This is a genomic window from Streptococcus oralis (assembly GCF_001578935.1).
GTDB lineage: Bacteria > Bacillota > Bacilli > Lactobacillales > Streptococcaceae > Streptococcus > Streptococcus oralis_R.
In genome coordinates this window covers 198908-242198 of sequence record NZ_KQ969521.1, presented here as the reverse complement: position 1 = coordinate 242198, position 43291 = coordinate 198908, and the positions used below count along the sequence as shown (strand labels likewise).

General features: G+C 41.7%; 32 protein-coding genes and 3 pseudogenes. 1 reads left to right on the top strand and 34 read right to left on the bottom strand.

Annotation, left to right across the window (positions count from 1 at the left end; genetic code table 11):
• From SORDD15_RS10230 to miaA, 9 genes and pseudogenes are all read right to left on the bottom strand, one after another.
• Nucleotides 1-2381 (bottom strand): SpaA isopeptide-forming pilin-related protein (locus SORDD15_RS10230; protein ID WP_061415622.1); only part of this gene is annotated, 2381 nt, incomplete at its 3' end.
• A gap of 462 nt (nucleotides 2382-2843) precedes the next feature.
• The gene (locus SORDD15_RS10650) at nucleotides 2844-7136 is read right to left on the bottom strand and encodes an Ig-like domain-containing protein (RefSeq protein ID WP_419579764.1); all 4293 of its coding nucleotides are present in this window, start codon (nucleotides 7134-7136) and stop codon (nucleotides 2844-2846) included.
• Between the two features lie 266 nt (nucleotides 7137-7402).
• Nucleotides 7403-9793, bottom strand: a pseudogene (locus tag SORDD15_RS10645) (sugar-binding domain-containing protein); the annotation flags it as partial.
• A gap of 247 nt (nucleotides 9794-10040) precedes the next feature.
• Nucleotides 10041-10796, bottom strand: a complete 756-nt coding sequence (locus tag SORDD15_RS01190; protein ID WP_061413651.1) for an SDR family NAD(P)-dependent oxidoreductase — start codon at nucleotides 10794-10796, stop codon at nucleotides 10041-10043.
• A gap of 28 nt (nucleotides 10797-10824) precedes the next feature.
• Nucleotides 10825-11316 carry a DUF7832 domain-containing protein gene (locus SORDD15_RS01185; protein WP_061413649.1) on the bottom strand — a complete coding sequence of 164 codons (492 nt, stop codon included), beginning with the start codon at nucleotides 11314-11316 and terminating at the stop codon, nucleotides 10825-10827.
• Between the two features lie 29 nt (nucleotides 11317-11345).
• On the bottom strand, nucleotides 11346-12275 hold the full coding sequence (rnz, locus tag SORDD15_RS01180) for a ribonuclease Z (RefSeq protein ID WP_061413647.1): 930 nt from the start codon (nucleotides 12273-12275) through the stop codon (nucleotides 11346-11348).
• A 14-nt stretch (nucleotides 12276-12289) separates the two neighbouring features.
• Nucleotides 12290-12913 (bottom strand): hypothetical protein, encoded by a 624-nt coding sequence (locus SORDD15_RS01175; RefSeq protein ID WP_061413645.1) that lies wholly within the window; start codon nucleotides 12911-12913, stop codon nucleotides 12290-12292.
• Nucleotides 12906-14144, bottom strand: coding sequence for a GTPase HflX (gene hflX, locus SORDD15_RS01170; protein ID WP_061413643.1), 1239 nt, complete (start codon nucleotides 14142-14144; stop codon nucleotides 12906-12908). The genes SORDD15_RS01175 and hflX overlap by 8 nt, the downstream gene beginning before the upstream one ends.
• Nucleotides 14137-15021, bottom strand: a complete 885-nt coding sequence (gene miaA, locus SORDD15_RS01165; RefSeq protein ID WP_061413641.1) for a tRNA (adenosine(37)-N6)-dimethylallyltransferase MiaA — start codon at nucleotides 15019-15021, stop codon at nucleotides 14137-14139. The genes hflX and miaA overlap by 8 nt, the downstream gene beginning before the upstream one ends.
• A 120-nt stretch (nucleotides 15022-15141) precedes the next feature.
• Between miaA and SORDD15_RS01160 the strand changes: the two genes are divergently transcribed.
• A complete protein-coding gene (locus SORDD15_RS01160) occupies nucleotides 15142-15312 on the top strand; it encodes a DUF3042 family protein (RefSeq protein ID WP_001051782.1) in 171 nt (56 codons plus the stop codon).
• A 41-nt stretch (nucleotides 15313-15353) separates the two neighbouring features.
• Here the strand turns inward: SORDD15_RS01160 and SORDD15_RS01155 are convergent, their stop codons facing one another.
• The 25 genes and pseudogenes from SORDD15_RS01155 to SORDD15_RS01035 form a co-directional block, all read right to left on the bottom strand.
• The gene (locus SORDD15_RS01155) at nucleotides 15354-16193 is read right to left on the bottom strand and encodes a thymidylate synthase (RefSeq protein ID WP_061413639.1); all 840 of its coding nucleotides are present in this window, start codon (nucleotides 16191-16193) and stop codon (nucleotides 15354-15356) included.
• A gap of 98 nt (nucleotides 16194-16291) precedes the next feature.
• A complete protein-coding gene (locus SORDD15_RS01150) occupies nucleotides 16292-17251 on the bottom strand; it encodes an ROK family glucokinase (RefSeq protein ID WP_061413637.1) in 960 nt (319 codons plus the stop codon).
• A 107-nt stretch (nucleotides 17252-17358) separates the two neighbouring features.
• Entirely contained in the window at nucleotides 17359-19092 is a 1734-nt protein-coding gene (gene pabB / locus SORDD15_RS01145; protein ID WP_061413635.1) for an aminodeoxychorismate synthase component I, read from the bottom strand.
• Between the two features lie 68 nt (nucleotides 19093-19160).
• The gene (locus SORDD15_RS01140) at nucleotides 19161-24893 is read right to left on the bottom strand and encodes a ZmpA/ZmpB/ZmpC family metallo-endopeptidase (protein WP_061413633.1); all 5733 of its coding nucleotides are present in this window, start codon (nucleotides 24891-24893) and stop codon (nucleotides 19161-19163) included.
• A gap of 2 nt (nucleotides 24894-24895) precedes the next feature.
• Nucleotides 24896-25459: a TIGR01440 family protein gene (locus SORDD15_RS01135; RefSeq protein ID WP_061413631.1), complete on the bottom strand. Its 564-nt coding sequence runs from the start codon at nucleotides 25457-25459 to the stop codon at nucleotides 24896-24898.
• Between the two features lie 114 nt (nucleotides 25460-25573).
• A pseudogene (locus SORDD15_RS01130) lies at nucleotides 25574-27266 on the bottom strand (cache domain-containing sensor histidine kinase).
• Nucleotides 27263-27999: pseudogene (locus tag SORDD15_RS01125) on the bottom strand (response regulator transcription factor). Before SORDD15_RS01125 ends, SORDD15_RS01130 begins: the two co-directional pseudogenes overlap by 4 nt.
• A gap of 70 nt (nucleotides 28000-28069) precedes the next feature.
• Complete coding sequence (msrB, locus tag SORDD15_RS01120; protein WP_061413629.1) at nucleotides 28070-29182, bottom strand: peptide-methionine (R)-S-oxide reductase MsrB; 1113 nt, start codon at nucleotides 29180-29182, stop codon at nucleotides 28070-28072.
• A gap of 9 nt (nucleotides 29183-29191) precedes the next feature.
• Nucleotides 29192-29755 carry a redoxin family protein gene (locus SORDD15_RS01115; RefSeq protein ID WP_061413627.1) on the bottom strand — a complete coding sequence of 188 codons (564 nt, stop codon included), beginning with the start codon at nucleotides 29753-29755 and terminating at the stop codon, nucleotides 29192-29194.
• Nucleotides 29756-29768: 13 nt separating this feature from the next.
• Complete coding sequence (gene ccdA2, locus SORDD15_RS01110) at nucleotides 29769-30479, bottom strand: thiol-disulfide oxidoreductase-associated membrane protein CcdA2 (protein WP_061413625.1); 711 nt, start codon at nucleotides 30477-30479, stop codon at nucleotides 29769-29771.
• A gap of 163 nt (nucleotides 30480-30642) precedes the next feature.
• The gene (locus SORDD15_RS01105; protein WP_061413623.1) at nucleotides 30643-31194 is read right to left on the bottom strand and encodes a GNAT family N-acetyltransferase; all 552 of its coding nucleotides are present in this window, start codon (nucleotides 31192-31194) and stop codon (nucleotides 30643-30645) included.
• 107 nt (nucleotides 31195-31301) lie between these two features.
• On the bottom strand, nucleotides 31302-32126 hold the full coding sequence (nadE, locus tag SORDD15_RS01100; protein WP_061413621.1) for an ammonia-dependent NAD(+) synthetase: 825 nt from the start codon (nucleotides 32124-32126) through the stop codon (nucleotides 31302-31304).
• On the bottom strand, nucleotides 32123-33583 hold the full coding sequence (locus tag SORDD15_RS01095) for a nicotinate phosphoribosyltransferase (protein ID WP_061413619.1): 1461 nt from the start codon (nucleotides 33581-33583) through the stop codon (nucleotides 32123-32125). The genes nadE and SORDD15_RS01095 overlap by 4 nt, the downstream gene beginning before the upstream one ends.
• Nucleotides 33584-33699: 116 nt before the next feature.
• Entirely contained in the window at nucleotides 33700-34188 is a 489-nt protein-coding gene (locus SORDD15_RS01090) for a DUF6773 family protein (RefSeq protein ID WP_061413617.1), read from the bottom strand.
• Nucleotides 34178-34387, bottom strand: a complete 210-nt coding sequence (locus SORDD15_RS01085; RefSeq protein WP_061415620.1) for a helix-turn-helix transcriptional regulator — start codon at nucleotides 34385-34387, stop codon at nucleotides 34178-34180. Before SORDD15_RS01085 ends, SORDD15_RS01090 begins: the two co-directional genes overlap by 11 nt.
• A 146-nt stretch (nucleotides 34388-34533) precedes the next feature.
• The gene (locus tag SORDD15_RS01080; RefSeq protein WP_061413614.1) at nucleotides 34534-35130 is read right to left on the bottom strand and encodes an HAD family hydrolase; all 597 of its coding nucleotides are present in this window, start codon (nucleotides 35128-35130) and stop codon (nucleotides 34534-34536) included.
• Nucleotides 35131-35189: 59 nt separating this feature from the next.
• Nucleotides 35190-35600, bottom strand: coding sequence for a GNAT family N-acetyltransferase (locus tag SORDD15_RS01075; RefSeq protein WP_081102329.1), 411 nt, complete (start codon nucleotides 35598-35600; stop codon nucleotides 35190-35192).
• A gap of 98 nt (nucleotides 35601-35698) precedes the next feature.
• Nucleotides 35699-37063: an amino acid permease gene (locus SORDD15_RS01070; protein WP_061413612.1), complete on the bottom strand. Its 1365-nt coding sequence runs from the start codon at nucleotides 37061-37063 to the stop codon at nucleotides 35699-35701.
• 76 nt (nucleotides 37064-37139) lie between these two features.
• The gene (greA, locus tag SORDD15_RS01065) at nucleotides 37140-37622 is read right to left on the bottom strand and encodes a transcription elongation factor GreA (protein WP_061413610.1); all 483 of its coding nucleotides are present in this window, start codon (nucleotides 37620-37622) and stop codon (nucleotides 37140-37142) included.
• Nucleotides 37623-37684: 62 nt separating this feature from the next.
• A complete protein-coding gene (mltG, locus tag SORDD15_RS01060; protein ID WP_081102328.1) occupies nucleotides 37685-39436 on the bottom strand; it encodes an endolytic transglycosylase MltG in 1752 nt (583 codons plus the stop codon).
• Between the two features lie 74 nt (nucleotides 39437-39510).
• Nucleotides 39511-40014: a GNAT family N-acetyltransferase gene (locus SORDD15_RS01055; protein WP_061413608.1), complete on the bottom strand. Its 504-nt coding sequence runs from the start codon at nucleotides 40012-40014 to the stop codon at nucleotides 39511-39513.
• On the bottom strand, nucleotides 40011-40478 hold the full coding sequence (locus SORDD15_RS01050) for a GNAT family N-acetyltransferase (RefSeq protein WP_061413606.1): 468 nt from the start codon (nucleotides 40476-40478) through the stop codon (nucleotides 40011-40013). Before SORDD15_RS01050 ends, SORDD15_RS01055 begins: the two co-directional genes overlap by 4 nt.
• 9 nt (nucleotides 40479-40487) lie before the next feature.
• Nucleotides 40488-41822: a UDP-N-acetylmuramate--L-alanine ligase gene (gene murC / locus SORDD15_RS01045; protein ID WP_061413604.1), complete on the bottom strand. Its 1335-nt coding sequence runs from the start codon at nucleotides 41820-41822 to the stop codon at nucleotides 40488-40490.
• A gap of 11 nt (nucleotides 41823-41833) precedes the next feature.
• On the bottom strand, nucleotides 41834-42445 hold the full coding sequence (locus SORDD15_RS01040; protein ID WP_061413602.1) for a divisome accessory protein ZapJ: 612 nt from the start codon (nucleotides 42443-42445) through the stop codon (nucleotides 41834-41836).
• 47 nt (nucleotides 42446-42492) lie between these two features.
• On the bottom strand, nucleotides 42493-43291 hold a 799-nt coding region (locus SORDD15_RS01035), incomplete at its 5' end, for a DEAD/DEAH box helicase (RefSeq protein WP_196756200.1).

Below are 43291 nucleotides of genomic sequence, written 5' to 3'. Positions count from 1 at the left end.
CCCTTGTAGATCTTGATTTGTGCTCCTGCAATTTCTGTACCACCAAGGTTAACCTTACTAAAGGTAATCTTACGTGGACTATCGTCATCTTTATCAGTGACTTTGATTGTTGAACCATCGGTTACGACTGTATTGTCCTCGCCTTTAGCATCCTTAGTACCAACATTCGTCACTTTAACTGTTCCATCATAGTTAACTTGGAAAGTGATATCCGTTACTTTGAGGTATCCAGTAGGGGCTGCTTCCTCATGGAAGGTGTAAGTACCTGGGGCCAAGCTCAATTCTTTAGACTTACCAGCTTCTGAAGTCCAGCTTTCTACGGCTGTGCCTTCTGCCTTATCGCCCTTGAAGATCTTGATTTGTGCTCCTGCGATTTCAACCCCACCAAGACTAATTTTACTGAACGTGATTTTACGAGCTACATCGTCATCTTTATCAGTAACTGTCAGAGTTGAATTTTGGGCTACAACACGATTGTCTTCACCTTTAGAATCTTTTTCACCTACTTTTGTCACTTCAACAGTACCGTTAGGTTTAACTTGGAAAGTGATATCCGTTACTTTGAGGTAACCAGTTGGGGCTGCTTCCTCATGGAAAGTGTAGATGCCTGGTTCAAGATTCAGTTGCTTAGGTTGGTCAGTTGAAGTCCAGCTTTCTACGGCTGTACCTTCAGCTTTTTCGCCCTTGTAGATCTTAATCTGAGCACCAGCGATTTCATTTCCTCCAAGGTTTACCTTACTAAAGGTAATCGCCTTTGGAGTTGTATCCTCTTTGTCAGTGATTGACAAAACAGAACCAGTTGTTACGACAGTATCTGTTGTACCTTTTTTGACAATTGTAATAGAAGCATCAGCATTGACCGTGAAGGTAACATCATCAACATACTGATACCCATCTGGAGCATAGGACTCTGTTAGAGTATAGGTACCAGGAGCTAATTTAATCACTTTAGAAGTATTAGCTTCTGTTGTCCAGTCTGCTACAGGTGGAGCTTCCGGTCTTACACGATCTCCGCTGTAGATTTTAAGTTCGGCACCTGGGATTTCTTTCCCATTTGGATCCACCTTTTTGAAAGTAACCTCTTTCTCAGTTGGTGTCTTCGGAGGTGTCTTTTTATTTTCAATTCGACGTTCTACAGATTTATCTGAGCCAAACTCATCTGGAGAAATTTTAATATCTTCAGTTAGTTTGTCATAGCCAAAAGGAGCCGTTACTTCACGAATTGTATAGTTGTCTCGCAACAATTTACCTACACTAGCGTTACCATCAGAATCTGTTGTCAACCGTCCAACAACAGCTTGGTTACGATCACGAATCACTTCAAAAACTGCACCGTGCAATGGTTGGCCTGCTTCGTCTACTTTATGAATTTTAATGGTGAAAACATATCCTTCCGCAACACCACCTGCAATCTGGTAGGTACGTGTGCTGGTTGATTGTTCATTCTCACTACCATTGTAGCTCATGTTGGCTACGTTCGTGATTTCCTCACCATCGACTAGATCATAATTCGCTTTAGCTCGATACTCGATCATATAACCAAAACCATTAGTATCTCCTAAAGGAAGAGTGAAACCATCACCATTCGCATTTACCACTAGTTTGTTTTTAAAGGTTTCAGTCATATCCTGAGCATCGGACCATTTCCAGTCTCCGTTATTCCAGCTCCAGTTTACTTTATAAATACGAAAAGTATCTGGTAGGAATGTCATATTTGGAGAAGAGAAAGCATCTTTGATAGTGACATCACTGTAGTTCGCCATATTGCGGTTTACAGTAATGTTATAACGGATTACATTTTTCTCGTCGTCCTTGTATTGGAAGGAACTCTTTTCAATTTTAGAGTCGTATTTCCCTGGAGGGCCGTTATAACGGATTTTCCCTGCAAATAGAACTCTATGTCCTACAGTAATATTGACATCAACGTCTTTTTCTTCTGAAACAACGTCATGGTCAACTCGGACATAAACAAAGAATTTCCCCCTAACGCCAGAATTATTCTCAACAAACTTTGTGTAAGTTAGAGTAATCGTTTTACTAGTGGCATCTAGATGTCCAGTAGCTACAAGATTGTTAGAAGCATCTCGTAATTCAATGTCTGAAGAGTTTGAAAATGCAATCTCTGATGGTAATTGAAGTGTTGTTGTATCACCTTCATGCACCGTATTATCTGGCAACTCAAAATTGGCAGTAAGACGGAATTCTTGCCAAATATCCAATCCTTGCGTTAATGCTTCACCAGATTTGTTCTCAACACCTACACTAGTGATCACATCATTATACTCTGTCGCATGTACTTGCGTCAGAGGGGCAAATGATTGGAGAATAACTCCCAAACATAGAATAAGGATCTGAATCCAAGATCTTATTTTCTTGTTCATTTAATCTTCCTTTCTTATAATATTCAGTTGTAAATGTACAATGTAATAGTAAACTAAATGATTGTCCCCAACTAATCACCATTCTCCTTTTTCAAGCGAAAATTATTAGCCACATTACATCCACATTTTATCATACTATGAAGAAAAAGGCTAGAACTATCAAGCAAATTTTTATAAAAAAATCCAATTTTTCTTACTGATTGAAATCGACTTTTTCACATCCGTATATTAACCGCTTTATGCCTTTTTCTTCTCCTATCATCGAAACAGAAACTGGTATATTTTACCGCTATTTTTTAAAAAATAAGTTCACCTTGTTTTCGATACCAGATAGTATTTTTATCATTTTGGTTATCTGATTTCATAAACGTTAAATTGCTCTAGAGAAAGTACTTCTACCTATTAAAAAGACCAGGTTTCCCTGGTCTTTCTGAGATACATTTAGAAGAAATACTGATTCATTTAGTCTTCTTTTTTGCCTTTAGTGGCCACTAGACCTGCACTCAAACCAAGAAGGGCTAAGCCGGCTGCTACTGCTTGACTGGCTTCACTTCCTGTATTTGGCAAGTGATTTGTTTCAGCTTGAACTTCTTTAGCTTGACTTGAGCCAACTACTTCCACCTCAGGTTGTGGTGCTGGCTTAGTTGTTTCTACAGCTGTACCGACTTCTAGGATGCGATCCTGAGCCATGACTTTATCATAGATTTCTTTTTCAGTTCGCTTGCCATTTTCAACTTCAATCAAGTGAACACGGATACCTTTTTGACCTTCTTGGAGAACACGAGTTTGACCTGCTGGAAGCTGATCATTCTTTTGTTCCTGAACCTTGAAATCAATTGTTTCTTCTTCGATTACAAGTTCTGGTCTGTTAAGGACAAGGTTCTTCACTTCATCTTCTGGAAGGGAGGTTCCTGGTTTCGTTCCAACCAAGACGATGCGGTCTGTCGGAGCCTCTACCACTTCACGGAGTTTTTCTTCCTTACTTCCGCTAGGATTAACCGCTGTGAAGATCCGTTCCTTACCAACTTTTCCTTCTTGTTCTACACGAGTTTCACCCACATATAGACTTGAATCTGCTTTTTCAATAGTCTGGAAGGCAAGTTCTTTTTCGACAACCTCAAGACTTGGATTTTCTTCTTGAATAGCAGGGGCTGTTTTGTCAGAAACTGGTTTTTCCTTAGTCAAGTGGATACGGTATTCCTTGACTTGTTTTCCACTTTCTGAGACAAGGCGAACAAGTACTGGAAGATCATCATCTCCACTATCTACTACAGTCGAAGCGACATTGTTGCTTTCTTGAACGGTCACCTTTGGACGTTGTTCGCTGTAGGTTAGTTGGTAATCTTGACGATCCTCAGCAAAATCAGCAAGATCTTTTCCATCTACTAAGATTTTGGATTGGGTGCTTTCTTGAGGTAATTCACTCGGTGCAAGGAAACTCATCTCAACAATCGCAACACCGCTCTTGTCCGCTTTACGCTCCATCCGCCATCTCATAGCTTTTGCTTTTACAGCCTTAAATGTTAGATTGATCTCATCTCCAGCTTCAATTTCCCTATCTGCATGGTAAGGAACTACCTCCCAATTTTCAGGGTTATTAAATGGATGGTTGGCTTCATAAGCTTGATAGTTCGAGTAGTACTCTGGCACATCAAAGTCTGGACCGATATAGCGTTCCAAGACAAGTTTAGACGGTGCATCTGTTCCACTGTCTGCAAAGAAGTGAAGTTTGGCTTGGGCAACTGTCCGCTCAACTATTTGGCCATTTTCTTGGAAAATGACACCGACAGACACTTCTGGATTAGAAGATGGTGTTGGCGACCAGTTTGTCCAACGACGATTTTCATCATGGTCTCCATCATTGACATAGTCTACCCGGTCATGTGAGCTTGGGTCAATATCATTTGTCGCTGTCGCAAAGGCTTGATTGCCATTTTCATCGTAGTTCGGGTTGTCTGACAAAGTTTCACCTAGTTTATCTGTCACTCGTACGGAGACTTCAGCTACAAGGTCACTACCAAGAACCCGTCCTCGAACGGTGAACTGACCTGCTTTTGTCAGATTTTCTGCTGGAACTTCTTCCCATTCCACTGCCAAGTCTTTTGTTTCGTAACCGTCTTTACCTGTGAAGTAAACCGGAACCTTAGTTGACAACTCAAGTGGTTGCCCTACTTGTATCAAGCGAGCTTGTTTTACCGCGGCAACTGGTTTACGAGAGAGTAAGTCTTTATTGCTTGTAAAGTGTAGACGGTATTCTCCTAGGATATCACCATTTTCAGATTTCGCGATAACACGAACTGGCTCACCTTCACGAACACTTGGAACAACGGTAGCGAGACCATTGTTGCTAACACTTGCTGTTACTGCAGGAACTTTTCCATCTACAGACTCAAGATAGTAGTCTGTCAAACTAGGGTTAAAGTTTGCTAACTCTTTGCCATCAACTTGGATTCTTGTTTGTCCTTGTTTGGCTGCTACAACTTGTTTCGCAAAGATTTGTACTTCTGTGATAGAAGTTCCTTTCTTGCTATCGAGTTTGACCATACGGATGCGGATTGCATAGGTTTCAACTTTATCAAAGCTAAAGTGGTTCATTTCTCCAGCCTTGAGTTGAGCTGGTGCTTTGAGATTGCTTACCTCTTTCCAGTTTGCAGAATCGTTAAAGACATGATTTTCAGTTTCAACAAAGCTAGGGTTTTTAGGAGCTGTTGGAACGGTCTTACCGACATAATATTCAATCACATAAGACTTAGGTACACCAACTCCGTGATCTTCGTGGAAGCCAACGCTTAAGTTATCAACAGAGCGTTTGCTCAAAATACCAGAGTCACCAAAGAGAATTCCTACAGATGCGTCTTTCTTACGATTCCAGTTTGTCCAACGGTTAGCTGGTTGGTTATTGTAGGAAATGAGTTTGTCATTAACATTTGAAACTGGGTCGCTTGGATTTGAGTCTGAAGCAAAGGCAAGTGGCAATTCTGAACCGGTCCATTGGTCAGAAATATTTGCTCCCTGCTCAGTTTGAGCAGACACACGAACATGAAGTTTGGTAGTTAACTGTGTACCTTCTAGGCGACCAGTGACTGTAAAGACGCCTTCCTTAGCGTATTGCTCTGGACGAATCGCATCCCAAGTAACCTTAGCTGATGAAACGTGGCCATTTGAATCGTAGGTACGAACGCTTTCTGGTAATTGTGGTGCTTCTGCGATTGGTGTTGTCACACTAACTTCTTCAACTGAAACGATACCTTCTACAGAGACTGTTGCACGCGCTTCAAGATCAAGACCTTCAACTTTACCTAGAACTTCAAAGGTTTGGTAGTGGTCAAGTTTTTCTTTTGGAATGGCTTGCCATGTGACTTTGTGGGCTTTAGGGAAACCTTTGTCATACTCAACCGTTACTGTTGCTGGAAGACTTGGTTCCTGATGCAAATCTGTGACTACATTTACAGGACGGATAGATTGCGCAACCTTCTTCTCAGTATTGGCCTGAATCGTGAGCTCGATTTGACCTGTAGCCCCCTCATATTCTGCTTTGAGAGTAACTGCTCCTGGCTTATGCAACTCAAGCATTCCTTTACGAACTGCGACTTCCCCTTCACCACTTATAGAGAAGTTCACCTTATCCGCTGGTAAAACCGCTTGTGTTCCGTCTTGATAGTGAGCTCGAACCGACAATTTCACTGTTTGATCTTCCTTAAGACCGTCAGCTTGTTCCACTTGTAGGCTCAAATGGTCAATTTTTGGTGCTTCTTCAAGGAATTGAATTGCATACATTTGAAGAGGGCCACCATCATTTGGTTGAACAAAGATGCTTGCACGCATGCCGTTTGCTGCGCTTGCTTGCACCACTGTAACATCTGCATTTTCAGCACTTGCTGTGACTTTTGGTAACTTAGCTCCATAAGCAAGAGTCCGGTACTGCATTGGTTTTTGACTAGTAAGACCTGTGACAGCTTCATCACCAACCGTTACAGTTAGTACTGCAGGTGCCGCAGCCTCACCTTCTTCTACTACAAGGGTAGCATGAATTGGCTGACCTTCTAAATGGCCGGTCGCTTGAATACGAGAACCTGGAATTGCTAACTTAGCTTTATCTTCTTCAGCAATCTCCCACTTGTCCACTTCATACTCTTCAACACTTCCATCAGTCAAAACATAGGAAACAGATTTGTCTACAGAGTTCAAGTCAGTATTTGGAGCAATACGTTTCACAACTGGCAACTCAGACTTAAGAGCAATCACTTCTACACGAGCTTCTACTTCTCGTCCGTCAGCCGTGCCTTTGACCGTTACAATACCTGGCTTGCTCACATCTACTGAAGACCAGGTTACAGGATGTTCTGCACGGCTACCATCACTGTATACAAACGGAACAGTGGTAGGCATTTCAGGCGCCTCTCCAATAATGGTCTGTACTTTTGGTACTTCTGTACCTAAAACAGTCTTTTCTTGATCTTCTTTCTTACCTGTAAAGACAGTGACTTGGTCCGATTTCAAGAGAGCAGAGTGGGCAGTAAGGGTGAATTTACCTGCTTGTTCAGTTGATTTAACAATGGCAACCCCTTTACCGTTAAAGGCTCTGCGGATCCAAGAACCGTCTGGTTGTGCCTTGTAGCGTTCACGACTGGCTTGTTCCCCATTATCGACACCCACCAGTTGACCTTGTCCATGCAATTGGAAACGAACCAAATTATTGGCAGTTGGTACCACATTTCCTTCACTGTCTACGATTTCGTAGTAGATGTAGGTCAAGTCTTTTCCATCTGCTGCGATTGCGTGTTCTTCCTTGACGAGGCGAACACCTGCAGGTTGGCCTGCAGTGGTAATCTTATCACGGGCAATTTCTTTTCCAGCTTCATCGCGAGCTACAGCTTCTAAAGTACCTAGTTGGTACGCAACCTTCCACTCAAGATAGAGTTCCTTAGCATTGGCACCTTCTTGGTAGCTACGGCCATCACTAGTTTGTTTTTGTTGAACGTTTTAACACCGAGAGATTGACCATTTAAGAACAATTCTACGCTCGCAGCGTTTGAGTAAGCACGAACTGGAATCTTGCCTTCTGAGTCAGCAACATTCGCTTTTAGACTAGGGTCTTCCCAGTTCCAGTGAGGAAGAAGGTGCACCATCGGTTTCTTCTTGGCAGAAACCCATTGGCTTTGGTAGAGATAATAGTCATTTTTAGGAATACCGGCAGTATCCACGATACCGAAGTAAGAACTCTTAACTGGTGTTTGGTTTTGGTTGTGCCATGGTGTAGGCTCACCGATATAGTCCGTACCTGTCCAGATGAACTGTCCAGCATAGCCTGCATTATCACGGTCAAAGGTCCAAGACTCAGTAGCCGTTTTCCCCCAACCTACACGGTCATTTCCATAGTCAGACTGCTCGTAGTTACGTTCAGGTTTGTTATCGTGGGAAATACTTGGATTTTCAGGATGATAGTAAGAACCACGTGTTCGAGTTGCAGAAGACGTTTCAGAACCATAAATCAACCAGTTTGGATGTTTCGCACGCAGTTTGGCATAGTTGTCTTCAGAGTAGTTAAATCCAACTGCATCTAGTTCTTCGGCAATTTTCTCATGACCACCACTACCATTACCGAAACGGAATTTATCAGCTCCCATGGTGACATAACGAGTTGTGTCAATTGATTTTACAACCTTGACCAAGCGTTTTACTGTCGCTAGTGAGTGAGCATCCCCACTTGCTTCACCGATTTCATTTCCGATTGACCACATGAAGATAGCTGGGTTATTTTTCCCTCTTTCAACCATGGTTCGAAGGTCGTAGTCGGACCATTTTTCGCCTTTTTTCGCTTCTGGGTGAGTGGCATCTTTTTCAAAGAAACGGCCATAATCATACGGTTTCTTGCCTCCATACCAAGTATCAAAGGCTTCTTCCTGAACAAGCAAACCAAGTTCTGCTGCAATTTGCAAGGTTTGTTCACTAGCAGGGTTGTGGGTTGTACGAATGGAATTGACACCCATTTCCTTCATTTGTTTGAGACGACGATATTCTGCTTTATAGTTTTCTTCTGCTCCAAGAGCTCCGTGGTCATGGTGCAAGGAAACGCCATGGAATTTAATGCGTTCACCATTTAAAGAGAAACCTTCATTTGGAGTCCAGTTGTAGTAGCGATATCCAAATAGGTCTTTTTTAGCATCAACCAACTGACCATCCCGATAAATACGCGTAATCAATTCGTACAAGGCTGGTTTATCATTTAAAACGGTCCAGAGTTTTGGTTGTTCAACTTCTAAAATCGTATCAAGGCTAGTTACTTCATGTGCTTTCAAGGTACGACTCTCTGTACGTACTAAGCCTGTTACAGCCTGACCACCACGTTCAACGATTTGATACTCTGCCACCAGCTCGTGGTCTTTGTCGTCCGTATTCACGATTTTGCTGGTTACATGAGTTTCAACCTTGCCATGTTGCTGTTCTTCAAGTTTTGGCGTTAGGATGGTTGTCCCATTTTTCTCAACATGAACCTTATCAGTCACTTGCAAGGTCACATCACGGTAAATACCGCTACCTGAGTACCAACGGCTACTTGGTTGTTTGTTGACAGCATGAACAGCAATCACATTCTCACGACCATCTTTGTGAAGGTATTTGGTGATATCATATGAGAACTGGTTATATCCATTGGGATAATGTCCCACTAACTGGCCATTGACATAGACTTGTGAGTCCATGTAAACACCATCAAATGTTAGACGTACATTTTTATTAAGATCTTCTTCATCTAACTTAAAGGTTTTACGGTACCAAGCTTCACCACCGTTTAACTGACCACCTTCATTTTGTGCAGGTGATTCATGGTCAAAATCATTAAAGATGCTCCAGTCATGTGGAAGATCTAATTTTTGCCATGTTGATACATCTGTATCTGGTTTCACAGCTTCTTTGGAATTGGCATTGAGCTTAAAATGCCAATTTTGATTAAAATTCACTTTTCTATCTTCAATCATTTGATTTACTTCTTCATTTGTCGCAGCTTTAAGAGCTTCTTTAGCAGATCTTTCTTGAGTCGAAGCTTGCGATTCCACCTTTGGAGCTGTTTCTTCAGGTTTTAGAGATGCTTTCTCCTCTTTTGGAGATACAGGTTCGTTTTCTTTCTTCTCTGATTTGCTTGCTTCAATTGGAGCAACTTGACTTTGGTCGACACTTGCAGCATCATTGTGCTCTGCTACAGCTTGATCTTCTTTTTCCTCCACTGCCGGACCTTCCTCTTTCGCTGGTTCCACAGTGTGAGTAATTGGAGTTTCATCCGCGAAAACTGGTGATTCTCCAATGACACTTCCTCCAAATAGAACCGCACAGGTTCCAATCATGACAGAGCAAGCTCCTACGGCAAACTTACGAATGCTGTAGACTCTTTTACGATTCCAATGGCCTTTTTCCATAAAATCCTCCTCTAGTAACCGCTTCCATTTCTTTGGAAACACATCACTTTTTATAGTCTTTTACACTTATTTTATAAAACAATATAGGAAATTTCAATACCTTAAACACAAAAAATCATATTTTTGATTGTTTTTTCTAAAATTTGTAGAAGATTCAAAAAATGTGAATGTAGTTTTAGAACAAAAACAAACAATTTTTGACATTCAGTAAAACATGATAAAAAGTTCCCTTTGTAAGGAACTCCTTTTACTTATAATTAAATGTCTCCCCTGCCAACTTATCAGCTAGTTTAGGAAAGAGAGTATAAAACTTATGGGCTAGATTCAACAAAACTGGGAGATTGAGCTCCCGTTTGTTTTTTCCTATACACTTAATAATCTTTTTAGCCACCGCATCTGGTTCTAAGATAAAACGGTCAACCGACTTGAGGTAGGTCCCATCTGGGTCTGCCTGATCAAAAAAGGCAGTACGAATCGGTCCTGGATTAACTGTCGTCACATAGACTCCACAGGGCATCAGTTCGAGGCGCAAAGCATTTGAAAAGCCAATAGCCGCAAACTTTGTCGCTGAATAGAGACTGGACTTGCTAGTCGCTATCAAACCTGCCATGCTGATGATATTGATGATATGCCCTTTTCGACTTTCCTTCATACGAGCTCCAAGATGACGAGACAGATTCATCAGAGCAAAGGTATTAACCTCAAACATCTGGTGAATGTCTTTGTCAGAAATCTGGTCAAAGTCTTCAAAAATTCCATAGCCAGCGTTGTTAATCAAGACATCAATCTTGCCATAACGGAGATAGAGGTCAGCTACTAGAGCTTCTAGGGCTGAGTCATCAGTAATGTCGATTTCAATCCATTCCACATTAGGATGATTTCCGTAGAGTTGAGCTAATTTTTCCTTGTTTCTACCTAGTAAGATGAGTTGGTCATTTGGCAAGAGTTTGACCATTTCTTGGGCTAAGCCACCGCTTGCCCCAGTGATGATGATGGTGCGCATCTCTATTCCTTTCAAAGTGTTGGTCAATTTAATGAAATCTTTTTCCAGCTAAATAATGAGCATAAGCTTGATCAATGACTGGAGCAAACAGATGATAATCCTCCCAGCTACCTAAAAATTCTAAAGGCAAGTCATACAAGTCATTGACTACAAATTCGGAATAATCATCCATATACTGATGTTCATAATAGTCATTTACAAAAGCCTGAAAATCCTTTGTAATATCCATTATTCCCAGTTTACCATCGCACCAGTCTAAAAGATAATCAACACCCAAAGTTTGTTCATTTTTTACACTTTGGAATACCGTTTCTTCATCAGGAGACATCATTTCTTTGGCATCAAGCTGGATGAGCCAAGTAACGAAAAAACCGATATGATTCGCAGCCCAACGATAAATCTCCCGATAATCTTTTTGGGTTAGCTCTTCTTTTTGTAATTGATAGCTGTGCAAGTAGTTGGTTAGTGCATTCTCATAATACCAATCCGCTTTATCCAATAAACGATTTTCAACATTCATCTTATTTCCCTCTCAACGAACCTGAAACATTATAACTCAACCTCTTCCAGATCTTTGACGACATGGACATTTTCAAAAACAGTTGCAGCATCTTTCTTGAGCTGGCTGATATCTTTTGAGAGGAAACGAGCGCTAATATGATTGAGCAGGAGGCGTTTGGCACCTGCTTCTGCTGCTACTTGTGCTGCCTGCATATTGGTTGAGTGACCGTGATTGCGAGCAATTTTTTCATCTCCCTTACCATAAGTCGACTCGTGAACCAAGACATCGGCATTGACAGCTAGACGCACACTGGCATTGGTTTTTCGGGTGTCACCCAGAATGGTGATGATCTTACCTGGACGTGGCGCTGAGATATAGTCAGCTGCCTTGATTTCAGTTCCATCATCCAGAACAATATCCTGACCGTTTTTGATTTTTCCAAAAAGCGGACCAAACGGAACACCAGCAGCCTTGAGTTTTTCAGCATCCAAGGTACCTTCTAGATCCTTTTGCATGACACGATAGCCAACACAGAAAATAGTGTGGTCCAGCTCCTCTGCATACACAGTGAATTTATCAGTCTCAAGGACTTTCCCTAGAGAATCTTGATCAAACTCATGAAAATGAATGCGGTAAGGCAGGCGAGAACCTGATACACGAAGACTAGTCAAGACAAAGGCCTTGATCCCTTGCGGTCCATAGATTTCCAAATCTGTCTGCTCTTCATTGGCCTGAAAAGCACGGCTAGAAAGGAATCCTGGCAAGCCAAAGATGTGGTCTCCATGCAGGTGGGTGATAAAGATTTTGCTGACCTTCCGTGGTCGAATTGTGGTTTCCAGAATGCGATTTTGCGTTCCTTCTCCACAGTCAAAGAGCCAAACTTCGTTAATCTCGTCCAAGAGTTTCAGGGCGAGACTTGAGACGTTGCGGGCTTTAGAGGGCTGACCAGCCCCTGTTCCTAAAAATTGAATATCCATTCGATACTTTCTAATTAATCAATATATAACATGGCTGTGCGGTTTTCCGATCGGAAATAGCGCTTGCCAGAAAAAGCAACAGCTTCTTGCAGTAAATCCTCTTGGCTGTATCCTTTGAGACGCTTGCGACCATCAGCCAAACTTTCCAAATCTGTCAAAACTGTGAGGCTCTCCACACTAACAACTTCCTCATCCCCGACAGCTTTCAGGTAAATCTTGCCAGACTCTTCAAAGACGAGTTGATGGGGGAAAATTTGCGCAATTTCAAAGAGCAAGTCATCCGAGATTTCCTCTTCATTTTCAGAGAAAATCCGCCCCAGCCCCTCACTCTCATAGCAAAATCCAAAAGATTTGCCAGATAAATTAAGACGAATAAAAGGCTTATTTTCAAAGGTGAAACTTGGCTCAGCATTGTAGAGGTTCAGTTCCTGACTGAGTTCTGCAAAATAATCCGTCGCAGCCTCAGGACTCTTTTTCTGGTAGAGTTCAGCAAAGTAGGCATTGACTACACTAGGCGGAGGTGTGATGAGAGCCAACTGCTCCTGCTCTGTTTTGCCAGCTAGAAGCTGATCCAGATAGACCTTATCCAGACTTGTATAACCTCCATACTTTAGAGCCAAGGTTTTGATATCAGTCATAAAAATCCTCTAACCTCCATTTATTTTTCTCGGAAATGTAGCCTGTAATGACTTCTCCATCATCTTGGTAGTCACGATCCTCCAGAATCGCTACACTTTCTAAATCATGAATCTTGTAGGACTTAGAAAAAGGAACGCGCAGGGTAAAGACTTCAAAAATATCCTTAATCTTATCTAGCAATAATGCTTGCAAGTTTTCCCGACTATCCTCAGACTTGGCAGAAATGAGGGCGTATGGCGTTTGTGTCGGCGTGAAATCCTCCACCAAATCCGCTTTATTATAAAGGGTCAGGCGGGGAATATCCTCCATATCCAAGTCTTTCATGATGGACAGGACTGTTTTTTCATGCTCTTCGTGGTAAGGATTGCTGGCATCAATGACATGAACCAGAAAATCCACATGCTTGCTTTCTTCCAAGGTCGACTTGAAACTGGACACCAATTCTGTTGGCAAGTCTTGGATAAAGCCAACAGTGTCCGTTAAAGTCACCTGAAGATTGCCTCCCAAATGGATACTCTTGGTCGTCGCATCCAGAGTCGCAAACAACTCATCAGCCTCATACTGGGTCTTACTTGTCAAGGTATTCATGATGGTTGATTTCCCTGCATTGGTGTAGCCAATCAAACCAATCTTGAAGGTGCTTGACTCCAGACGTTTTTCTCTGACTGTCGCCCGATTTTTCTCAGCCACCTTAAGCTGACGCTCGATATCTGTGATTTGATTACGAACACTACGACGGTTCAACTCCAGCTGGCTTTCACCAGGTCCACGGGAACCAATTCCCCCTGCCTGACGGCTGAGCATAATCCCCTGACCAACCAAGCGGGGCAAGAGATATTTGAGCTGGGCTAGGTGGACTTGGAGTTTCCCTTCATGGCTTCGAGCCCGCATGGCAAAGATATCCAGAATCAACTGCATACGGTCAATAACCTTAACTCCCAGAACTTCCTCCAGATTGACATTTTGCCGTGGAGTCAAGCGGTTGTTGACGATGACAGTAGTAATTTCTTCCGCATCTACCATGAGTGCAATCTCTTCCAACTTACCAGAACCAACAAAGGTCTTGGAGTCATACTTTTCCCGTTTTTGCCTGTAGCTATCCACAACGACTGCACCAGCTGTCTTGGCTAGACTGGCCAATTCTTCCATGGAGAGATCAAAATTGTCCATACCCTGCAATTCCACACCGATGAGCAGGACCCGTTCCTCTTTTTTCTCCGTTTCAATCATCTAAAAACTCCTCTATCTGGCTTAAAATGCGGTCCTGTACGTCAGGCTCTCCTATATGATAAAAGGTGACCTGCATGCGATTACGAAACCAGGTCAGCTGACGCTTGGCAAAACGTCGAGTCGCCTGTTTGAGAGTCTCACTAGCTTCCTCTAAAGTCTGCTCTCCACGGAAATAAGGAAAGAGTTCTTTGTAGCCAATTCCTTTAGCAGCCTGCACATCAGGGTAATGGTCAAAAAGCCACTTGGCCTCATCCAATAACCCAGCCTCAAACATTAAATCCACTCGATGGTTGATCCGTTCATAAAGCTGACTGCGCTCATCGTCCAAGCAGATAATCAGAGGTTCATACAAGGTCTCTTGATTTTCCAAATCCTGACCAAAATGAGCAATTTCCAAGGAACGCATCGCACGACGACGGTTAAACTGGGGAATTTCAAGACCTGCTTGCTTCACGAGATGGGCTAATTCCTCATCTGAATAAGGCTCCAAACTAGCCCGATAAGCTAAAATCTCCTCATGAGGTGTTTCTCCACCTAGATGGTATCCTTCCAGCAAACTCTGGATATAAAGCCCTGTACCACCCGCGATAATAGCTAGCTTACCACGGTTATGAATATCCTCAATAGCCTTCTTAGCTTCTGAAACAAAATCAAAAGCCGAGTAAGACTCGGTCACCTCTCTGACATCAATCAAATGATGAGGAACAACAGCTTGTTCCTCTGGGCTAGCCTTGGCCGTCCCAATATCCAACCCTCTGTATACTTGCTGACTGTCGCCACTGACCACCTCTCCACCAAAGCGCTTGGCCACTTCAATAGCAAGGGCTGTCTTCCCAACAGCAGTCGGTCCAACAATCACAATTATTTTTGTTTTCATCTTTTTTCCTTGAAAAATTCCCATTTTTTCGTTACTATTATTATATCACAAAAAGGTCAGTCAGAAAAATGCTACCACTTGAGGAGCCTGACTGTTCGGGAAGATAAAGGAGGAAGACTCATGGCTAAAGGATTCGCTAAAGGTCTTGTAACAGGTGTCGCAGGAACTGTCGCTGCCGTTGCAGGTGCAGTATACGCAATTAAAAAGAAAGTGATTGAGCCAGAAGAGCAAAAAGCAGCTTTCATCGAAGAAAACCGCAAAAAAGCAGCTCGCCGCCGCGTATCACATTAATATACAAAAGAAGTTGAGATTTCTCAACTTCTTTTTATTTCTTAAATAGCCAAATCAAACTTCAGCTGCGGCTTAACTGGATCATAGTCAACCAACTCAAAGTCTTCCGCTTTGATATCAAAGAAATTGGTCCCATCAGGAACATTTAAAACCAAGCGTGGTTGGCAGTTTGACGGCTCACGGCGGAGCAATTCCTCTGCTTGTTCAAACTGATTATCATAGATATGAAGGTTGTTGATAAAATAGAAAAACTTCCCAACCTTCCAGCCGAAATGCTTGGCAATCATCATTTGAAGAGCCACGTACTGCATAGCGTTAATGTGGTGGGCCACCAGCATATCATTAGAACGCTGGGTCAAGGTCGCATCCAGATAGATTTCCCCATCAACACGACGGACATCAAACATGGTCTGAAAGGCACATGGGAGCAACCCATCTGTTTCTTCGAAAGCTTGGTAATCCCAGAGCGAAATGATATTGCGGCGGTTCCAAGGGTTGGCTTCCAACTGCTTGAGAAGCTTGTTGATGATATCGTGTTTCTTAACGACTGCCCCATAGCGCTCACCAATAGTTCCCGTATCTCCCACTTCCCAGTCATTCCAGTAGTGGACATTGTACTTGCTATTTAGCACTTCTAGGCTATTAGACTGATCCTGGTAAATCCAGAGCACTTCCTTGATAGCGGATTTGATCGCAATGGGACGCAAGGTTGTGATGGGAAATTCCCCCTTAGCCAAGTCATACTCGGCAAAGGCACCCGTTACGTACTTGGAGTTGGCAACAGTCCCATCCTTATACTTGGGACGTGCCTGCTCAGAAAAGACACCGTCTCTGAGGATTCGTTCAATATTTTCTTTAAAAATCGTATCTGCTTTTGTCATTTACTCTCACCTCATTTATTGTCTTAACTAGTATAGCATAAAAAAAGAAAGGAGGAAAATCACTCGCTTCAAGTTAGTGTTTTTCCCCTTTTATTATCTTATTGTAATACAAGCGATGCTGCTCCGATAACTCCAGCGTCATTTCCTAAAGTTGCAAGAGCCAATTTTGTCGTGGTACGAACTTGTGGGAAAGTATTCTCATCATATACTTTTTGGACAGCCTGCAAAAGAAATTCCCCTGCAGCAGACACCCCACCACCGATAACAATAGCTGAAGGATTTAGCATACATCCGATATTGGCACAGGCAATTCCTAAATATCGTGAAAAATTACGATAGACAATGAGCGCTAAGTCATCCCCTTCTTTTGCAAGGTCAAAGACAGTTTTAGCTGTTACTTCTTCGCCGTTGTCAATCAGTTTTTTTAGTTGAGAATCACCAGCATACTCATCAGCATAGCGACGGGTCAAATTGACGATCCCAGTCGCAGAAGCAACTGTCTCAAGACAGCCTTTCTTACCACAAGTACAAGCGATTGGTTGGTCAAAGTCAACAGTGATATGACCAAGTTCTCCTGCCGCACCAGCAACACCGTGGAGCAATTTGCCTTCTGCCACGATACCGCCACCAACACCTGTACCAAGGGTCATAAAGACAACGTCTGGTTGGTTTTCACCAGCCCCCAACCAGCGCTCACCAAGAGCAGCTACGTTGGCATCATTATCGATGAAGAACGGAATACCCAAGGCTTTTTCGATCTTTTCTTTAATCGGTTGAAGGGTTTTCCAGTTGAGGTTGTAGGCACCGATAACAGTCCCTTTTTCACTGTCAACCACACCAGGTGATCCCATCCCAATGCCTCGGAAGTCTGTTGCTGCCAATCCAAGCAAGTCCAAACGATGTTGAATAGACTCAATCATATCATCAACGATATGGCTTCCCTCATCCAAAATATTGGTCTTGATAGACCATTTTTCTTGGATTTCACCTGCTGTTGTTAAGATTGCAAATTTGATAGAAGTTCCACCAAGGTCAATCCCAATAATCTTTTGACTCATCGTCTTCTCCTTTTTAATTGAAAATGCTTACAGATATAGTATATCAAAATATAGTGACCGATGCAAAGGTTTGCTCAACTTTAGTTTTAATTTTGATTCTTCATTTTCTAAATCACTACTTCTTCATATTTAATTGTCAACTCATACAAGCCCCTTACTGCATTACAACCATAAATAGCTTGAGCTTGGGCTAAGTCTGCCAAGGTCAAGACTTTCTCTTCTACTTCTCCTGTTTCTAGCAAATGCTGGCGGTAAATCCCTGGCAAAATTCCAAGTCTGATAGGCGGTGTGTAGAGTTTCCCAGCGATTTTCAGAACCAAATTTCCAATAGAGGTTTCAAGAAGTTCTCCTGCTGCATTATGGTAAATGATTTCCTGTTCCCCTAGACTTAAGTGTGGTCTATTAGTTGTTTTGAAGTAGGTAAAGGCTTGATTCAAATCTGCTTCTTGCAGACAAAGTTTGGCTTTGCAGAAACTTGGACTGAGGGGTGTTAAGATTTGGCGACTGAGTTCTATTTCTCCAGACTTGCTGAGACTAATTCGCAAACGGTAATCTTGATTAGCTTCACAAGCCTGACACTCTTCCTCTATCCTTTGTCTCAAGTCTTCTGCATCATAAGGATAGGCAAAATAACGACTCGCCTTTGTCAGTCTTTCTAAATGTTGCTCTTCAAACAACAAGCTCTTCTGGCTGATTTTCCCAGTCGTAATCAGTTGGAAACGTGCTTGTTTACGATAGAGAACAGCCGCCTTTTGATGAACCTCTTGGTATTCAGATTCCCAAGTACTATCCCAAGTAATCCCTCCGCCAACTCCATAGATGGCTTTTCCTTGATGCAGTTGAATCGTCCGAATAGCGACGTTAAAAATCCGGCGCCCATTTGGAAGTAAGAGACCAATCGTTCCGCAGTAGACTCCGCGTGGTTGGGACTCCAAGTCCTTAATGATTTCCATGGTCGCAATTTTGGGAGCTCCTGTGATGGATCCACATGGAAAGAGCGAACGAAAGATTTCAACTAGGTCCACATCCGGTCGCAACTGACTCTTGATGGTTGAAGTCATCTGCCAAACAGTTGAATACTGTTCCACTTGACAAAGACGCTCCACGTGCTCACTCCCCACCTCAGAAATACGGTTCATATCATTGCGCAAGAGATCCACAATCATCATATTTTCAGAGCGATTTTTAGGATCCTGTTCTAGCCAGCTAGCTTGGGCAAGGTCTTCTTGGTCAGTCAACCCGCGCTGAGTCGTTCCCTTCATCGGGCGAGTCGTTAATTCCCGGTCGTTTTGCTCAAAAAAGAGCTCTGGGCTCATGGAAATCACTGCCATCTCGTCATGTTCCACATAGGCATTGTAGCCCGCCTCCTGCTCTACCACCATATGATTGTAGATGGCAAATGGATTAGCACTTAAGTCCTGCTTTAGTTGGACAGTATAGTTGACCTGGTAGGTGTCCCCCTGCCGCAAATGATGGTGAATCTGAGCAATAGCCTTTTCATAGTTCTCTGCAGATGTTTCTTCCTGCCAATCATAAGGCAAATCTACTTCCTCATAAGTCAGAGGAATAGGTGATGTTTCTACCCTATCATGAACTGTAAAATATAGCAGATACTCTGCTAGTAAAGGAGCTTTATGAACTGCTAATTTCTCCTCAAATGCAGGTGCAGCCTCGTAGCTGACATAGCCCACTACATAATAGCCCTGCTCTTGGTAGCTTTCCACCTGTGCCAGTAAGTCCGCCACTTCTGCTAAATCTCTCGTTTTTAACTCTTTGATAGGCTGGGTAAAGATGTATCTCTCCCCCAAAGCCCTAAAATCAATCACTGTTTTTCTATGCATATCCTAAGTATAGCATAAAAAGGTAGATACAGACAAAGCTGATCTACCTTTTTACGATTTTAGTCATCCTATGCTTGTGATGCAGTAAATAGATCACCAGAGAAACCGTCTGTGTTTTTAAGGAGTTGTTTGTAAATCCCCCATTTAAGATCTACAGTATTTTTGAAATCATTACCTTTTAGGTCTTTTTCAACCGCATCGTTGAACAATTCTTGCAACTGATTATAGGTTGAAATTTTTTGTCCATCGATTTCAATTTCTACCAAACCTTTTTGAGCTTTATTGTACACCTCGTGATACCAAGCTTTCTTCCATTCTTCTAGTGTATGGAAACGTCCGTTAGAAACTTTTTCGATGATAAAGTCATCACCAAGACCTTTATTTCCAGCTTTTTGAGATTCTTGTTTATACTTGTTAGAGGCATATCCGATGAATCCATCCAAGTAACCAAAGTAACCCCACATACGGAAGGTATTGTGTTTGAAGGAAATAGATCCAGTAGCACTCTTACTTGTGTTACCTCCGTAAATACCTGTCATCATGTTGACAACTGTATAAGCGGTATCATATCCTTCAGGACGGTAATGACCATTTCCTGGTAATCCATGTTTGGTAGCAAAGTTTCCATCAACCAATTGGTCGATACTTGTCAACTTCGTATTCTTTTCATCATCATTCAAATCACGAACTAAATCCCACTGATGTGGTTCACCAATCAATTTGTTCCCTTCAGCTTGTTCACGCCATTTTTTATCAATTTTCTTAAACCACTTATCATTTGTGCTAGTGTTCTTATTAAATACAGCTGTAGCTTCTAGATAATCCAACATCATCAAAGCTTCGTTATAGTTTTTCATGTAGTGGTCAATAGCTTCTCGACTCTGTAGCATATTCGGATTCGGATTGTAAATCTGTGTTCCGTCATTTGGACGTTCATACGCCATGTTAAGACCGAGCGAGCGATATTCACCATTATAATTGGTTAAGGATGGTGATTGTAACATACCTTGGGCAAAGGCTTCAACATAGGTTCCTTCACGATGACGCCATCCACCTAGATATGCCATACGGTCATTGATATGTGTTGTTTCGTGTGTAAATGCTGAGGTACCATAGTCACTAATTAGACTAGCGATGACATAATACACTGCTTCTTGCGGTTGAGGATTGTCATATAGGGTTGCATAGGCACCTAAACCGTTATTTCCATGCCACTTACCTGTAGGACCATAGAATTCTCGAATTGGGGCGAAATCGCCATTCTTAGTGTGACCCATGCGATCCACCCAACCAAGACCTGGTACATCCTGGTTATCCCACACAGCTGTAGGGACCATATTTTCGCTCTTGAGAAGTTGGTTACGGACATTATCAGCTGCAAGTCTTGACCAGAAGTCTAAGTAATTGATTTGCTCTTGCGCACGTAAGTCAATCTGTTTCTTAAATTCTTCACGTTCTTCTGCTGTATTCTTACCATATTTCTCAAACGAGCTATAGGCAATGGTATTGTAGGTCGAAATCAAAAACATATGTGCGTTCTTCAAAGTCAACAGCGGTAAAATAGCTCGACCATGAATATTGTTATTCAATCCGTCATACAGTTTGTACTTCTTATCTGCAAAAGCTGGATTCGAAGATTTCTTTTCGACAACATAAACATTTTTAGACACGGTATTTTTAAACCAGGTATTCATATCTGTTTCATTTGTGAACAGTGTCATATTATATTTCAAGAAGTCATGAAGATTGCCTTTACCCGTGCCCCCAGCAATCATATCACGATAAGCGTCCTGTGTACGATCACCCTTCAAGTTTTTTTCGCTTGAACCAATTTGGATAAGATGATCAAGAACGTTTGATGTCTTACCATAGAAATCCGGTTTAAACATCATGATGTCTTTGATACTCAAATCGCCATATTTGATATCATAGTAACGATTGAGATAAGTCAGAGCCATCATGATTTTAGCTTTGTTATCCTCCACCTTTTTGAGAAGAGCTTTCATAGCTGCTTCATCACTATTCAATTGATGGTCTTCATTTTCTACCAAAGCCTTTACGAACGTATCAAGATTAGTTCGAACATCCGCAAAACTTTCCTCCAAGAAGAGATTACGGATGTAATTATTCTTATGGTCATCACTGTTTTCAGCTGGTTTGTTACGTTTATCCATGAGAGCACGGACTTCAGGTGAAATCAACTGAACGCTGTCTAATTTCGATTTAATATCGTTGATTAATTGTGTTCTATCTTTAACAACCATATTTGGTGTATAAACGATGTCACCAAGACCTTCTATACTATATTCACGAACTTGTTGTACTTGAGAATCAGCTTTACGTGTGATAGCTTTTTCTTCCTTAGTACCATCTGTATAGTGAATCATAATGTGACTAGCTTCAGATAAGTCAGTCACGAATCGACCATCTTTCATACCAGTTACAGATAATACTTCAGTCGTTAATAATTTAGAACCAGCAGGAATTTTATTTCCTTGATTGACAATCCATTCTTTATTGTAGAACGGTTGAAGCTTTTCGATATTACGGTAAGCAAGCTCACGAGAAGCATCGTAATCATCAATTGCTTTATATTGGTTCTCTTTACTTACAATGTTATTCAGTTTATCTTCAACGGGTTTAGTGCTTGTAAATTGATTAGCAGTGATCCCCATTTTAGAGACTAATTCATCTGCTTTTTCTTTTGTAATACTAGAAACCTTTTTCGAATTTTTATAAGTCTTTTTACCTTCACTTACACCTTCAACACTAAAGTTACGTTTTGTTCTTGAATAAGTGAAGTAATCATCAGCATCAATATCTGAGTGTCCAAACACCATTTCACCTGTTTTGACCTTCATCATAGTAATGTTGTCTTCTATAGCACCTAAGGCCCAGTTCGTCCCTATCAGTCCACCTGACATAAGAGATTCTTTAAGTTCGATAAATCCTTTCGCTACAGAATGCTTCAGAACACCCTCCCTGCCTACGGTGTTATTATTTCCACCATTTTGAGATGAATACACAATACCAGCAGCTTTAGCTTTATTACCAGTGATTTCAGCATCAACATAAGCTTTTTCGATAATACCTTTCCAGTTTTCACCAACAACACCTGTTAGATAACCACCTTTATTTCCAACCGCGTGTACTTTACCGATAAATGCTACGTTGCGAACTGTACCACTACCATCGATTTTATTGATAATACCAGATACATCGTTATTTCCAACAACTTTACCTGTTACTTTAATGTTTTCGATAGTAGCATTATTTTTTATAACATTTGCAATTGGAGCAATTTTATCCGTTCCTGGCATATCAATATTTACGTTTTCAAGTAGTAAATCTTTAACTGTACCACCTTCGATGTCGCCAAATAAAGGTCTTATCGTATTACTAATAGTAAATTTATTACCATCCGTACTTATTAGTGTACCTTTGAAAGACTTCGTCACATAAGATTTCCCTGCTGGTTTAACGTTGGTTGCATTTAGATTGTCCCCAAGCTTGAACGTACCACTAGGATTAGCTTGCATCGCTTTTACAAGGTCATTGAAATCATAGTAAACATCTCCTTCATGGGCTTTGGGCTTGGCAATGTAATGTACATACTCTTCGCTAAGTGTATTATCAGCATTACGTCGAATCAAATCCGGTGCTGTAGCAGTGACCTTATATAAGGCCTTGCCATCAACTGTGACTTCTTCAATTTTATCAACAGCCAGTCTTGTTATTTTGTTATCATGAGTGGTCACTCGTAAATAAAGTGGAGCAAGATCAGCTGGTTTTTCTGTAAGCAAACTAGTGTCTGTTTCGTTACCATCAGCGTCCACGCTCATCAAGCTTGTTTCTTTGATGTTCTTGATTTCAACTTTTTTGAGGTCAATTCTTAGCGGTTCTTCTTTCAGAACTTCTTCCTCATCACCTTCTCCACGGTCATAAACCATCTTGGTTTCAATTTTATAATCCTTGTAGTACTGCAAATCAGCCAAAGTGACAGTCAAGTCGTCTGGTGAAACAGTCAATGTTTTTACAATTTCATCGCCTTTTTTCAGAGTTAAGGTGATGGATTTAATAGCTGCCTTACTTGGATTTTCCAAATTGTAACGAATTTGAGATGTTCGTTTTAAATCTTTAACATCGATTAGCGACAAACTTAAAATTGGTTTTTCAAAGTTTTTAGTTCCTAATTTAACGATACGATCTTGATCCAACTCTAAAACCTGTTCGACAACTTTCGGTGCTTCTTCAGTCTTCAGTCCTTTAATTGTCTTATAAGTTTTTATAACCTTTTTCTGTCCGTCTTTTCCTTCTTTGACAGTAACTCTTTCACCTTTTTTCAGTTGATCATCTTCTTCAACCTTTTCCTTAAACGGAATCTTTTCAAGACTTTCTTCTACCAGAGTTCCTTCAATTGGTTTCGTACCACGACTTATTTTTTTAGTGACTGGTTCTTTGATGACAGTTGTAGTTGTATTTAAAACTTGGTCAGTCTCAACACCCTCAATAGTCTTATAAGTCGTTTTGGTAATTTGACTACCCTTTTCTCCATCTTGGACGACAGTTTCTTCATCCGTATATTTGGTTGGATCTTCGATAATTTCTGTCTTATAGTCAAGCTCCGTAGTAGTTTCTTTCGTAACCGCGCCCTCAGTTACTTTATATTCAGGTAACTTTTCTTGAACTAAAGACTCGCCCTCTTTACCTGTTTCCTGACTGCCTTTAGCCTCAACATTGCCAGTATATTCTGGTAGGCTTTCTTGAACGAGGGACTGACCTTCTTTGCCAGTTTCCTGACTGCCTTTGGCCTCAACATTGCCAGTATATTCTGGAAGACTTTCTTGAACTAAAGACTCGCCCTCTTTACCTGTTTCCTGACTGCCTTTGGCCTCAACATTGTCAGTATATTCTGGTAGGCTGTCTTGAACTAAAGACTCGCCCTCTTTACCTGTTTCCTGACTGCCTTTAGCCTCAACATTGTCAGTATATTCTGGTAGGCTGTCTTGAACTAAAGACTCGCCCTCTTTACCTGTTTCCTGACTGCCTTTGGACTCAACATTGCCAGTATATTTTGGTAGACTTTCTTGAACTAAAGATTCGCCCTCTTTACCCGTTTCCTGACTGCCTTTGGACTCAATTTTTCCTGAATATTCTGCTTGTGACTCTTGAACTACCGACTCACCTTTTTTACTACTTATATTGGTCTTAGACTTTGATTCTTTAAAGTAACCAACATACTCATATCCTTCAATATGAATAACACCTTTAGCCAAGCCTTCATGTGTAGAGGCCGAAATAGTTTGGTTATAAGAAAGCAGCTCTTTGTTCTCAAATGCAAAAGTAGTAAAAGGGACAAAATGACTCATTCCAATAGACCCGATTAATAAAACGCCGAGTATTTTACTACGGTGTTTCTTCTTGGAAACTAATAAAACCGCTAAAGAGGCTGTCGCCAAACCAAGACCTGCCAAAGCAAACTCCTTACTTCCTGTGTAAGGAAGTTGTTGACTATTAGTTGCCTTCTTTCGATAGACTACATAAATAACATCATCATCTTGAAATTCTGCAGGAACTTCATGGTGAATCAGGGCTTTTTCAGACTCGGTCAATTCCTGCTCTGCTAAATAACGGTAATGAACGTTATGAGCACCACCGATTTCATTGGCATGTACCTTATCTACTGAAAGAGTACTTGCACCAAAAAGGAAGGCCCCGATGGCTACAGGACCTACCCCAACAGTGAGCTTACGAATCGAATATTTGGTGATTTTTTCTAGTTGTTGTTTTGTTTTTTTCATTCTCACGACTTTCTGATAGAATCTTGTGGATAATGCGCACGCGCACCTCCGATTAATTTGGGACGACTGGCTAGAGCCGTTACATGGGCATGCCCAATCTCTCTCAAAAGAGGGCGAATCGGCACCTGAACATGCTTGACATGCATGCCAATTGCAGTGTCTCCGATATCCAATCCAGCATGGGCCTTGATAAATTCAACCTCAACTGGATCCTGCATAAACTTGAAGGCTGCCAACTGACCCGAACCTCCTGCATGAAGAGTCGGAAGGACACTGACGATTTCTAGACCAAGCTGCTCTGCCACCTGACGTTCAACAACGAGGGCTCGATTGACATGTTCACAACCTTGAACAGCTAGATGAATTCCTTTTTCCTCTAGGATAGCTAGGATGGTCTTCACAATGATTTCCCCAATTTCTTGGCTGGATTCCTTGCCAATCTGACCACCTATCACTTCACTAGAAGAAAGGCCCAGAACAAAGATGGAGCCTTGCTTCAAATTGGCCTTTTCTAATACATCTTCAACAATCAGTCCTGTTTCTCTTTGAATGTCTTTTTCCTTCATACTTGATACCTCTTTTGTCACTATCTATCATATCGTTTTTTCTACGTTTTAGCAAGATAGACAACCTAGAAAGCTTGCCCAATTACACATAAAACTCCCAGAATTGACTGGGAGTTAACTAGTTTCTATTCTATTTATGTATATTTCCACTGTCGTCCCTTTTGATGGTACAGAATCAATCTTCATCTGGTAATGTTCTCCAAAATGAAGTTTCAGTCGTTGGTCGACATTTTTTTAGGCCAACTCCCCCACGTTTGAGCTGACTTTGACTGCTATCACCAGGATTTTGGAAACCAACACCATCATCCTTAATGCGGATGACAAGCCCTATATCCTGTTTCTGAACAGAGACTTTAATATGGCCCTGACCTTCCTTCTCCTTAATACCATGGTAAAGAGCATTTTCTACAAGAGGTTGCAACACCAACTTGGGTAAGACTAGGTTACCAAAAGCAGGATCTTCATCAATCTCATACTCCAGCTTATCACCATAGCGTTGTTTCTGGATAAAGAGGTACTGGCGGACATGATTGATTTCATCAGAAAGAGAAATCAAATCCTTCCCTTGATTGAGCGCCAAGCGGAAATAGGTTGCCAAGGACTTGGTCACCTGAACCACTCGCTGACTATCCTGAAATTCAGCCATCCAGATGATAGTGTCCAAAGTATTGTAGAGGAAATGGGGGTTAATCTGGCTCGACAGTGCTTGAAGTTCATACTGCCGGGTCGCTTCTTCCTGCCTGCGAATAGCTGCCATCAGCTGATCAATCTGATCCAACATGGCATTAAATTGGCGAGTCACTTCTCTCAGTTCATAGGCACCAGCTTCCTTAGCACGAAGATTTTGTGTACCAGAAGCAATTTCCAGCATGGTTTCTCTCAGATCCTTCAAAGGGGCAATCCAACGCTTGAGACTGAACCACACCAAGCAGAGACAGGCAAGAAGAGATAAGGCACTAGCACCAAGCAAGGTCCACATGAGTTGACTCCGAACCTGGTCTAACTTCTCCAGCGAAGAAACACCTATAACCGTCCAATCAGTACCTGCAATCTTTTCCTGACTGACGTAGGATTGGTGATTTAAAGTATAGCCCTGGCCTGTCTCGATGTAGGGTTTCATGGCCTCCATTTCACTCGCTGAGCTATAGACAGTACGTTTAGGATGGTAGACAAATTCATGATTTTCATTGATGATAAAGGCAAAGCCCTGCTGGCCCAACTGGAGTTGGTTGAGATAGGCTTCCAGAGTTTCGTAGGAAATATCCAAACGAAGCACACCAAGATTGGCCCCCTCTGCATCAACCAGTTCCTGAGTAACAGAAATGACCCATTGACTATCTGATTTACGAGCTGGGGTTAAAACTGGCTTAGCTCCCTGATGAATGGCCTTCTGATACCAATCCTCAGCCATCATATCTGATGAGGTTTTCATTTGCACACTGTCATCTGTAGAAATAACCTGACCGGATTTGGTGACCAGTACCACCGTTTTCAAGTCCTGGTCTGCCTTTAAGATGGTCAAAAACAGATCTCGAATTCCCTTGACCTTGTCTTGACTGGGATTCTCAGCATAAGCTAAAACATCCGTCTGCTGGGTCAAACTGGTCGAGGTGGTTTCTAATTTTTTGATATAAGACTGGATAAAGTGGCTAGTCTGGCTGATGGTCGTTTGGCTATTGCCCTCAATAGTGGCCTCAATGGCTGATGAACTCGATTGATAGTAGAAAGTCCCAACCAGAGCTAGGAGAATGAGAAAGACTAGAAAGATGGAAATAACCATTCTAACTAAAAGAGAAGAACGCTTCATCGGCCTTCCCCTTTCTTAAACTGACGAGGTGTCACACCTGCAATCTGTTTAAAACGTTGGGTAAAGTAGTTCATATCTTCAAATCCAACCTTTTCGGCTATCTCATAAATCTTTAAATCTGTGGTCAGAAGCAAGAGCTTGGCTTGTTTGACACGCTCTCTCACCAGATAATCCTGAAAAGGCACCCCAACTCTTTCTTAATTAAGGAACTCAGATAAGTCGGATTAAAACCCAAGTCACTGGCCAAAGACTTCAAACTAAACTGGCTGTCAGCCAGATGGGACTGGATTTTCTGGGCCAGGTTTCCCTCAAACTTATCGGTCAATAAATCTTGTAACTGCTCTTCCTTTTCTTCCTTGTCTAGTTTTTGCTTGATTTTCCCCAACATTTCCTCAATATCCTGACGAGAAAAGGGCTTGAGCAAGTAGTCATCTACACCGAGTTTGACAGCAGACAAGGCATAATCAAAATCATCGTAGCCAGTCAAAAAAACCAAATGCACCTGAGGATAGGTTTCTCGTACCAGACTGGCCAACTGGATGCCATTCAGCTGAGGCATGTTGATATCGGTTAAAATGATATCTGGCACCTGATTTTGAATCAAGTCCCAAGCCTGTCTTCCATTTTCAGCCTGACCGATGATTTCCATATCGTAGGCCGCTACATTGACCAGCTTGGTCAAGCCTTGTCTTACCAGATACTCATCTTCTACGATTAAGATTGTGTAGGTCATGCCTTGCTCCTTTGTCACTTACTAGTATCAGTATAGCAAAATTCTCCTCTAACTGCTTAGGAAAGACTTCTTAATCAACATAATCTAGTAAATAGGCATAACCTTTTTCTTCCATTTGGTCTTTGGGAATAAAGCGAATAGAAAGGCTATTGATACAGTAACGCAAGCCCCCCTTGTCCTGTGGTCCATCCGTAAAGACATGACCAAGGTGAGAATCTCCAACTCGGCTTCTCACTTCCATGCGCGTCATATTGTAGGACTTATCTTCCTTGTAGGTAGCGACATCTGGACTGATTGGTTGGGTAAAACTAGGCCAGCCGCAACCAGACTCGAACTTGTCCTTTGATGAAAAGAGGGGTTCGCCAGTTGCCACATCCACATAGATACCAGATTCAAATTTATCCCAGTAGCGGTTTGAAAAAGCCCGTTCTGTTTGATTTTTCTGGGTAACTGCATATTCCTCAGGTGACAAGGTCTTTTTCAATTCCTCATCGCTTGGTTTAGGATAGTTGCTGGCATCGATGACGGGATAGGCCGCCTGATTGACATTGATATGACAGTAGCCATTTGGATTTTTTTTGAGATAGTCTTGGTGGTAATCCTCAGCCACCACAAAATTCTTTAAGGGTTCCTTTTCAACTGCCAGAGGTTGATTGTATTTCTTAGCCACCTCATCAAAGACTTGGTTGATTACCTCTAAATCCTTCTCATCTGTGTAATAAACGCCGGTACGGTACTGGGTCCCCACATCATTTCCTTGTTTATTTTTGCTGGTTGGATTAATGATGCGGAAGTAATGAAGAAGAATTTCTTTGAGGGAAATTTGATTAGCATCATAGCTGACATGGACAGTTTCCGCATGTCCTGTTTGGTTAATCAATTCGTACTTGGTTGTTTCCCCTCTACCATTTGCATAGCCTGATACGGCATCGGTTACTCCAGGCACGCGTGAGAAATATTCCTCCACTCCCCAGAAACATCCCCCAGCTAGATAAATTTCGTGCAAGTCTGCGTCTTTACTCACTTCTGTTTTTTTCACTGTTTTTCCTCCTTGGCTAACGGATGCTTTCTCAATTTGCGAGCTATCTGTCTGCCCTGCATTTCGCATCAATAGGAAATAGAAACCGGTTATGGCTAGGAGAATGCCCCCTGCCAAGACAAAAAGTTTTACTTTATCATTCATAGCCTTTCTCTACCCCATTTCTTTCAATTCTTTTAAAATCATATCCTTATCCATAAAACCTGGTTGCGTTTTGACCAGCTTGCCTTCCTTGTCTATAAAGGCTTGAGTGGGATAAGAACGGACACCATAGCTTTCCAAAAGTTTGCCTGATGGATCAATTAAAACTGGAAAATTTTTATAATCTAAGCCCTTGTACCAGTTCTTAAATTCAGCTTCCGCTTGTTCTCCCTTGTGCCCAGGAGATACCACTGTCAAGACCACATAGTCATCACCAGCTTCTTTAGCGATTTCGTTCGTATCTGGAAGGCTGGCTAGACAGATGGAACACCAAGAAGCCCAGAATTTGAGATAGACTTTCTTGCCTTTGTAATCAGACAAACGATAGGTCTTGCCATCTACACCCATCAATTCAAAATCAGCTACTGCTTGACCCTTGGTGGCAGTTTGCGAACTGACTTGTTCTGTTTTGGTTTGCTCCTTCATAGTAGACTCGTCTGACATGTTTTTAGCCGAACAGGCTGCCAAGCAACAAATTGAGCCTACTCCAAGGAGACATGTTTGCCATTTTTTCATTTCTTCTTCCTCTCTATTCAAATAATGTAGTCAAAATGGAAGCATTTCCCAAAAGCACCAAGATTCCCATCACGATAATAAGGAAACCACCTACTTTTTTGAGGGTTCCGAGATAAGGATGGAGTTTTCGGAAATGTTTCAAAACATAGCTGGAGGCGAGAGCTAGAACTAAAAATGGTAGCGCCAATCCCAGCGTATAAACTAACATGAGACCAGCTCCCTGCCAAGCTCCTGAACTACCTGAAGCCGCCAAGGCCAAAACAGAGCCCAGAACCGGCCCTACACACGGCGTCCAAGCAAAACTAAAGGTCAACCCCAGTAAAAATGCCTGACTATAGCCGTTAGCGTTTTGACCCTGTCTCTTTAATTGTAGCCTTCTTTCCTTGTAGAGCCCCTGCAAATGTAAGACTTCCATCTGGTGCAAGCCCAAGAGAATGATAACTGCACCCGTCACATACTGAAACCAAGAAGCATAAAGCAAATTGCCTAAAAAACCAGCTCCATAGCCTAGTAAGATAAAAACAAAGGAAATTCCTGCTATAAAGGCCAAAGTTCGCAATAGGCTAACGACTGAGATTGAATATTTTCCACTAGAAGCCTGAGAACCATCTTTGTCATCCAACAAGACCCCTGCATAGACTGGCAACAAGGGTAAGATACAAGGAGAAAAGAAGGAAAGAATTCCAGCAAGAAAAACACTGATAAAAAAGAATACATTGTCCATTGCCTTCCTCCATTCTTTGATTTGATAAGTCTATTATAATTCCCAACTCTAAGAAAAAACAGGGATAATGATAGGGAAAAATAGGGATTTAATCAGGTTATTTAGAAATCTGACACAAAAAAAGCCAGACAAGGCCTGACTTTGATAGATACAGAAAAGAAAATCACCTGTCTTCCCTACTTATCTGGTAATAAATAAGGTCCGCAACGTAGTCTTTTCTCTCCACACCATTGGTAATGGTTTTTAGATAAGACATTCCCGCTTTTTCCATCACACGGCCTGAAGCCGGGTTGAGACTAGCATATCGTGCTCTGACTTTTTGAAAACCTGCTTGAGTAAAACAGAAGTCTAGCACAGCTTTCAAGGCCTCCGTCATCATACCACGACCCCAATAGTTTTTTCCTAAAACATAGCCAATTTCACAACTTGAATCAGGCTCATTCATCTCAACGATGCTGATATCTCCTATCACATGCTCAGGGTTTTCTTTGAGACAAATGGCCCATTTGTAATAGTTGGGATTGGTATAGGATGCAACCCAATTTCGAATCAAGTTCCGAGTCACCTCAACATCAGGATGAGGATCCCAAGAGACATAGATTAGATTCTCAGCAGACGAAGCCCAATTTTGAAACATGGCTTCCGCATCACTCTCCACAAATCTTCTCAAAATCAAACGTTCTGTCTGTAACATTTGCGTACCGATTGCTTTCATAATGTTACCTCGTTTTCTAAGCTTAAGGCTCAAGCTAAAAAGGTTCAACAGAACCTTCTTCGCTTTCTCATTTCCAGGCTCAGGGTAAAAAGGTCCACTGGAGGTTTTTACTCCCAAAAGTCATCAAAGACGGTGATTGGTAGGTGGCGTTTGTGTTGGCCTTTATGCCACCAGTTTTCGATAGTTGCTTGAGCTTCTGGGCTGACTGTTTTGCCTTCTAGGTAATCATCAATTTCATTGTAAGTGACTCCCAGGGCTACTTCATCAGCCAGCCCTGGTTTGTCTTCTTCTAGGTCTGCTGTTGGGATTTTTTCATAGAGGGCTGGGTCCGCACCAAGCTCCTTCAAGAGTTGCTTTCCTTGGCGTTTATTGAGGCGATAAAGAGGGAGAATATCTGCACCACCGTCACCAAACTTGGTAAAAAAGCCTGTGATATTTTCCGCAGCATGGTCTGTTCCAATGACCGCTCCGCTATGGGTACCCGCAAGGGCATATTGGGCAATCATACGGCAACGCGCCTTGATATTTCCCTTGTTAAAGTCTGAAACAGTGCTTCCTGTCGCTTCAACTGCAGTTGCCATGGCATCAGCTGATTCCTTGATATTCACAACCAAGCTGACATCTGGCTGGATGAAAGCAAGAGCTTTTTGAGCATCTGCTTCATCAGCTTGCACGCCATATGGCAGGCGGACAGCGATAAATTGGTAGCTGTCATCTCCTGTCTCTGCTCTCATTTCTTCCATAGCTAATTGCGCCAAGCGCCCTGCTAAGGTTGAATCTTGTCCTCCAGAAATCCCTAGTACAAAGGTTTTAAGAAAGGGGTGTTTTTTCAAGTATCTCTTTAAGAAATCAATCGAACGGCGAATTTCTTTCTGGGCGTCAATCACTGGTTGGACACCCAGTTGCTGGATAATGGTCTCTTGCAAACTCATTCTTCTTCTCCTTCACCAAGGGCTTCCTTGCGCATCTTGTCAATCAAGTCCATTTTGTCCTGCCAAATATCACGCGCCAAGTCTACCGGGTAATGTTGCGGATTGAGTACCCGTTTATACTCATCCCAAAGCTTGTCAAATTCCTTACGAGCATAGGCTTGAATGTCAGTCAAACTAGGCAAATCGTAAACTAATGTTCCTTCTTTAAAGATATCCACCAAGAGAGGAACAGCATCAAAATTACGAACGGTCTTTTTGATGTAGGTATAAGTTGGATGGAACATCTTGATTTCTGTCATGCCACTCACATCCACACCATCATAAGTGATGTAGTCACCTTCTGACTTGCCTTTATCACGACTGGTAATGCGCCATACCTGCTTCTTACCTGGGGTTGATACTTTTTCTGCATTGTTGGACAGTTTAATGGTATTGCGCATGTTACCATTTTCATCTTCGATGGCCACAATCTTATACACTGCCCCAAGAGCTGGCTGGTCATAGGCTGTAATCAGCTTGGTTCCCACACCCCAGACATCAATCTTGGCCTTTTGCATCTTGAGGTTGAGGATGGTATTTTCATCTAGATCATTTGAAGCATAAATCTTAGCCTCTGTAAATCCAGCCTCGTCTAGTTGCTGACGAACTTTTTTGGAAATATAGGAAAGGTCGCCAGAGTCGATACGAACACCTTTAAAATTAATCTTATCACCCAACTCACGCGCTACCTGAATGGCAGCCGGCACACCGATACGAAGGGTATCGTAGGTATCCACAAGAAAAACGCAATTTTTATGGGTCGCTGCGTAAGCCTTGAAGGCCTCATAGTCGTTCCCATAAACCTGTACCAAGGCATGGGCGTGAGTCCCCAAGACAGGAATGTCAAAGAGTTTACCAGCACGCACGTTGCTGGTTCCATTGGCGCCACCAATCACGGCCGCGCGTGTTCCCCAGATAGCTGCATCCATTTCTTGCGCACGACGTGTCCCGAACTCCATCAAGGGTTCATCTTCAATGACTGAACGAATACGTGCTGCCTTAGTCGCTATCAAGGTTTGAAAGTTAACGATGTTCAAGAGAGCCGTTTCAACCAATTGACATTGGGCAAGAGGGCCTTCAACTTGAACAATTGGCTCATTGGCAAAAACCAAGTCCCCTTCCTGGGCAGAACGAACCGTCAACTCCAACTTGAGATTGCGGAGGTAGTCTAAGAACGCCCCATGATAGCCAAGCGACTCCAAGTAGGCAATATCGCTATCAGAAAAGCGCAAGTCTTTAAGATAATGTACAATTCTTTCCAAGCCAGCGAAAACTGCATAACCGTTGTTAAAAGGTTGCTGGCGGAAATAAACTTCAAAGACCGCCTTTTTATTGTGAATCCCTTGGTCAAAGTAAACTTGCATCATATTGATCTGGTACAAGTCCGTGTGCAATGTCAAACTATCATCTGGATACATTTGTTTTCCTTCTTCCTACTTTACAAAGGTATGAACGTATTCTACCACTTTCACACCGTCCGATAAATTAGTACTATTATAACACATTTTAACGAGATTGATAAAAAGCTAACAAGCTATTCCATAGTCTCCAGTTCATCCATATCTTGCTCAAACTTTTTCTGAGCCCATTCGCCATAACTTTTAAGGCCGAGATTGCCGATAAAGACCCAAGGAAGGTAAATCAGATAAGTAATGACCCAAGCAGACAAATATTTAACGTTCAGAGGATTGTGCTGATAAATTTCGATATTGAATTGATAATTCTCCAACATCAAGAGAGTCGTAATAGCGAGAGTCACCAGCAAACACCCTACAATCGTAAAATGAAAACGACTATAGTAGGTCACTCCAAGTTGTCGTGCACGATTGAAAAAGAAGAAAATTCCTAAAAGAAGGGTAACCAGAAGAATATTAGGATTAAAAAGAGCAGGTGCTAACACAGCCACCAAATAACTTAGCAGAATGAGCCCGATAAACATATAAAAAGACTCTGTCCCAGCTTTGTTAATCAGTTGTTCTTCTCTTTCGTCTACTAATTGATAATAAAAGAATCTATTTTTCATCTTCTTCCTCCCAAAATAATTGATCTAAAGTTTTTCCTAAGCATCTGCAAATGGACTGGCAAAGGGAGAGACTAGGATTGTATTTTCCAGCTTCAATCAAGCCTATAGTTTGCCTAGTAACACCCACAGCTTCTGCCAAATCCCCTTGTGTCAAGTCAAGCCCCACACGAGCTAATTTTAATTTTACATTTTTAGCCACTAGCATCCTCCTTCACATTTTTAAAAAGTTGCGCTTCTTTTAAAAACATTATACCATATATCTAACTCAATGCAATGTATAAATGTCATTTTGTAAGATTTTATTAACAAAAAACTCTCTATCACAAAAAATAGAGAGTTTTGAGTTCAAATATAGGATTTCAAAATATCAACGACATCACTTCTTTTCTTGACCTGATAGCCCTTGATTCCCAATTTTTCAGCTACACTTGTATTATCCTCAATATCGTCAAGAAAGACACAATTTGCGGGATCTAGCTGGTATTTGTCAAGAATCTCCTTAAACATTGCCAAATCAGGCTTTATAGCTTTTATATCACAGGATAGGACAAAACCATCTAAAAGCTCCTTTAAGGGAGATAGTTGCTCTTCCAGCAAGTCATAAAATACCTTTGAGGTATTGGACAAGACAAAGATGCGATGCCCCTTTTTCTTTAGTTCTGACAAGACAGGAAATACTTCCCTATAAATATCAATGTAGCTAGGCCAGTTCCAGATAACTTCTTCAACCTTCTTTTGATAGGTACTTCCAATCATCAACACAACTTTAAGCACCAACTCTTCTCTCGTCATGATCCCAAGATCTAATCTTTCCCAAAGTCCGGACTGAAAAATAGCTTTATCTAAAACCAAATATTCTTCCTTCGTATCCGAAACCCCTTGCAAAATCTTATCCTTGTTCCATTCTAATAAGACGTTGCCCATATCTAGTATGATATCCATTAGCCCACCTCCTTGCTTATGTGAAGAATCCCTCTTTGCCTTATGCCTTCATGTTCAACTTACAAATCCTTTTGGTAATAATATCTTTGCCCTGTGTAGGGATAGTCTTGCAAGGTAAAGACTTCCTTATAGCCATGGCTTAGATAAAAATCTGGCGCTTGAAACTGGTAAGTATTGACAAAAGCAAAACGACAGTTTCGTTTCTTAGCTTCACTTTCAGCTCGCTGCAATAGTTTCGAACCGATTCCTTGTCCCCGTAATTCCTCTTTCACAAACAAATATTCGATTTCCAGCCAATTTCCGAAAGTCTCAGCTACTAAGCCCGCCATGAGATTGCCCTTTTCGTCTTCGAGATAAAGATTCAGTGGCTCGCTCTCAGCCTCTTCTCTTTTGGAACGATTATAAGCACGAATCAAATTCCCAATTTCTTGCGCCTTCTGGGACGCTTTATTTTCCAATCTAACGTGCATCCAAACCTCCTTAGAACTGTTACAGCTTGATTATAATCCTATTTTAATAGACTGTCAAACTAGAAAAACTCACCAAACAGAGTTGATGAGTTCATGATTTATTTTCTAAATTTCCACTGACTATAAATCCCAAAAACAAGAATCCAGATAGCAGAACCAACTGCCCCCATGAAAGTGGACTCTTGCAAAAAGAGAGTCACAAAAACAAAGACAAAAAAGAGAATGGTTAGGGGATTAAGCAAGCGATACTGAGGCATGAGGTAGCCATCAGCCATGAAGTCTTGTGACTTGCGGTATTTAAGATGAGCCACCATGATCAAGATATAAATCGCGATGTAAACACCTGATGAGGATGCTGTAATCAAAGCAAAGGCATCGGAAACACCTGGCAAGACATTGATAAAGGCAGCAAGAGCAATCAAGATTGCTGAGGCAATGATGGCATTTTGCGGAACATTATGGCGAGAGAGAGTATCTGCCTTGATCGCTTTTAAGAAGCGATTGGGTGAATCATGGGCAATCTGGTAGAGGTGTCGTCCTGTTGAATAGAGGGTTGAATTAAGAGCCGATGCGGCCGACGTCAAAACGACGAAGTTAATCAGAGCTGCCGCCCACTTGATACCTGCTAGCTCAAAAACCGTTACAAATGGTGAATCTGAAGAAGCAAGTTCTCTCCAAGGAATAATAGACATAATGGCTAATAGGGCTCCACCATAGAAGAAGACAATTCGAAGAGGAATTTCTTTAACTGCTTTGGGCAAAACCTGACGAGGATTCTTCGTTTCAGAGGTTGTCACTCCGATAAATTCAATCATCAGATAGGCAAAAAATACCATTTGAAAGGCCATGACAAAGTTCATGACTCCATTTGGGAAAAGAGAGAATTGATTGCTGATATTTGCCAAACTTGCGGCACCATATGGTGTTTCAAATCCTGTCAAGACCATAAAGACTCCTGTTGCAATCATGGCTAAAATCGCCACAATCTTGACCATAGCAAACCAAAACTCGACTTCTCCAAAGAGCTTAACCGCAATCAGGTTGACCAAAGCCAAAATCGTTAAAAAAACAATCTGAATCAACCAACTAGGCCAAGAAGGAAACCAAAACTGAACATAATGCGAAATCGCAGTGATTTCTGCCATACCGATAAAGACAACTGACAACCAATAAGACCAAACTGAGAAATATCCCCAGCCTTTCCCCAAATGACGGGTGATAAAGTTGATAAAGGTATGTTGTTCTGGATCTTGATACAGCATCTCCCCAACAGCCCTCATCATCAAAAACATAAAGGCTCCTGTAATCATGTAAATCAGAATGATAGAAGGTCCAGTAAGGCTGATAGAGCGACCAGCACCTAGGAAAAGTCCGGTTCCGATTGTTCCCGCAATGGCCATCACCTGAACATGACGATTGGTTAAACCACGCTCCATTTTATTTTTCTTCTTGTTTGAACTCATATAGTCTCCTATTTATCAAAAAAACCAAAAAGGAGTTGAGCAAGGCAAAACCTTCACTACTCCTTTTTCATCCTATTTAGGCTGTTTTCTCAACCTTTAAGATTTTGACATCATAGCTACCAACTGGTGTTTCAATCGTTGCAGTATCACCAGTCTTCTTGCCAATCAAAGCACGGCCAATCGGACTTTCATTTGAAACTTTTCCAGCAAAGGCATCTGCACCTGCTGAACCGACGATAATATAAACTTCCTCTTCGTCTTCACCGATTTCTTGGATAGTTACAGTCTTACCAATCGCAACTTCATCCAGTGCTACTGCGTCGCTGTTGACGATTTCAGCGTAGCGAATTTTGGTTTCTAGACTTGAAATTTGTCCTTCAACAAAAGCCTGTTCATCTTTAGCCGCTTCGTACTCACTATTTTCTGAAAGGTCTCCATAGGAACGAGCAATCTTGATACGCTCTACGACTTCGGGACGTCTAACGAGTTTCAATTCCTCTAATTCTTTTTCTAATTTTTCCTTTTCTTCAAGGGTCATTGGGTAAGTTTTTTCTGCCATTTTTTTAACTTTCTTTTCTATTTACTTTTTTAAAACAAAATTATGTGGAAAACCACATAATTTTAGTTTGAACTACTTGATTGGGTTAGTTTGCTATTGATATGTTCTGCAACGTTTTGATCGTGTTCTTCTTTGGTAGTCGCGAAGTACACTTTACCATCTTCGACATTGGCTACAAAGTATAAATACTCACTCTTTGTTTGGTTTACACTTGCTTCAATCGCATCCGAACTTGGGCTATCAACCGGTCCAGGCATGAGGCCAAGGTTGGTATAGACGTTGTAAGGAGAAGCAATCGTTGTGTCAATTGTTGCATCATCTGCTAGACTAATTTTTTGACCAAGTTTTCCTTCCGCATACAAGATAGCAATATTACTTTGAAGAGGCATGCCAGTATTCAAACGATTGTAGAAGACACCAGCAATCGTTTTACGGTCTTCGGTCTTAGCACCTTCTTTTTCGACAAGAGAAGCAATGCTAAGCAATTCATTAACTGTCAGATTCTTTTCTTTGATCGTAGCGTAATATGGTGACATAGCCTTATCCATAGCAGCTACCATCTCATCAATCAAACTTTCAACAGTTGTACTGTCTTTGATCGTATAGGTCGCTGGGAAAAGGTAGCCTTCAAGACGATAACGAACGCCACTGTCTTTTGTTGGAAGACTTCCAAGTAGGTTTGGATACTTAGCTACTAATTGTGAGATAAAAGTCTCATCTTGAGCTTTTGCCAAGAAAGCATCCGCAGTAAGAGGTTCTTTAAATTCACCTTGAAGTTGTCCTACTGTTTGAGCGATTTGCTCTAATGTATAGCCTTCTGGAATTGTCAAGTTTGCAAGAACAGGTGCCTGAGCTTCAGGAGTCCCACCTTTTTGCAATTCTTGAATCAACTCATCCGTACTCATACTCTTCTTCAAGTTATAATAACCTGACTTCAAGTTGGCATGGCTATAGTATTTAGCATAAAGGCTAAAAATCAGTCCATGTTTAACCAAACCAGATTTTTCCAAGGTGCTTCCAATTTCTTGAACATTTGCACCGTCTGGGATTTGAACCGTTACGTAATCCTTTGAGCTCGCATCAACAGGTTTCAAGGAATCTTGAACGTAACCATAACCAAAGTAACCACCAACTGCAACGAGTACTAGGAGAACTAGAACTGTTACTAGGCAACCTTTAGCTTTTGATTTTTTCTTTTTCTTAGTTGATATTGCACCTTGACGACGACTACGACGTGGAGCATCAGCTAATCCACTGCTAGATTCTGTAGAAACAGTCTCTACTCTTTCAGGCATTCCTGGGGTGATTTCCTCTTTCTTGTCTTCTGTTTTATAGGTTACGGCAACCTTAGTCGGAGTATTGTTAAATTCTTTTTCTTCGGGTTTAAGTTCAACTGGTTCTACCTTAGGTTGAACAGGTTCCACTATAGGTTCTTCAGCCAGATGAATCGGCTCTACTAGAGGTTCTTCAGATTCTACAACTTCAATCTTGTCAATGATTGGCTGTCTAATCTCTTTCTCTTCTTGTCCATCCGTTTCATCAGTTCTAGCACTTGAAAGTGGAGGAACACTTGGTGCATTCTTTAGAATTTTATCGACAACAGATAGGGAATCAGCCATCAACTCTTCTGTTGATGTTTCTGGTTCAAGATCTGAAGGAGTTGCTGAACTAGCTGGAGATGATGAAGCCGTCAGATTTGGAATCTCTACTTCTTTCTCTCTTCTATCTTGTTCTTTTACTCTTTCTAAATCACGTAGAATCTGCTCTTTAAAGCTTAATTTTTCTTCTTCTCTTGATTTTTCAGTCAAAAGCATTACCTCCTTGTTGACAATCCATAATATTATATCTTAAAAGTCGCAGAAAAGCAACCAACTAGGGCATTCCCTAGCTAGTTTTCTTTATTTTCAGGCTGCCAGACCATATCATACCATGTTTCCCCAGCAAAGCTTGACTGAGATATTCCCTCATTAACAAAGCCGTGCTTTTCGTAATAGGCGATAAGGTAGTCATGACACGTCAGGTTAATGCCCTCTCGTTCATGTTCTAAAGCGACCTCTTTCAGAGCCTTTAATAGTCTTTTTCCTACCCCCAAAGCTTGTGCTTCCTTGGCAATAGATAGGCAAGTCACAGAAATATAACCTCCAGGTTGATGGCTATAGTCTTTTATTTCTTCTGTAAAGGACTGATCATGTAGATGGCGGTGTGGGACGACCGGACCTTCGATATAACCAAGAATACGCCCCTCTTTTTCAGCTATCAGAAAACTGGTCTGAATTTCCCGCAAATGTGCCTCAAAGACCGAACGAGGAATGGCTTCCTCAAGGGAGAAATTCTCTAGCTCTATCTCTAAAATCCGATCTAAATCCGAAAATCTTGCTTGTCTGATTTTCATATTTCCTCCTGATAAAGGTGATTGGCCCAAATTAGATACCATTCAGGACCACTGCCATAATGACTCTCTGACAATTCTTCTTCAACAAAGCCATTCATTTCAAAATAAGATAGTAGCTCATCAGGACTCTGCAAAAGAATACCTTGATAATCTAGTTCGACTGTCACCTGTTTCAAGGCCGCAAGAAGAAGAGTTCCCAGACCCTGTCCCCAATGGTCAGGATGAATGGTCAATGATTTTACTTCTATCCATTTGGGATGAAGATACTGAGCTTCTCCTAAAACATAGCCCAGGAGCTGATTTTCATCCCCAGCTACAAGAAAGGTACCCGCAGTCTTGCGGATACTCTCTTCTAAGGATTGGCGGCTAAGTGCCTCTTCTAACGAAGGATTGGCTTCTTCAATCGCCAGCATTTCTTCTAAATCTGATAGGGTAGCTCGCCTTATTGTGATTGGAATTTCCATCTGTTTTCCTTATTGGACGTTGCTTGTCAAGTTAGACAAGAGACGTTCAAATGAATATTCATAGGTTTGGATGTCTCCAGCACCCATAAAGACGTAAACAGCATTGTCATGGTCTAGGAGTGGAGAAACATTTTCAACAGTGATAACCTGATGTTTCTTGTTGATTTTATTAGCTAGGTCTTCTACCTTGACATCACCATGGTCCACTTCACGAGCTGATCCATAGATTTGCGCTAGATAGACTGCGTCTGCTTGATTCAATGCATGGGCAAATTCGTCCAACAAGGCAATGGTTCTTGTAAAGGTATGCGGTTGGAAGATTGCCACGATTTCCTTGCTTGGATATTTCTGACGAGCTGCATCCAAGGTTGCAATGATTTCTGTTGGATGGTGGGCAAAGTCATCAATAATCACTGTATCATTGACAATTTTTTCAGTGAAACGACGCTTAACACCTGCAAAAGTTTTCAAGTGTTCACGGACCAAGTTCAAATCAAAGCCCGCTGTATAAAGAAGACCAATAACAGCTGTCGCATTCATGATATTGTGACGACCAAAGGTTGGAATGTGGAATTGACCCAACTCTTGTCCACGGAAGTGAACAGTGAATGTCGAACCAGTCGTAGAACGAAGGAGATCACTAGCTACAAAGTCATTGCTCTCAGCTTCAAACCCATAGTAATAGATTGGCGCATTGGCTGTGATCTTACGCAACTCAGCATCCTCACCGTATACAAACAAACCTTTGGTAATTTGTTTGGCATAGTCGTTAAAGGCATTGAAAACATCCTCTAGACTTGTAAAGTAGTCTGGATGGTCAAAGTCAATGTTGGTGATGATAGAGTATTCTGGGTGGTAAGGCATGAAATGGCGCTCATATTCGTCTGATTCAAAGACAAAATATTTGGCATTAGCTGAACCACGACCTGTCCCGTCACCAATCAAGAAGCTGGTATCTGTGATGTGAGACAAGACGTGTGACAACATACCTGTTGTTGAAGTTTTTCCATGAGCTCCTGCCACTCCCATACTGACAAAGTCGCGCATAAAGCTACCTAGGAATTCATGGTAACGTCTGTAGCTGATACCATTTTGATCTGCATAGGCGATTTCAACGTTGTTATCTGGACGGAAGGCATTCCCCGCGATAATCTCCACATCACCTTGTAGGTTCTTTTCATCAAAAGGAAGAATGGCAATCCCTGCCTGCTCTAGTCCACGTTGAGTAAAGTAATATTTTTTAACGTCTGAACCTTGAACCTTGTGTCCCATTTGGTGCAACATCAAGGCTAGGGCACTCATCCCTGATCCCTTGATTCCAATAAAATGATATGTTTTTGACATGCTTTTCTCCCCTACTCAGTAATTCTTGTCAGATTCAACTCTTGGGCAACCTGACGTTCCTGATCTGTTTGCTTATTCTTTTTATTATAGATTTGGCTCTTCTTTAGAAAATCATAGTTGTTCTTTTTATTTTTTCCCGTTTGGGTTTTCGGAGTTGGATTCGCCACTTGGCCAATCTCCTCAGCTAAAATATAGTGGGACTGGCTCAAGTTTTTACTAAATTTGGCAAACTCACCAGGATTTTCCTTTTGAAATGGCGCTGTTGGTTGGTTTCCTTGACGAACAAGTGTTGAACCATTGTGTCGTCTAGTATGACTAACATCCTGAGTCAAATACTTGGCTGAACGTTTCTTCTTCAAGTCCGCACGCGCCTCTTCTCGAGCCAATTCAGCATACGTTTTTTCAACTTTTTTAGGTTCTGGGCTTGGCTTTGGCTCCTTATTAACCACTGGAGAAACTACGTTTTCTTCCTCATTTATAGGAGTCCATTCCAAATAGTTCTTATCGCGGTAATCACCTTTGATATTGCTAATAAAGTCTGACTCATCGTACAAGTCCATGACTGGTATTTTGGTCAGTATGATCTCATCATCTGACACCAATGGAAATCGATCTTGTTTCATTTTGTATTTCCTTTCAACACTTCATTATAGCGTATTGTCTTGATTTTTCAAGTGCTGGCTTCAGAAATTCCCAAAATTTCACGAATTTCTGCCAGACTGAGACTCGCGCGCGACTCCGTACCATCTAAAACTTGGGAAACCAAATGTTTCTTTTGTTCTTGAAGTTCTTGGATTTTCTCTTCAATGGTTCCCTTGGTAATCAACCGATAGACCTCGACCATCTGCTCCTGCCCCATTCGGTGAGCACGTCCGATAGCCTGGGCTTCAACAGCAGGATTCCACCAAAGGTCAACCAAAATAACCGTATCAGCTCCCGTTAGATTAAGACCAACACCACCCGCCTTAAGGGAGATGAGAAAGGCATCTCTCTCTCCTTGGTTAAAGGCCTTGGTCATCTCCTGTCTGTCATGAGCAGGAGTTGAACCTGTGATTTTGAAGGAGGTCAAGCCCAAGTCTGGGAGTTCTTGCTCGATTTTTTCCAACATTCCTTTGAACTGGGAGAAAATCAAGACCCGATGCCCACCATCAGCCACTTGTAGCAATAAATCTCGGAGACTATCCAATTTACCACTAGCTCCTTGGTAATCGTCCATGAAGAGAGCGGGCGTATCGCAGATTTGACGCAAACGCATGAGTCCAGATAAGATTTCTACCCGACTTCTCTGGAATTCTTGATTGGTCACTTGCGCTAGGCGGTCTCGCATCTGTTGCAACTGGGCTAGATAGATGGCCTTCTGCTGGTCTTCCAGTTCATTTTTATAGACGACTTCGATCAGGTCAGGTAGTTCTGTAAGAACTTCTTCTTTCTTACGCCTCATGACGAAAGGCTTGATAAACTGCGCGACT

Coding starts and splice junctions, on each gene's coding strand:
- SORDD15_RS01185 (WP_061413649.1), bottom strand. CDS start 11,316: ATGAATGTTGAAAATCGTTTATTGGATAAAGCGGATTGGTATTATGAG.
- SORDD15_RS01115 (WP_061413627.1), bottom strand. CDS start 29,755: ATGAAAAAATGGCAAACATGTCTCCTTGGAGTAGGCTCAATTTGTTGC.
- SORDD15_RS01160 (WP_001051782.1), top strand. CDS start 15,142: ATGGCTAAAGGATTCGCTAAAGGTCTTGTAACAGGTGTCGCAGGAACT.
- murC (WP_061413604.1), bottom strand. CDS start 41,822: ATGTCAAAAACATATCATTTTATTGGAATCAAGGGATCAGGGATGAGT.
- rnz (WP_061413647.1), bottom strand. CDS start 12,275: ATGGATATTCAATTTTTAGGAACAGGGGCTGGTCAGCCCTCTAAAGCC.
- SORDD15_RS01075 (WP_081102329.1), bottom strand. CDS start 35,600: ATGCACGTTAGATTGGAAAATAAAGCGTCCCAGAAGGCGCAAGAAATT.
- SORDD15_RS01150 (WP_061413637.1), bottom strand. CDS start 17,251: ATGAGTCAAAAGATTATTGGGATTGACCTTGGTGGAACTTCTATCAAA.
- SORDD15_RS01090 (WP_061413617.1), bottom strand. CDS start 34,188: ATGAAAAATAGATTCTTTTATTATCAATTAGTAGACGAAAGAGAAGAA.
- SORDD15_RS01070 (WP_061413612.1), bottom strand. CDS start 37,063: ATGAGTTCAAACAAGAAGAAAAATAAAATGGAGCGTGGTTTAACCAAT.
- SORDD15_RS01140 (WP_061413633.1), bottom strand. CDS start 24,893: ATGAAAAAAACAAAACAACAACTAGAAAAAATCACCAAATATTCGATT.
- SORDD15_RS01155 (WP_061413639.1), bottom strand. CDS start 16,193: ATGACAAAAGCAGATACGATTTTTAAAGAAAATATTGAACGAATCCTC.
- SORDD15_RS01190 (WP_061413651.1), bottom strand. CDS start 10,796: ATGCGCACCATCATCATCACTGGGGCAAGCGGTGGCTTAGCCCAAGAA.
- hflX (WP_061413643.1), bottom strand. CDS start 14,144: ATGATTGAAACGGAGAAAAAAGAGGAACGGGTCCTGCTCATCGGTGTG.
- mltG (WP_081102328.1), bottom strand. CDS start 39,436: ATGCTTTTGACTGAAAAATCAAGAGAAGAAGAAAAATTAAGCTTTAAA.
- nadE (WP_061413621.1), bottom strand. CDS start 32,126: ATGAGTTTGCAAGAGACCATTATCCAGCAACTGGGTGTCCAACCAGTG.
- SORDD15_RS01080 (WP_061413614.1), bottom strand. CDS start 35,130: ATGGATATCATACTAGATATGGGCAACGTCTTATTAGAATGGAACAAG.
- SORDD15_RS01095 (WP_061413619.1), bottom strand. CDS start 33,583: ATGTATCCAGATGATAGTTTGACATTGCACACGGACTTGTACCAGATC.
- SORDD15_RS01050 (WP_061413606.1), bottom strand. CDS start 40,478: ATGGAAATTCCAATCACAATAAGGCGAGCTACCCTATCAGATTTAGAA.
- SORDD15_RS01055 (WP_061413608.1), bottom strand. CDS start 40,014: ATGAAAATCAGACAAGCAAGATTTTCGGATTTAGATCGGATTTTAGAG.
- ccdA2 (WP_061413625.1), bottom strand. CDS start 30,479: ATGGACAATGTATTCTTTTTTATCAGTGTTTTTCTTGCTGGAATTCTT.
- pabB (WP_061413635.1), bottom strand. CDS start 19,092: ATGCATAGAAAAACAGTGATTGATTTTAGGGCTTTGGGGGAGAGATAC.
- SORDD15_RS01040 (WP_061413602.1), bottom strand. CDS start 42,445: ATGAAACAAGATCGATTTCCATTGGTGTCAGATGATGAGATCATACTG.
- msrB (WP_061413629.1), bottom strand. CDS start 29,182: ATGAATGATAAAGTAAAACTTTTTGTCTTGGCAGGGGGCATTCTCCTA.
- SORDD15_RS01105 (WP_061413623.1), bottom strand. CDS start 31,194: ATGAAAGCAATCGGTACGCAAATGTTACAGACAGAACGTTTGATTTTG.
- miaA (WP_061413641.1), bottom strand. CDS start 15,021: ATGAAAACAAAAATAATTGTGATTGTTGGACCGACTGCTGTTGGGAAG.
- SORDD15_RS01175 (WP_061413645.1), bottom strand. CDS start 12,913: ATGACTGATATCAAAACCTTGGCTCTAAAGTATGGAGGTTATACAAGT.
- greA (WP_061413610.1), bottom strand. CDS start 37,622: ATGGCAGAAAAAACTTACCCAATGACCCTTGAAGAAAAGGAAAAATTA.
- SORDD15_RS01135 (WP_061413631.1), bottom strand. CDS start 25,459: ATGAAGGAAAAAGACATTCAAAGAGAAACAGGACTGATTGTTGAAGAT.